Here is a 57,018-nt window from a genome sequence, read left to right as displayed (position 1 = left end):
CGTCGTCGGTGATGCGGAAAGCCACGGTGACGGACGGGTCCTGACGCTCCTTGTAGACGTCATCGTCCATGCGCAGCTCGTGGTTTGAGAGCGGGGTTTCGTCCTTCCAGCAGTAGGGCAGCACGCGGAAGCCCTCGTAGGTCAGGCCCTTATCGTGCAGCTGCTTGAAAGCCCAAATCACGGACTCCATGTACTCCACGTTCAGGGTCTTGTAGTCGTTCTCAAAATCCACCCAGCGGGCTTGGCGGGTGACGTACTCTTCCCATTCCTTGGTGTACTTGAGCACCGAGGCGCGGGCAGCGTCGTTGAAGTTATCGATGCCCATCTCGATGATCTGCTGCTTGTCGGTCATACCCAGCTGCTTCATCGCTTCCAGCTCAGCGGGCAGGCCGTGGGTGTCCCAGCCAAAGCGACGCTCCACCTTGTGGCCACGCTGGGTCTGGTAGCGGGCGACCAGGTCCTTGACGTAACCGGTCAGCAGGTGGCCGTAGTGGGGCAGGCCGTTGGCGAAGGGAGGACCATCGTTGAAAACGAACTCGTTGGCGCCGTTCTCACCGGCGTCACGGTTATCGATGGAGGCCTGGAAGGTGTCGTCCTTCTTCCAGTAGTCCAGCACTGCTTCTTCGAGTGCGGGGAAAGAGGGGGAAGCGGCCACAAAACTGGCTCCGCTTGCACTTGCCTTGGGGTAAACAGGCTTATTGGTCATGGTTGCGCCCTTAGGTTCTTGTCTGCCTAGTACTTGGGGTGCAAGGACGCCTGCCCTCCCCCGTCCGCTCGACGGGTAAGGAACCTGCGCGGTACCACCTTGCTTACATCAACCGGCCCGACCCCACCCCGAGCCGCACCGAAAAAGCGCGGGCGGGTATGGGTCTGCGCCGGGGCAACCTACCGTCTCGTGAGATGAGGCAGGTTGCGCCCAGCGCAGGGTCGAACCGGTTATCAGTCGCTTCATGACAGCTGTTTCGGGCTTACCCGTCCGGGTCTACTGGGGCTATATCTATTCCGCGCACTCCCCTCGTCGCAACGAATTACGGGGGTGTGCAGGTACAGCCTGTTCTTCCGGATTGCTCGCCGGTGATAGCCGGGTCATTGCAACTGTTACCTATTTTAGGGGCAGGGGCGGTGGCTGTCTAACGGGTTTTTAGCTTTTCTGGCAGGCGCCCGCCGGGGCGGGGTGTGAATTACAGGCGTGTGAGCACAAGATGTAGTACAGGTGCGGGCGCCCCGCCCCAAGATAGCGGATTACCGCCAGCTGGCAGGGTGAGCAGGGGAACCTAAATTACAATTCTTGCCCCCGCCCCTATGCTCACCTTCAGGTCGCACCCGCAGGCGGGCGGCGTCCGCGCACCTCTTCTTCTCCTACTCCGCGAGCGTCCACCAGACTCTCAAAGTGCTTATTCCCCCGGTGGACGCTCCGAGAGTCTGGTGGACCCTAGAGACGGCGGGCACGGCTGAAAGCTCGCTCCATCTTGGTTTTAAGCTCGTGCGGACGCCGGGTGAGCTCGTCCCACGTTACTCGAACCACATCCCACCCCTGCCCCCGCAAGAGAGCCTCACGTTCATTCTGCCGCCCGAAGACGCTCTCACGCTCACCAAACTGGGTGTATTTAATCTGCCCATCGAACTCAACGATGATCTTGAGATCTGGCCAGGCAAAATCTACCCTGAACTGCTGCCCATATACCCCAATCACGTGCTGCTCAACAGGCCGAGGCAAACCACACCTCATCAAGAAAAGCCGCAGCAAACTCTCCCCCGGCGACTCACTGAGAGGGCTTACGATATCTGCAATTATGCGAGCCTGCACAGAGCCACGACCAGACAGCCCCCGTAAGGCCTGGGCCAGTTTTTGGTGCTCAATCTTCCGCAAAGAACTATCCGCAAGCACAAGTGCCTCTTCGAATTTCATCACCCTCATACAGTGAAGAACCGTATCGAGCGGTGCGGTTACATCCACACCCAAACTTTTCTCGGTTTCGTACCGGTTGTTTCTATGCCGCACAACCCGCGGTGAAGGGGTACCGTGTGCCTGACCCACTGTATGGATAGCAGTAGGTATATGGAGTAGCCACATACCGTGTACCGCTGCCGCTGAATGGTGGGATAACACCGAGGTTTTGAGCCTGCTTCTGCCATACCCGATGACACGGGCCAGATACTGTTGACTAGGGTAAAGCTGAGAGTGGAAACCACTTTCCATATAACTTCCGTAGCCAAGCCGCTGGTACTCGCCGCGAGCGACCGCACGGGCGAGGGCGTCCTTGTTTATGCCTCGCGCGGATAGCTGCTGTGTGGTCTGTACGGCCATTGCTATTTCTTCTGGAGATTTCATGGTCAGATTGTGCGCTGAGCCTAGCAAATTTCGCTAGAAAGGCACCTCCTGTGGATAGCGCTTTGCTCACCAGTGCACGGCGAGCGCGTTTAAAACGGTGCAGCCGTGACGCAGTATGACGCGGCTGAGCTAAGTGTCCACAAGAATCTTGCACCGCCCATTTGAGACATAAGCATTCCGCGAGTCTGGTGGACGCTCAAGATGAACACGCCTCTGATACGCCGCTAGACTTGGGTTCAAGCACTACCCAGGAGAACACCATGCCCCTCATTAATGTCTCGTATGCATCTACTCAGTCTGATGAGAAGAAGGCCGAGCTGATTGCTGAACTCACCCGAACCTATGCCTGGGTGATGGGTGCCAAGGAAAGCTCGGTGTGGGTGGTCCTAAACGAGGTGCCGCGCACCGATTGGGGTGTGGGTGGCCAGCCTCTAGCAGCGCTTGACGCGGCAGCAACTCACCAGCAGGACGCCCGTGTAGAGATTCGCCAGGCACAGCAGGAAGACCTGCCCTCCCTAGCCGCCATTGAGGCCGAGTGCTTCCCGGCGGCTGAAGCAGCGAGTGAGAGCGACCTGCGGGCCAGGTTCGAGGTTTTTGGAGAGCATTTCTGGGTACTTGAAGCTGACGGCGAAGTTGTTGCCTTTATCGACGGACTAGTAACCGACTCCCCCGTTATCTTCGATGACCTCTACGAGAGCCCCCAGGCCCACACCCGGCACGGGGCTTACCAGACGGTTTTTGGTATCAACACCCGCCCGGCCCACCGGGGCCGGGGGTACGCGTCCGCCCTGATAGAAAAGCTCATCGACCAAGCCCGAGAGCAGGGGCGAACAGGGGTGATTCTTACCTGCAAGAAGGAGCTGATTAGCTTCTATGAGAAACTCGGCTTTGAGCTTGACGGGGTTTCAGAATCAACCCACGGCGGCGCTATCTGGCACGACATGACCCTGCATCTGAACTAGTCCCAGCCCAGCACCCCGGCGATGCGGTTGAGCAGGGCAAGGGCTCGCCGCGGGTTACCCCCGCCAGAAACAGCCACCAGTTCATCGCCCCGCCTGCGGTGGGCCAGCGACCAGAGTGGAGATTCCTGTGATGCACCGCCCACTAGGCACCAGATTCCTCGCTCTTCACAGAGCTCAGCGACCCGTGCATTGAGGTCCGGCGAGTCCGTGAGCGCGTAGACCAGCCAGGCACCGGCAAGATCTTCGGGAGCAAAAGGACGCCGGTGGGCAACAAGACTCCCCTCAGCCAGCAGGTTCTCCAGGTGGGAGTCGAGAGAAGGAGCCACCACCTCAACCTGAGCCCCAGCCTCAATGAGGGCGCCCACCTTCCGGGCAGCGACCTGCCCCGCCCCGACAAGGAGGACCCGGCGTCCGCGCAAATCAAGGGCTACCGGCAGCCGCTGATTCACGCGGGGAGCTCCGCCCAGATGTCACCGTCGCGCACTTCTACGGGGTACACAGGTAGGCGATAGTCAGCTCCAGAGAGGCAGTCGCCGCTGATGAGGGAATAGACCTCTTTATAGAGAGGGGATGTCACGGTGGGCTCGCCGCCCTTCTCTCCCAGGATGCCGCGGGCAATCACCAGGGCCCCGGAGGCAGGGTCCCTGTGGCTGGTGACGAAAATAGAATCGTCTGCGGCACGAAAGACCGCATACTGCTGCCCGTCAATCAGAGCCGCTTCACCCCAGTTAGGCTCCAGGTCGTTCTTGGTGCAGATTCGGTGCCACTGTACTGTCACGGTGCCCTCCATTTTCTTACTGTACGTCGTGCGTTTGCGTGGGTTTACCTTGTTTACCCTGTCTTTAAGCTAATATTAGCATTATAAATACGCATTAAACCGGCTTGAACCCACACCAGGGAGGCTCCCATGTCCCACACCCCCGCTACCTCCAGCCAACGTTCCGTTCTGGTGATTGGAGGTGGGCCCGCAGCCTGGAGATTTGCCAAGGCCTTCCTCGACAAGGACTCCGGTGCCTCCCACCTTACCGTGCTCAACGCCGAGAAACACCTGCCCTATGACCGTGTAGCGTTAGAGAAGATTTTTCACGACACCGCCCGCGACCTCACCCTCGGCGACCCCGAACTCTGGAACAACCCCCACGTCACCCTCGTCAATGGTGTGAGCGCAACCGCCATCGACCGCAAGAACCGTACGGTCAGCGCAACCGACGGCCAGACCTACCCCTACGATGAACTGATTCTTGCTACCGGTTCATCGGCGGTCAAGATTCCCATTCCTGGCTCCGACAGCGCCCATGTCTTCCGCACTATCGATGATGTGCAAACGGTGGTTGCGGAGGTTGCCCGTCTTACGGAAAAGCTAGGACGCCGCCCCCGCGCTATCGTGGTCGGTGGCGGCCTGCTGGGGCTTGAGGCAGCAGAGGGCCTGCGAGACGTTGGAGCTGACCCCACCATTCTCGATGTGGCCCCCTGGCTGCTATCGATTGAGGTAGACCAGGGTGGCGGTTTCGCGGTCAACGCCGCAATTCGCGAGGCGGGAATCGCGGTTGAAACCGGCGCTTTTATCTCAACCATTAACAAGGACTCCACCGGTGAGGTTATCTCGGTATCGGTGGCAAACGGTATGGGTGATGAAGCCGATGTGCACCAGCTCGATGCTGACCTGGTCATGATGGCTGCCGGCATCCGCCCCAATGATCAGCTAGCCCGGGACGCCGGTTTGCAGGTGGGCGAGCGCGGCGGCCTCGTGGTCTCCCCCAGCTGCCAGTCGGAAGACCCCCATATTTGGGCTATCGGTGAAGTAGCCTGCGTGCTGGGCCGCACCTGGGGCCTGGTGGCTCCGGCGAATCAGATGGCTGAAGCTGTGGCAACTAATCTCACCGGTGGTCATGAAGAGGTAGAGAGCTTCGATATCGCCACCAAACTCAAGTTTTCGGGTCTGGAAGTAGCCGGTTTTGGTGACCGTCGCGGGGTGACCGAAAACTGCCTAGAGATTATGTTTGCTGATCCGGCCCGCGGCCTGTATCAGAAGATTGTGACAACCGCCGATGCGAAGACTCTGCTCGGTGGTGTCTTCGTGGGTGATACCGCCCCCTACGATTCGCTGAAGCCGCTGCTAGGCAGGGAGCTGCCCGCGGAGCCGTCCGCCTTTCTCACCGCTGCAGGAAGCGGGGATGGCGTGCCCGATACAGAACTGCCCGACGACGCGGTGCTGTGCTCCTGCAACAATATCTGCTTCGGTGCAGTGCGGGAAGCGGTAAAGGGCGGCGCGCACGATGTGGGAGCGGTCAAGGCTGAGACAACCGCCGGGACCCAGTGCGGCTCGTGCGTACCCATGATCCAAAAGACCCTAGAACAGACCATGAAGAAACTGGGGCTGACGGTCTCGAAGGCCCTGTGTGAGCACTTTGATCTCTCGCGTGCTGAGCTTTTCCAGGCTGTCTACGCTGTGGGCGACCTCGATGATTTCTACTCCGTGCTCAAGCGCTTTGGGCGGGGTACCGACGGCTGTGCCATCTGTAAGCCGACCGTGGCGTCCATCCTTGCATCGACCCGCAAGTCCTACGCCCTGGACGGCGGCCGCGGCGCCCTGCAGGACACCAACGACCGCAACCTGGCCAACATGCAGAAGGACGGCACCTACGGTGTGATTCCCCGAATCCCCGGTGGCGAAATTACCCCGCAGAAGCTGGCGGTTATCGCCCAGGTGGCAGCTGACTATGGGCTCTACACCAAGATTAACGGCGCCCAGCGTATCGGCATGTACGGTGCCCGTCTAGAGCAGCTACCCGAAATCTGGCAGCGCTTGGTCGATGCGGGCTTTGAGTCGGGTCAGGCCTACGGTAAGTCCTTGCGCAATGTGAAGTCCTGTATTGGTTCTGCCTGGTGCAGGTTCGGTATGCGCGATTCGGTGGCTATGGCGATTGATACGGAAAACCGTTACAAGGGTTTGCGGTCTCCCCACAAGTTCAAGGTGGCAGTGTCTGGCTGTAACCGTGAGTGCGCAGAAGCCCAGGGCAAGGACGTGGGTCTTATTGCCACCACGAACGGCTGGAACCTCTACTTTGCCGGCAACGGCGGCGCTAACCCCGCCCACGGCCGCCTGTTTGCGCAGGATCTCGACCAGCAAACCGCCTACCGTTATATTGACCGTTACCTCATGTACTACATCCGCACCGCGGATAAGCTCCAGCGCACCGCCCGCTGGGCTGAGGACCTCGATGAAAAGTTTGGCGACGCTATCGAGCACCTACGCGAGGTAATTATCGACGACAAGCTGGGCATCTGTGAACAGCTCGATGCCGATATGCAGTACCACATTGACCACTACGAGGACGAGTGGGCCGCAACCCTACGCGATGAGAAACGCCTGCGCCGCTTTAGGGCTTTTGTGAATGAGCCTGAGGCTAATTCAGCGGGTGACCGCATGTATGTGCTGGAGCGTGACCAGATCCGCCCGGCCACCGAAGCGGAAATCGCTGCAGCTGAGGCCGATGGTGATCTTGAGGGTGAGGACGCCAGCGAGAAGGTTTTGATTGCCGGGGCCAGTTTGCCGGTGCACGCCGGCTAGCTGCCGCCGTGTGACCTCGCGTGACAAGGTTGTGGTACTCCGGTTCATGCGAGGTCACGCAAGTGGGTGAAGCTGCCCGCCCCGTGTGAGGATGAAGGGTAAAGAGTTTTCTAGGGAGAGGATACGGCGTGTTCGCTGATCTTGATGTCACCAGTGCCGCGGTGCTGCTCTGCGGAGCATCAGAGCGGGTGGGGCAGGTTGCGCCCAAGTATAAGGCGGCGGCTGAAGTCATGAGTGTCTCCTCTGCTGACCTGCTCCCCTCTGTTCTAGAAGATATCTCCCCGTCTGTGGTGGTCATCTGTGCCGAGCAGCCCGATGAGATTGGGAACTGGCGGCAGGCGATTAAGGCCGCCCTGGGCAACAGGGGGCTGCATACGGTCCTTCTTGTAGATAGCGAACCGGCGCCCCAGCAGGTCGGCAGGGTCTTTTTGATCGGGGCTGGCCCCGGCGATCCCGGCCTCATGACCCGCCATGCCCTTGAGGCACTGAGTCGGGCGGACGTCGTCCTGCTTGACCATCTTGCTCCCCACCAAGACCTGCCCCGCTGGGCGCCTAAGGCAAGCATTATTGATGTGGGAAAGATTCCCGGCCAGCACCGGGTGCCGCAGCGGGAGATTGACCGGCTCATGGTAGAGCATGCTCTAGCCGGTCGGACGGTGGCCCGTCTGAAGGGCGGTGACCCCTATGTCTTCGGGCGCGGCGCTGAAGAGCTCTATGTCTGTGAGCAGTCCGGTATACCGGTCACTGTCTATTCGGGGGTGACCTCATCGATCGCGCTACCCGCTCTGGCCGGGGTGCCGATTACCCTGCGCGGTGTGTCCCATATGTTTACCGTGGTATCTGGGCACGCGCCTCTAGGCGGCTCGGAGCTGGATCAGCTGGCGGGCCTGCTCAAAGACGGCGGCACAGTCTCCCTCCTCATGGGCGTCAAGTCCCTCCCCCATACCGTTGCCGGTCTGCGCGAGCGCGGGGTGCCGGCGTCCTTGCCTCTGATTGCGGTGCAGGACGGCTTCCGCCCCAACCAGCGCGAAGTTTACGCGACCTTGGGTGACTGCCTCGAAACCCTGGCCGATGTGAAGCCGCCTGCTGTGATTACCCTGGGCGAGGTGTGTGCGGTGGCCGGCCCTCACCGAGATGAAGTGATGGCTCGGGCCTTTGAGACTCACTAGGCATTCGACGCGTCCGCCGATTTTCAACGCTTGAAACATCGAAAACCGGCGGGCGCGTCGAAGTTTCAGCGAGGTGCTAAAAATCCGGACGGACGCGCCCCCACCGGGGTGGTCCGGACAGGTTGTTCAGACCCTCCTCACCTCACAATATATGACGCCTGCATGACCTGAAGGCCCCTCACAACCTTTCCTGAAACCGGTTCAAGGGCAGAGTTATCCACAGATTTTCAGGACTGACCGGTAGGAACGCCACACTCGGTGCAGTCTAGATACATGAAAAGCCTGCACGATATTCACCCTTTAGTTCAGACAACCCAAGATTTGGAGCTGCGCGGCTTCACCCGTCATGCCCTGAGCCAAAAAGTTTCCCGAGGCGACATCGTTAGAATCCGCCGCGGCGTCTACGTACCGGCGCAGAGTTGGTCCTCATTCTTACCGAGCGAACGGTATCTAGCCCAGTTAGTTGCCCATTCCAAAGTCATGGGCGACCGAACAGTCTTTTCGCATCTCAGCGCCGCAGCTCTCTACGGTTTTGCCCAGTTGGCGGTGCCAGAGCGCATCCACGTTGCGGCGCCACGTGCCAGGGCTCATTCGTCACCTGGCACAACCGTGCACGGGCTAACCAGCAAGCCCCACAAGCTAGCGGGTATCCCCGTGACATCTGCACTTCAGACTGTTGTTGATTCGTGCAGGGTTCTCGATCTTCGCCATGCGCTCGTTCTGGCCGATAGTTCGCTTCGCACCGGGGTTCTCTACCCTGACCTTACGGCACAGTTACGCCAGGCTACGGGCCGCGGCAGTAATCGCCTACAGAAGCTGGCTGATTTGGTCAATCCGCTTTCCGAATCTGCTGGTGAAAGTCTGGTGGTCTATTTCTTAGACGAGTTTGGCTTTCCGCCCTGCCAGCAGCAGGTATGGGTTGAGGGCGGCGGACGGCGCTACCGGCCTGATTTTATGTGGCCTGAGTGCATGATCATTTTAGAGTTTGACGGAAACATCAAATACGCGGATTCAAACCGTGAACAGGTTTTTGCTCAGCAGAATGAGCGTGAAGCGTGGCTCCGCGGTAGAGGCTACAACGTGGTGCGGACCAACTGGCACGAGGTTATCTACCGGCCGCAGTTGTTGGCTGAGAAACTGAAGCGGGCTTTCGCGTCCGCCGGGGTGTACCTATAACTTCGACGCGTCCGCCGGTTTTCCACGCCTCAACAGTGGAAAACCGGCGGACGCGTCGAAAAGCCAGCCCTATACTAACTGTTGCTCGTCTGCTTCCAGGGCCCAGCGCGCAAAGGTCTGGGAGGCGTCCGCTCGCTCCGCGAGATAGGTGCGGATTAGGCGTTCAAGGTAGTCTTCCAGCAGGTCAGCCTCTACCTTGAGACCGCGCACGGTGCGGCCAAGGGTGCCGGCGGCGTCGTTCTGGTAGTCGGCCAGTCCACCGCCGAGGTGAACCTGGAAGCCGGGGACCTGGCGGCCGTCATCGGTGGTAATGATCTGCCCCTTCAGCCCGATATCTGCGGTCTGAATGCGGGCGCAGGAGTTGGGGCAGCCGTTGATGTGCAGGGTCAGGCGCTGCGGGAGCTGGTCAGCAACATCAGCTAGGCGTTCTTCGAGGTTATCGATGACGCGCGCTGCGGTGGACTTGGTCGCCACAATCGCCAGCTTGCAGTATTCGATACCGGTGCAGGCAATGGTTGAGCGGCGAAAAACGGACGGACGCGCGTAAAAGCCCAGTTTCTCAGCTTCGGCGATGAAGGGCTCAACATCATCTTCTTTGATGTCGAGCACAACCAGCTTCTGGTAGGGGGTGGTGCGCAGGCGGGTGGAGCCGTACTTTTCAACCAGGTTGGCCAGGTCGATGAGCTGGGTGCCGCTAATGCGCCCCACGGTGGGGGTCAGGCCGATGTAAAACTTACCGTCCTTTTGGGCGTGCACCCCTACATGGTCGCCGGTCACGGAGGGAGTCTCGGGGGCAGGGCCGTCGGGTAGAGCGTAGCCTAGGTACTCTTCTTCGAGTACCTGCCGGAACTTTTCAACGCCCCAGTCAGCGACCAGGAACTTGAGGCGGGCCTTGTTGCGCAGGCGGCGGTAGCCGTAGTCACGGAAGATGGAGATGACGCCCTTCCAGACCTCAACGGCCTGGTCCTGGGTAACGAAAACACCCAGGCGTTCGGCTAGTTTGGGGTTGGTGGACAGGCCCCCGCCGACCCAGAGGTCATAGCCGACTCCCAGGTCGGGGTGGGTTACGCCCACGAAAGCTACGTCGTTAATTTCGTGGACGACGTCCTGGCTGGGGTGGCCGGTGAAGCAGGTTTTGAACTTACGCGGTAGGTTCGAGAAGGCTGGGTCGCCGATGTACTTCTCTTTAATTTCACGAATGACCGGGGTGGGGTCAATCAGTTCGTCAGCTGCGATCCCGGCTAGGGGTGAGCCCAGAATGACGCGACCGACGTCGCCGCAGGCCTCAGTGGTATCGAGATTGACTTCAGCCAGTCGGCGCCAGATCTCGGGCACATCTTCTACCTGCACCCAGTGCAGCTGTACGTTCTGGCGGTCGGTCACATCTGCGGTGTCGCGAGCAAAATCCCGAGATATTTCACCGATGACGCGGGTCTGCTCGGTGGTGAGCTGGCCGGAGTCGATACGCACGCGCAGCATGAAGTACTTGCCTTCGAGTTCTTCGGGGCTCAGGGTTGCGGTACGGCCGCCGTCAATGCCCTGCTTGCGCTGGGTGTAAAGACCCCACCAGCGGAAGCGGCCGTGTAGGTCGTCCGAGTCGATGGAATCAAACCCTTCCTTGGAGTAGGTGTCGATAATCCGTTCGCGTACGTGCAGGCCATCATCTGCCAGCTTGAATTCTTCGTTGGCGTTGAGCGGGCTTTTGCCGTCGATTTTCCACTGGCCGTTGGGCTTCTTTGAGACGGGTTTACGGCGGGCCGGTGCGGCTGCCTGGTCGGGGCGGGCGGTGAGGGTCTTAGCCATAGGTTTAGTCTTTCGTGCGTGTGGTGCTGGTGGCGAGCGCGTGATGCGAAGATGCGATAGTTTCACTGTAGCCGGTGGGGCGACTGAGGGTGAGGTTTCGGCTCCGCAGCACTCCTCGGGTGCTCAGGGCCAGCCCGGTGAGGGCTGCCCCCAGGGTGAGCGGCAGGCTGTAGGGGGCCAGGGCCGGTACGAGGCCGGTGAGGTAGGGCAGGTGGGTGACGACCAGGCAGGTGCCCACAAAGCCTCCGAGGGCGGTGGGGTTGATCCGGGTGACCAGCCAGGCGGCAACGGGGGCAGCGAGGACGCCACCGGCCAGCAGGGCAAGGACGGCTAGGAGGTGTTCGATGAGGTCCTGCCACATGCCCAGTACAAAGCCCAGGCTTGCTGCTAGGGTAACCAGAAATTCAGCGGTGTTGACCGTGCCCACGATGCGGCGGGGTTCGGTTTTGCCGATGGTCATGAGGGTGGAGCTGGTGACCGGGCCCCAGCCTCCCCCACCGGCGGCGTCCACGAATCCGCCGAAGAGCCCGAGGAAGCCGAGGATGCGGGGGTTGGCGGGAGCGCCGGTGCCGCGGGCGGCGCGGCGGCCGGTGGAGAAGCGGAGTACCAGGTTGATGCCGATGAGGGTCAAGATAGTTGCCATGACCGGCTTGGCGGTAGCCAGGGAGAGGTTGGAGAGCAGGGTCGCTCCTGCAAAGGCCCCTACCGCACCCGGCAGGCCCAGTCGCAGCACGACCTTCCAGTCGATGTTGTTGAATCGCCAGTGGCTGACGCCCGAGGCGAGGGTGGTTCCGAGTTCTGCCACATGAACAACTGCGGACGCGCTGGCCGGGTTCATCGCTGCAAGGGCAAGGAGCAGGGTGGTTGAGGTAGCTCCGAAGCCCATGCCGAGGCTGCCGTCGACCAGTTGGGCGAGCAGACCGCCCAGGGCGATGAGAAGTAGTTTGTTCATGGTGGTATTCGTTCTGTGTGGGGCTCTAGCGGACGAGGCCTGCGGCTAGGGTGTTGCCGTCTGCCTGGTTGATCAGCAGCAGGGAGCCTACCAGGCCGCGCCCGCTGTAGGGTTCGACGGGTAGGTCTTCTGCTAGTTGTAGGGTGACGGTGGCGATGTCGTTGAGTTCGATGGCTTCGCCGGGGTGTTCCTGGTTGGTATCGATGTCGAGCAGGGAGTCGATGGAGACCAATCGAGCTCGCACTAGGGAGGTTCCGTAGCGGAGTTTTACCTTGGCGCCGGGGCGTAGCGGGGTGTCGGCTAGCCCTACCAGGGTGGCGGTGAGTTCCCGGCTTCCCTCGGGGCGGTCGGCACCTGCAATGAGGTCACCGCGGGAGAGGTCGATATCGTCTGCCAGGCGCACCACGATGGAGTCTCCTATGGTGGCAGTGGTTGCCGCCCCATCTGCGGTATCGATGTGGGTGACGGTGCTGGTTCGCCCCTGCCCCAGGTGCACGGTGTCGCCCACAGCCAGGTGACCGGCGGTGATACGCCCGGCGTAACCCCGGTAGTCGGTACCCTGGGGGCGAATTACATACTGGATGGGCAGGCGCAGCCCCAGCTCAGAGGTAGCGTCGGTGACGTCCACGGTTTCTAGGTAGCGCAACACGGTCGGGCCGGTGTACCAGGGAGTGTTGGCAGAAGGTTCCACCACGTTATCCCCCTTCAGGGCACTAATAGGGATTACGGTTACCTCGGCGACGCCCTTAGCCTGCGCCAAAGCCGTAAAGTCCTCGCGAATCTGCTCAAAGACGTCCTGGGAGTAATCCACCAGGTCAATCTTGTTCACAGCCAGGACTACCTGGCGCACACCCAGCAGGGCTGCAACCGTCAGGTGGCGGCGGGTCTGGGTCACTACGCCGTGGCGGGCGTCCACTAAGAGCACCACAACCTGGGAGGTTGAAACCCCCGTCACGGTATTGCGGGTGTACTGCACGTGGCCCGGGGTGTCAGCCAGGATGAAGGTGCGCTCGGCGGTTGAGAAGTAACGGTAGGCCACGTCGATGGTGATGCCCTGCTCGCGTTCTGCGCGCAGACCATCAACTAGGAGCGATAGGTCCAGGCCGTCGTGGCCGCGCTCGCGGCTGGTACGCTCGACCGCTGAGAGCTGGTCGGCTAGCACGCTCTTGGTGTCGTGGAGCAGGCGGCCCACGAAGGTTGATTTGCCGTCGTCGACGCTTCCGGCGGTGCACAGGCGCAGGGTCTGACGGGTTGCAAGCTGGGCGGACGCCGCTGCCCCGGTAGCGGTCTCGATATCGGTGGGGTGGGTGAGCAGGGTCATTTTAGAAATAACCTTCCTTCTTACGGTCTTCCATGGCGGATTCGCTCAGGCGGTCGTCCGCGCGGGTTGCGCCGCGTTCGGTCAGGGTGGAGGTGGAGATTTCGGTGATAATGTCCTGTACCGTGCTGGCTTCAGATAGGACGGCGCCGGTGCAACTCATATCGCCGACGGTACGGTAACGTACCCGGCGGGTTTCAAGGGGTTCGCCCTTGGTGGGGCCACCCCACTCCCCTGCGGTCAGCCACATGCCGTCGCGGTTGAAGACTTCGCGCTCGTGGGAGAAGTAGATGGGGGGAAGCTCGATAGCTCGGGCTCCGATGTATTCCCAGATATCGGCTTCGGTCCAGTTGGAGATGGGGAAGACGCGGATGTTCTCGCCGGGCAGGTGGCCGCCGTTGTATAGGTTCCACAGCTCGGGGCGCTGGCGGCGGGGGTCCCAGCCGCCGAAGGCGTCGCGTACCGAGAAGATGCGCTCTTTGGCGCGGGCGCGTTCCTCATCGCGGCGAGCGCCACCGAGCACCGCGTCGTAGCCTTGTTCTTCGATGGTTTCGACCAGGGGGACGGTCTGCAGGGGGTTGCGGGTGCCGTCGGGGCGCTCCTGGAGTTCTCCCCGGTCGATCCAGTCCTGGACTTTGGCCACGCGCAGGCGGGCGCCAGTGCGCTCCACCAGGCGGTCGCGGAAGTCGATAACTTCAGGGAAGTTGTGGCCGGTATCTACGTGCAGCAGTTCAAAGGGCACGGGTGCCGGTGCGAAGGCACGTCGGGCTAGTTCGTAGACGACAACGGAGTCTTTACCGCCTGAGAAGAGCAGGGCGACCTTGTCGAATTGCCCGGCTACTTCGCGCAGGATGTGGATTGACTCGTTTTCTAGGTCTTTGAGGTGGGGTGAAAGGGTTTCTGTTGTTGTGGTGCTCATGTGTGTAGTCCGCATTCTGTCTTGGTGAACCCTGCCCAGCGTCCGCTGCGGGGGTCCTGGCCGGCTTCAACCTTGGCGGTGCAGGGGGCGCAGCCGATTGAGGGGTAGCCTGCCTTGGTCAGGGGGTGAACAATGAGGTTCTTTTCGTCGATGTACCGGTCGGTATCTTCAAGGCTCCAGGTAACCAGGGGCGAGATCTTGAGTCTGCCGTTGGGGTCTATGTCCAGCGCCGGGGTGGTGGCGCGCAGCGGTGAATCTGCCCGGCGGAGGCCGGTAATCCAGCCGGTATAGGGAGCCATGGACGCTGCCAGGGGCTCGACCTTGCGCATGCGACAGCAGGCTGCGGGGTCGGTGCCGTAGAGGTTGATGCCGTAGCGGGCGTCCTGCTGGCCCACGGTGAGCAGGGGCTTGGCTCTGACCAGGTTCTGGGGGTAGCGTTCCTCTACCTGCTGGGCCACGTCCAGGGTCTCGGGGAAGTGGTAGCCGGTATCGAGAAAGAGGAAGTCTGAGTCAGGCAGGTAGCGGCTAGCCAGTTCGGCGAGCACCGTGTTTTCCATGGAGAGGGTTACCACCAGCTTGCCGGTCACATGTTCATGGGCCCAGGTCAGGATTTCTTCGGCGCTTGCATCGTAGAGGGCTTCGGCATAGCGATCCACGAGTTGCCGGTTGGCTTCTTTCTCGGCGTCTGAGAGCTGGGTTGGCTCGACCGTGCCCTCCGGGCTGATAGCCGGATCTTCTAGCGCTGCGGCCGGTGAGCCAAGACCAAAGTTTTTAAAGCTCACGGGTGAGGGTTCCATAGCGCTCCTTTCATAACAGTTCTTAGGGTTGAATTGTTTGAAAGTCTAGGCTTATGGGGGCAGGGTGGTCGAGTTATTGCGGGTACCAGGTCACGGGGCGACATTTTTACGTCATAGGTCTTCACCGGGGGTAATTTTTACGCCACTAGGTTTGCTTGAGGTCCTTGCAGCCCACTACTGTGCGCCACTGGTTGCAGGCTTACTTGTCATCTAATGAAACGTGCGTACCGCAGGTAGACCCGGGGCGTGCCACAATGGTGTTTATGCGTATTTTGTCTATTCAGTCCGCTGTAGCTTACGGCCACGTAGGTAATTCAGCTGCCGTCTTCCCCCTCCAGCGTCTTGGCCACGAGGTTATGCCCGTCAACACCGTCCTCTTCTCGAACCACACCGGCTACGGTGCTTGGCGTGGGCCGCTGATTTCGGGCGACGACGTCCGCGAGATTGTCACCGGCATCGAGGAACGCGGCGGTCTGACCGATACCGCCCTGGTGATTTCCGGCTATCAGGGTGGCTCCTCCATCGGTGATGCCATCCTCGATGCCGTCGCCAAGGCCCGTGCTGCTAACCCGGGCGTCCTGTACTCCTGCGACCCCGTCCTGGGTAATGCCACCAGTGGCTGCTTCGTCTCCCCCGAGGTGCAGGAACTGATTCGTGACCGCGTGATTCAGCACGCTGACATCATTACCCCCAACCAGTTTGAGCTGGGCTTTGTGACCGGCACCGACCCCCAGACCCTCGATGAGGTGCTTGATTCTGTGGCCGCAGCCCAGAAGATTGGCCCCCAGACTGTGCTGGTGACCAGTGTGAACACCCCCGAAACCCCGGAGGATTCAATCCAGATGCTGGCGGTTTCGGGCGATGAAGCCTGGCTGATTACCACTCCTCGCTTGCCGATGAAGGCCAACGGCTCAGGCGACGTTACCCAGGCCCTGTTTGCCTCTCACTTCGCGTCGGGTAAGAGTCTGAAGAAGGCCCTGGAACTCACCACTGCCAGCGTCTACGAACTGCTGAAGAACACCCTGGCCTCGGGCCAGCGTGAACTGCAGCTGATCGAGTCCCAGCAGGCCTACGTTGAACCTGCTGAGACCTTTGAGGCTGTAGCGGTTAAGCGCTAAGAGCGGTGAGGGCTTCGGTAGCTCTTTCAAAAGCAACCGAAGCAACTATCGCGGCGGAGGCGGCGTCTCCGGGCAGCACCAGCGGCTCGGCGACGACCGCCTTTTCTGTGCTCTGGTAAGCCTTGGTGAGTTTGCTGTGGAAGTAGCCGCGGGCCAGCAGGTAGGTAGAAATATACTCAGCCTGGTTGCTCTCCCATGCCTCTTCGATGGTGGGTTCAATGTCAGCCACAAAGCCGTAGGGCACCTGCCGGCTGAGCAGGGTGCTGAAAACTTCTGCCTGATAGAGCACCGCTTCACGGCCGTCCGCCCTGGAGGAACCGGCTGCTGCCAGCGCGATATCGTCGTAGCCATCCCAGCCTGCCTCTTCGAGGCGCTGACGCTGGAGTTTGGCAAGAGCTGCTGAAGGGCCGAGGGCGCGAGCTACTGCGGTGGTCAGGTGGCTAGCGTCTGCGGCTGCCTGCCTCATGTCGTGTTCGGTATGGTAGCCCGGTGAGAGTAGCAGGGGCAGAAGGACGGCGGTAGCCCCGGACGGCAACTCCTGCAGCACCTGCGGCAGGGAGGGTTCTTGCACATCAACGTAGGCTTCGTGCACGGTGTAGGTTCCTGGGGCCTGGGCCTCGACCAGGGCAGTGAGCTGCTCTCGGATGAGGTTGACGGCTTCGCGGCCCTGGGGGTTATCGGTTCCGTGGGAGGTGGCGACCAGGTGAATCATGGGGCTCCAGTCTGCTGCCTGCACAGCACAGTGGGTGGGGCTGACCCCACCCACTGTACCGCACAATCAATCGACTGGCAGATGCGCTTCTCCCGCTTTTATCGTGCTGATTCCTCCGCAAGGGGTTGGCTGACCAGTTTTTCCGCTTCCTCCTTGCTGAGAATCCGTCCGCTCAGTCCACCACGGTCGTGCCAGGCGCCACCGACCTCGATTCTGGAAGCAATGTCCAAGCCGCCGGCCTTGACGGGCTCCCAGCCACCCAGACGCAGTAGGTGGGTAATGCGCTCTTGCGCTACAGGGTCGTCCGTTGCAAAAAGTTGAGCCACCTTTTCACCGCTACCGGTAGTTTCTTTGCCCCGATTAGCCGCGCTCATAGTTCCCAGTGCTTTGACGAAATGGACTCCCTGAGGAAGAAGCAGGGCAGCGTTTTGCTGGCCAGCTGAGGACCCTTCTGGGTTGGCGGAAACCGCCCGGTCATCGTCAGCAGCCCGGAAGTTGTTGGATGGATCAACAACAACCTTGTCCACCAACTGTGAAGAGTGTTCCTGTAGCAACTGCTGAGTAACGGGGAACATCGTAGCGAAGACAACTGTGTCTGCCTCGTCAATGACCTGCTCGACGGTACCAGCCCGAATACCTAGCCCCAGTTCTTGGGCTGATTTCTGAGCCGATTCGAAATTTGACTCCGCAACCAGTATCTCTTCTCCCCCGCGGGCCAGGCGGAGGGCGACCTGTGAGCCAATGCGCCCTGTTCCGATGATTGCTGTGGTCATGACAAGCTCCTTACTTAGTTCATATATTGACTATTCTCACTTTACTCTCGCGCTCTTAATTTTCAACGAAAGGGGTTGGGTCGCGTCTTAATTCGACACAAGACGAGCCCCGGCCCTAACGAAGGGAACGATTTAGCCAACAGCCTCACAATCACAACCTAGCGGTCAAAAATGAAACCGCAGTGGGGCTCAGTGCTGGCGCAACTGGTGTAAACGGTCGACCCCTCTTCCCCTAGCGGCTACTTCTCCATAATTTATTCACCTGATTTTTTAGACACCACACCAAGGTTTAGTGAGCTTACTAATGATTTATTCATACCATTGAAAAGCAGGGCAAGAATGCCCTCAAATGAATCAATCAGAATAGTCCAGGATTGATATGAGGGTCTTTTCAAGACAAGTGGCCGACACAAAAATATTAGGAAGAGTTTTAATAAAATTATACTTTTAAGGTAAAAATTTCTTCTGATATACCAGCGGAGAAACATCCTCAGCCGGGACAAAATTCGTGCATCAAACCATATTTTGCGAAGTTTAGAGCAAACCTCCAAACTTAGTTATTTCACAGTTCCCCCGCAACCTCCACACCCTCTGAAAATTGTGATGAAAATACTGCAACAAAACTATTATTCCAATATTTAAATTTTTCCCATATCTCACCCCTCAGAGAATTGCCAAAAACTTTATTTAACAATTGCGTAAAACAAATATTTAATGGGGTAAATTAGTAAATTGGCAAAAAACATTGAAAAGACTATGGGTAAAATTGTGATTAAAATCAGGGGGAAGAACCAGATTAAATTCAGATTTTTACACGCCTTCATCTTATTTCTATTCAGAAATTTGTCGACACCCCGATCCATAAGCTCAACCATATAAATCAAATTCTCAAGAAATTCAAAATTTATTAGCTTATAACTCAACTCAGAGAGCAAAAAGGTTTTCTGCGTATCTGAAAATTTCAAATTGAACATACTCAAACTTTCAGAATATGAAGACTTAACGACTGCGTGCCAGGGGAACACTTTATAGATTAAATAGTTGCAAAACATGAATGCCGTAGAATTTAGAATGTAAGCCCAGGCAATAAAAATCAAATCGCCACCGGAAAAACCGGAGTCACCAAGTTTAAGGTTAATAGCAATATCAATGAAAGATAGTATGAAAAACAGAGAAGAAAGTAAATAAAGAGATGATAACAATGGTCCTAGAATAATGATTGCAAAATTCCAGAATAGCGGAGGCGAGGGGTTCACCTTGCCGTAAATTAGGCTATCAGCATAGCTATCAAAATATTTTAAAACCCTTTTATTTCCATGCGATGCTGTATAAATAGATGCTTCAAACAAGCTTCGCTTTGAGTAAATTTCGATAGAATCTAGCAGTTTTTCTTTAAGGGATTTACCTTTTCCTTGCAAAAATTTACCATCAGGGTAATCTTTATAAATTTTAACTGTCTTATCAAGCCTGTCCAAATGAGGCGCAGTCACTGCCCGACTATTTTTAATAGTCCGCGTCACCATAAAAGCTGCAATACTTGCACTCACTAAACCTGATATCAATGCAAAAATTGCCGAAACAACTGTGCCCGGATGATCATTAACAGCCATATCCCAAAGGCTGCAAAAGCCAAAAAAATAATCACACATGCATTCTTACTTTCTACAACTATTACTCAATCAGCGCTGAGTATTACGCATTTATCATACGCCAGCACCATAAATCTGACTTCAAATCAGCCTTGTTCATTTCAACTATACTTACTGCAGTACTAATCTGCTCACGTATTAAATTACTACTCTGTCAAGGGGCTGGAGGCTGCGGCCCGCCGAATCACCTTGTACTGGGCTGCCTGGGCAACCGGTCGCATGGTGATGTGGTCCAGGTTGATGTGGTGGGGGACGTTCACGGCAAAGGTGACGGTCTGAGCAACGTCCTCAGCCCGCAGGGGCTTGTCCACGCCAGCGTAGACCTGAGCGGCAGCCTCGTCCGAGCCCAGGCGATTGCGAGAGAACTCTTCAGTGTGCACCATGCCGGGGCGTACCTCGATCACGCGCACGTTGTGCTCAGCTTCTTCTAGGCGCAGGGTCTCGGTCAGGGCTCGTTCACCGAACTTGGCGGCGTTGTAACCTGCTCCCCCTTCATAGCCAGCTTCAGCCGCGGTTGAGGTCAGATTCAAAACGGTACCCTGGCCGTTCTCTCGCAGGGCGGGCAGGAAGGCCTTGACCATATTGAGGGTGCCAATCACGTTGAGCTCGAACATGGCCGACCAGCCAGCGGGGTCTGCGTTCGCCACAGAATCAGCCCCAATAGCACCGCCGGAGATATTGACCAGAGCGTCGAGGCGGCCGCCGGTTTCGCCCAAAATTTCCTGGGCGCGGTCGGCAACCGCTCCGGCGTCCGTAATATCAAGGACGACCGGGCGCACCCCGGTTGCCTGAGCCAGGCTTTCAAGGCGGTCGGCTCGGCGAGCCACGGCATAGACCGTCCAGCCGGTAGCGGCCATAAGTTCAGCGGTAGCCCGGCCGATACCGGAGGAGGCACCGGTCACCACGGCGATCTTACCGGCCTGGGCATCGGGGACAAAAGGGTTTGCGGGAAGTGATGAAGTAGTCATAGCACTAGCCTAACCTGCAACATATTTTTATTCGTGAGAGAATAGGGGGCATGGCTGAAATCAACCAGGGCACAGACACGCCCGCAGAAAACACCGTAGAAATTACCGTCCCCGCGAAGCCCGGCCTCGAAGGCCTCGAAAAGAAGTTCACCGAGAACTGGGCCGCCAACAAGACCTACGCATTCGACCCGAATACCACCCGCAAGCAGGTCTACTCCATCGACACCCCGCCACCCACCGCGTCCGGCTCCCTGCACGTAGGTCACATGTTCTCCTACACCCAGACCGACGTCATCGCCCGCTACCAGCGCATGAAGGGCAAGAATGTCTTCTACCCCCTGGGTTGGGACGACAACGGCCTACCCACCGAGCGTCGCGTGCAGAACTACTATGGCGTACTCTGCGACCCCGCGATCCCCTACGATCCCGATTTCAAGGCTCCCGAAAAGCCCGCCAAGAACCAGCGTGACTGGCCCCGTATCTCCCGCCAGAACTTCATTGAGCTCTGCGAGATTCTGGCGGTAGAGGACGAAAAGGTCTTCGAAGAACTCTTCACCACCCTGGGCCTGTCCGTTGACTGGTCCCACACCTACCGCACCATCGACGCCCACTCCCGCAAGGTCTCCCAGCTGGCCTTCCTCAACGACCTGGCCAGCGGCGATGCCTACATGTCAGAAGCCCCCACCATGTGGGATGTCACCTTCCGCACTGCGGTTGCCCAGGCAGAACTGGAAGACAAGGAACGCCCCGGCGCCTACCACCGCATCTCCTTCCACCGCGAGAACGGTGAGAAGGTCTGGATTGAGACCACCCGCCCCGAGCTCCTGCCCTCCTGTGTTGCCCTGGTCGCCCACCCCGACGATGAGCGCTACAAGCCCCTCTTCGGAACCAAGGTCACCTCTCCCCTCTTTGGCGTTGAGGTCGAGATCAAGGCCCACCCCCTAGCCCAGCCCGATAAGGGTGCCGGTATCGCCATGATTTGTACCTTCGGCGACACCACAGACGTCACCTGGTGGCGCGAGCTCCAGCTGCCTACCCGTGCCCTGATTGGCCGTGACGGCCGCTTCGCCACCGACACCCCCGAGTGGATTACCTCCGCCGAGGGCCGAGAGCGCTATGAGCGCATGGCAGGTGCCACCGTGTTCACCGCCCAGAAGACCGTCGTTGAGATGCTGGTTGAAGCCGGTGAAATGGATGGCGACCCCAAGCCCATCACCCACCCGGTTAAGTTCTACGAAAAGGGCGATAAGCCCCTTGAAATCGTGGCCTCCCGCCAGTGGTACATCCGCAACGGTGGCCGTGACGCCGAACGTCGTGAGGCCCTGGTAGAGCGCGGACGTGAAATCACCTGGCACCCTGCCTTCATGCGCTCCCGCTACGAGAACTGGGTCGAGGGTCTCAACGGCGACTGGCTCATTTCCCGCCAGCGCTTCTTCGGCGTGCCCTTCCCTGTTTGGTACAAGCTGGATGCCGACGGCGAACCTAATTACGATGAGCCCATCGTCCCCAGCGAAGATATGCTGCCCGTTGATCCCGCGTCGGACGCCGCCCCCGGCTACACCGAAGACCAGCGCGGCGTGCCCGGCGGCTTCATCGCCGACCCCGACGTCCTGGACACCTGGGCCACCTCGTCTCTCACCCCGCAGATTGCCACCGGCTGGGCCGTGGACGAGAACCTGCACAAGGTCACCTTCCCCATGGACCTGCGCCCCCAGGGCCACGACATCATCCGCACCTGGCTTTTCTCCACCGTGGTACGCTCCAACTCCCTGGAGAACTCCGTGCCCTGGACCGACACCGCTCTTTCCGGCTGGATCCTGGACCCGGACCGCAAGAAGATGTCCAAGTCCAAGGGCAACGTGGTGGTCCCCAACGAGGTGCTCGAAAAGTACGGTTCGGACGCCGTGCGCTACTGGGCAGCCAGCGCCAAGCTGGGTGCCGATACCGCCTACGACGAGGCCCAGATGAAGATTGGTCGCCGCCTGGCCATCAAGCTGCTGAATGCCTCCAAGTTCGTTCTCGGCCTGGGTGCCACCGCCAACTCGGTCATCACCAACCAGGCCGCGGCAGGCGTCCTCACCAACGAGCTGGACCGCTCCCTGCTAGCCCGTCTAGCCGCCCTGGTTGAAGAAGCCACCGCCGCCTTTGAGAACTACGAGTACGCCCGTGCCCTGCAGATCTCAGAGACCTTCTTCTGGCACTTCACCGACGACTTCGTTGAACTCATCAAGGACCGCGCCTACGGCAACGTCGGTGAAGCCGAACAGGCCTCCGTCCTGGCAGCCCTGGCCACCACCCTCGACGCCATGCTGCGCCTCTTCGCCCCCTTCCTGCCCTTCGTCACCGACGAAATCTGGTCGTGGTGGCGAGCAGGCTCCGTGCACCGCGCCCCCTGGCCCACCACCGACGGCTTTGCCGCCGCGGTTGCGGACGCCGACCCCGCAGTCCTGCCCACCGTAGCAGCTGCCCTGGGTGGTCTACGCAAGGCCAAGTCAGAGGCCCAGGTCAAGCAGCGCACCGAGGTCGAAACCGCAACCATCACCGGTTCAACCGAAGACATCACCCGCATTCGCGGCGGTCTCGGCGACCTCAAGGCAGCAGGTAACGCCCGCGACCTCACCCTCACCGAAGCAGAGGGCGAGCTGGCCGTCACTGACGTTGTGCTGATTACCGAAGAAGAAAGCTAATGTTACTGGGCCTGCATACCCCCTAGGCGGCTAACCTTCTTGAGCTCGCGCTGGGGCGCTCGCTCAATTCATGCCAGCCCCAGCCCGCCACCTGTGGGGGTATGCCGGCCCCAACAATGCTGCACATCAAAAGATTAGGCCCGGTTCCAGATTGTCTGGAACCAGGCCTTATCGTGTATTCAGCAGCTGGGCGTTCAGTGCCCGCTCGTTACTATTGTTCGATGTTAAAAATCGGGCCGACGTTGCGGGGGCGCTTAATCTCAAAGAAGCCGGGGTAAGAGGCCAGAGCCACAGCGCCGTCGAAGACCTTGGCGGCTTCTTCACCGGTGGGGGCAGGTGACATCACGGGGCCAAAGAAGGTCACACCGTTAATGCTCATCAGGGGCACGCCGATGTCATCGCCGCCAGCAGAGTCTAGACCTGCACGGGTTGAGGCCCGCATCTGCTCGTCGTACTCCTCGGTAAAGGCAACCTGGGCCAGTTCGGCAGGAAGACCCACCTCAGCCAGGGCAGCTTCGATAGCCTTCTCGAAGTAGGTGCCCTCTTTGTTCTTCTGGTGGTGAATCTGCTCGCCCAGGGCGGTGTAGAGTTCATCGAGCTTCTCCTGGCCGTACTGTTCTGCCACGGCGGTAGCCACACGGGCAGGGCCCCAGGTGTTGTCGATGTGCTTGCGGTAGCCCGGGTCAAGGTCGCGGCCCTCGTTCAGGACGGCGAGTGAGAAGGGGTGCCAGGTGACGGTAACATCGCGCTGGGTCTCAACCTCTTTAATCCAGCGGGAGGTCATCCAGCACCAGGGGCAGGTAGGGTCAAACCAAAAATCAACGGTATTTTCAGCCACGGGTTGTCCTTTCAATCAGGGGTGGGATACAAGAGCCCGCTGCCAGCGCGCAGAGGCACCGACAGCGGGAAAGACTTTTAGGCAGATTTTTTCTCGGGGGCTTCGAGCACCAGAATGGGGTCCTTCTCCCCCGCCACAACAGCCTCATCAATAATGACCGAGGTGACGTCGGAGCGGCTGGGTACATCGAACATGACCGGCTGCAGAATCGACTCCATGATGGAGCGCAAACCGCGGGCCCCGGTATCTCGCTCAACAGCCTGGCGGGCAATAGCTGCCACGGCGGCGTCCTCAAAAATCAGCTCGACCCCGTCGAGGGCAAACATGCGCTTGTACTGCTTGACCAGGGCGTTCTTAGGCTCGGTCAGAATCCGCTTGAGGTCAGATTCGGTGAGCTTACCCAGGGTTGCTAGCACGGGCAGGCGGCCAATAAATTCAGGGATCAGACCAAACTTGAGTAGGTCCTCGGGCATGAGCTTGGTGAGAATATCGCTCTCTTTAGCGGCCTGGTCAATAGATGCGCCAAAGCCGATGCCCTTGCGGCCCACTCGCCCGCCCACAATCTCTTCGATACCGGCAAAAGCACCGGCGACGATGAAGAGGATGTTGGCGGTATTAATCTTGAGGAAGTCCTGCTGGGGGTGCTTCCGCCCGCCCTGCGGGGGAACAGCTGCCTCGGTGCCCTCAAGAATCTTGAGCAGGGCCTGCTGCACACCCTCACCCGATACGTCCCGGGTGATGGAGGGGTTGTCGGCCTTGCGGGAAATCTTATCGATTTCATCGATATAGATGATGCCGCGCTGGGCCTTTTCAATATCACCGTCAGCAGCCTGGATGAGCTTGAGCAGGATGTTTTCAACGTCCTCGCCTACGTAGCCGGCCTCGGTCAGGCTGGTGGCGTCGGCAACGGCAAAAGGTACGTTGAGTTTCTTGGCCAGGGTCTGGGCCAGGTAGGTCTTACCCGAGCCGGTGGGGCCAACCAAGAGAATATTAGACTTGGCAATCTCTACGTCTTCGCCCTCGGTAGCTAAAAGCTCCTTGGCCTCAAAGGCAGGGCTCTGCTGGGCCCGAATACGCTTGTAGTGGTTGTAAACGGCAACAGATAGAGCACGCTTGGCAGCCTCCTGGCCGATCACGTACTCCTGCATGTGGTCAAAGATTTCACGCGGGGTGGGAAGCTCTTCAACGGCACCCAAATCTTTCACATCGGCGAGCTCTTCTTCGAGAATCTCGTTGCACAGTTCAATGCATTCATCGCAGATGTAAATGTTGGGGCCGGCGATCAGTTTACGAACCTGTCGCTGGTTCTTCCCACAAAATGAGCATTTGGGAAGAGTGGTGCTATCGCCTAGGCGAGCCATAGACCCTACCTTTCCTTGGGTTCCTCTACCTAATCTACCGTGAAAACCTGCCTAGCCCAACATGTGACGGTTCAAGCAAGGTTACGTCTTTATGACTTAACAGTTGAACCGGGCGGGCTATTCCTTCTCTACCGCTTGGCAGACAGAAGGACGCCGCCCCTGCCCTTCCCTGCCCTTAGGCAGGTGGGGCGGGAGGCGGCGTCCGCACCGGGTCTGAAGGTGAGCAGTGCCTAGTCGTGCTTCTCGGCGGTATTGAAGGAGGGCTTCACAGCCTTACGGGATTCAAGCACCTGGTCAACGATGCCGTACTCAAGGGCACCCTTAGCGGTAAGGATATTATCGCGCTCGATGGACTTATCGACCTCTTCAAAGGTCTTGCCGGAGTGAAGGGCCAGGGTCTGGGCGGTCCACTCACGCATACGCATGACCTCGTTGGCGTGAATCTCAATGTCTGAAGCCTGGCCACCCTGCTGACCCGAGAGGGCGGGCTGGTGAATCAGCACGCGGGCGTTAGGCAGAGCAAGGCGCTTACCGGGGGTGCCGGCTGCCAGCAGGACGGCGGCAGCTGAGGCAGCCTGGCCCAGGCAGACGGTCTGAATTTCGGGGCGGATGTACTGCATGGTGTCGTAGATAGCAGTCATCGCGGTGAAGGAGCCACCGGGTGAGTTGATGTAGAGGGTGATGTCGCGGTCGGGATCCTGAGACTCAAGCACCAGCAGCTGGGCCATGATGTCGTCGGCTGAGGCGTCGTCGACCTGCACACCCAGGAAGATGATGCGGTCTTCAAAGAGCTTGGCGTAGGGGTCCTGGCGCTTGTAGCCGTAGGGGGTGCGCTCTTCGAAGTTGGGGAGCACGTAGCGGTCGGTGGGCATACCGGCAGGTGCGGTTGATGAAGGAAGGTGAATCATTCGTTTCTCCTGTAAAAAGTTCTGTGCCGGTTTACTTGTCGGTGGCGCTGGTGGCCGGGCCGATCTTGTCGAGAATCTTGTCGAAGAAGCCGTAGGCCAGGCCTTCTTCGGCGGTGAACCAGTTGTCGCGGTCGTTATCGCGCAGGATGGTTTCGACGGTCTGGCCGGTGCGCTCTGCGGTGATTTCGCTCAGGCGCTTCTTCATGTCGAGAATCAGCTGGGCCTGGGTGCGGATGTCGGAGGCGGTGCCGCCGATGCCACCGGAGGGCTGGTGCATGAGGATGCGAGCGTTGGGGGTGGCGTAGCGCTTGCCGGGGGCACCTGCGGTGAGCAGGAACTGGCCCATGGAAGCTGCCATACCGGTGACAACGGTGACAACGTCGTTGGGGATCAGCTGCATGGTGTCGTAGATTGCCATGCCTGCGGTGACGGAGCCACCGGGTGAGTTGATGTAGAGGTAGATATCTGCCTCGGGGTCTTCGGCTGAGAGCAGCAGGAGCTGGGAGCAGATACGGTTGGCGTTGGAGTCGCGCACCTCGGAGCCCAGCCAGATGATGCGTTCCTTGAGCAGGCGGTTGTAGACGTAGTCGTCCTGGCCGCCCATGGGGGTTTCCATGGCGGGGGCCTGGTGTGCTTCAGGGGTGAAGGACATGTGTTCCGCTCCTTGTGTCGGTTGCAGCACCCGCGCGGACGCCGGTGCCAAAGATTTGCTTGACACTTAGGTTATCGCTTTTGGGGCTCCAAAAATTGCCTTTTGCCCTTCAGTTCGCTGTTGGCGTGTGCCCGCTACGCTGTGAGCAAGAGCGAGCGGGCACGGGGCCTAGTGGTAGCAGGCGATGGGGCCGTTGGGGCCCTGGATCACCTGGATGGGGGTGTTGAAGATATCGGTGAGCAGGTCATCTTGCATGATCTCTGCAACGGTTCCGAAGCGGGCTAGTTTGCCGTCCTTGATAGCGCAGATGTAGTCGGCGTAGCGGGCGGCGAAATTGATGTCGTGCAGCACCACAATGATGGTGCGGCCCAGGGTGCGGGCGGCGTTGTGCAGGTGCTGCATCATCTGCACGGAGTGGGAGATATCGAGGTTATTGAGGGGCTCATCAAGAAGCACATAGTCGGTTTCCTGGCAGAGCACCATGGCTACGTAGGCCCGCTGCCGCTGGCCGCCCGAGAGTTCATCGAGGTAGCGGTTTTCGAGGGTGGTGAGGTTAAGGAAGTCGATGTAGCGGGAGATGATCTCTTCGTCTTCAGCGGTGAGTCGGCCCCCGGTGTAGGGGAAGCGCCCGAAGCCCACCAGCTGGCGCACGGTGAGTTTGGTGACGAAGTGGTTTTCCTGCCGCAGAATCGAGACGACTTTGGCCAGGTCTTTGGACTTGGTGGTGGCCACATTCAGGCCACCGATTTCGATGGTGCCTGCGTCAATATCGAGTAGACGGCCCACCATGGTGAGCAGGGTGGACTTGCCGGCACCGTTAGGGCCAACCAGGGCGGTGATTCCGCCTGCGGGCAGCTGAACGTCGACCGGGCCGATGTTGGTTTCACCGGAGTAGCTTTTAGCAACCTGGTGGAGGGTGATCATAGTTTGCCCTTTCGAAGAATCACGATCAGGAAGGTGAGGCCACCGATGAGCTCGATGATAATACCCACCACGCCCTGGGCTGAGAAGATGTGGTTCATGATGAAGTAGGAGACCGCCAGAATGGCAAAGGAGAGCACGGTTGCCATGGGGAAGAGGTAGCGGTGGTCGTAGGTGTCGGCGAACTGGTAGGTGAGGGTCGCTACCAAGAAGCCGAGGAAGGTCAGCGGGCCGACCAGGGCGGTGGAGACCGCCATCATGATAGCGACGATCACCAGCACGATAATGGATTCGCGGCGGTGGTTGATTCCCAGGTTGGTAGCCGCGGGTGCGCCCAGGGAGAGGGCGTTGAGGGTACGGGACTTTGCGTAGAGCACCGCGACGCTCAGGACGACTAGTGGCAGGGCTACCGGGTAGTAGGCGGGGTCGGCGTTGTTGACCGAGGCAAAGAGGCGGGCTGTCAGAATATCGAACTCGCTGGGGGTCAGCATGCGCTGCATGAAGGTGGAAACCGACCCCAGTCCCCCACCCAGTACCACACCGACCAGGAGCATGACGTGCATGTTGGCCCGTTTACCGGTCAACAGCCAGGAGTAGAGCAAGAGGCTCAGGGCCACCATCATGACCAGCTGGAAAATAAAGGTGTCGAGGGTGCGGGCAGCAATCAGCCCGGCGGCCCCGGCGAAATAGATGGTTGCCGTGTGAATCGCGGCGTAGAGGGCCTGAAAGCCCAGAATACCGGGGGTGATAATGCGGTTGTTGGTCACCGTCTGAAAAGCCACCGTTGCCACAGCCTGACAGACAGCGGCTACAGCCATCGCGATTAGGGCGTTGGAGCGGCGTTCAGCAATGAGCCACCACTTGGGGGTGCCGGTCTCAAAGGGGTTGGCATAGGCCAGCAAACCGAAGGCTGCCAACGCAGCTGCAGCGGTGAGCGCTGCCAGGAGCACCCAGTAGGTGCGGGCAGCGGACGGGGTCTTGAAAGCCCCAGCACTACGGGAGGTGCCTGCCCTGCGGGAGGCGGGGCGGGCGTCCGCACCGGCGCTCATCACGGGCAGGGCGGACGCACCAACCCGGCTTTCTTTACTTGCCTGCTGATACACGGGGCCGCCCCTTCACAATCAGACCAATAAAAACAAGAGCACCCACGATACCCAGAATCACCGACACCGGGATTTCGAAGGGGGCGATAATAGTGCGCCCAATCAGGTCGCAGATAGTCACGACCCCGATACCGGTCAGGGCAACCCAGGGTAGGTTAGAGCGCAGGTCATCACCGCGGAACATACTGACGATGTTGGGAACAATTAGTCCCAAGAAGGGCAGGGACCCGACCACCACGGTCACCACACCGGTGGCGATAGCAATCAGGGCGGTACCTACCAGCATAATCTGGGCGTAGTTGAGCCCTACGTTCGTGGCAAACTCCTGGCCCAGACCGGCAACGGTCAGGCGGTCGGCGTACCAGAAAATGACGGCGACCACCAGGAGCACCAGCCAAAGCACCTCGTACTGCCCCTTAATCACAGACGTAAAGCTGCCCGCGAACCACACACCAAGGTTCTGTAGCAGGTTGGTCTGGAGGGCAAAGAAGGTGGTAAAGGCCGAAACAACGGCACCCAGCATCATGCCCACGATGGGAACAATCAGGGATGATCTGAGTGAAACCCGGCGCAGGAAGAGGAAGAAGACCATCGACCCAATAAAAGCAAAGACGATTGCCGCCGTCATCTGCTGCAAGAGGTTTGCTGCCGGGAAGAAATAGAGCATAAAGAGCAGGCCCAGGCTTGCCCATTCGGTGGTACCGGTGGTGGTGGGTTCCACGAACTTGTTCTGGGTCAGCATCTGCATCACCAGCCCGCACATGGCCATGGCTGCCCCGGCCAGCACCAGGGCAACGGTTCGAGGTATTCGGGTGATGGCGAACATGGCAGCGCCGTCAGCCTTGTTCAAGATGTCGTACTCCCCCGTGAACAAGGAGAGCACGAGCAGGGCAACAATTCCCAGGCTGGCTAGCAGGAATTTGCCGCTGACCAGGGAGTTCCTGGTGCGGCTAACTCGGGTGGTTTCGGTGGTCGTCATAAATGCCCTCAAGGAGTCACCCCGCCGCGAGGGCAGGATGACTCCTTTTTCATCGGTTATAGGGTCTCAGCCAGTGCCTTACTTGGCGGCTTCGAACTTATCGGCAAGATCGTTGAGGATCTCGGTGTAGGTGATGATGGATTCGTTGGTGTAGGTATCAGCCGGAGCGTAAGCAATCTGGTCCTTGGTGATTGCGGTGACGTTAGCCAGGGCTGAGCTACCGGCGATGACGTCTGCGGCAGCGGGTGAACCTTCATCGGTGCTGGTGCCAGCATCGCGGTCAAGAACCAGCAGCCAGTCGGGGTTGGCTTCTGCAATGGCTTCAACCGAGATATCGTCACCCTGGTGGTTGTCAGAGGAGCCTTCAACTTCGAGGGCGGGCTTGAGGCCCAGCATGTCGAAGACGGGGCCGTAGGTGCGGCCGATGGAGGGGGCAATGTAGCCAATTTCGCCGCCGGAGACGTTGACGGCCATGACGGTGGATTCGCCATCGTAGGCGGCCTTAGCGCGGGCTAGAGCGGCGTCGAAGTCTGCGATGAGCTTGTCGGCTTCAGCCTGCTTGCCGAAGACCTCGCCCAGTACGGTGACCTGGCGCTTGAGCTCTTCGTCAAGGGGCTGACCGTCGCGGGGTTCAAGTTCGAGGATGGCGGCCTGGGGGTTCAGTTCCTTGATGGCGTCGTAGTGCTGGGAGAAGCGCTGACCGTTGACGATCAGGTCGGGCTCTTCAGCAGCGAGCAGTTCAAGGTTAGGCTCGCGGTGGGTTCCGATATCGGTGATGGAGGAGTCGTTCTTGTAAGTCTCGACGGTTGCAGGAATCAGGGTAATGGGGGCTGCCACCAGGTCGACACCCCAAGACTCGAGAACCTCAAAGGTGCGGTTATCGGTTGCGGCGACCTTCTGAGGGGGAACGGTCACGGTGACCTCACCGTAGTTATCGGTAACGGTAACGGTGCCAGCTGACTGGCTGGCAGAAGCTGAGGTGGACGCGCTGGATTCAGAAGATGCGTCGGTGGTGCCCGCGCCACAGGCGGTGAGCGCCAGTGCTACAACGGAGGTGGCTGCGAGCAGGGAGATACGGTTGGCCTTCACGGGTTTTCCTATATCTGTTCGTGGTGTGTACTTGGTAGGCCTCAACATCTTGTAAGGCTTGACTTACCTAAGATTAGTTAGCCCCACCTTACTTATCAACCCAGAAACCCCTATTACGAAATATTTTTTAACTTATTTGCTGTATTTGACTTCTAACCACCCAGGTCACCCTCTTTTAAGCCGCGGACGCCGGCGCCCGCGTCCGCCTTTTCCCACAAATTTTCCCAGCAGGCAGCACAAAGCCCCCGCAAGAACCCAATCAGGGTCTTGCAGGGGCTTGAGCTAGAAAAGTTTTAGAGCCTCAAGAGGCAAAACTTATTCGGCGTCTGCGGTCTCACCCAGGAAAGAGGAGAGGTCAACGACCTTGCCGTCGGCGTCCTTAACCTCAGCCTGAGCCAGAACAGCTGCCAGAGCCTTTGAACGGCGAACCTCGCCAACAATCATGCCTGACTGGCCTGAGCCGTCGAGCATCTGAGCGAACTGGTTGGGGTCCATGCCGTACTGCTGGCTCATGGTAATGATGTAGTCAATGAGCTCAGCCTGCTCGACAGAAACTTCTTCCTTCTCAGCAATAGCGTCGAGGATGATTTCGTTCTTGAAAGCACGCTCGGTGTTCTCGCGAACCTCTGCGCGGTGCTCTTCGGTGTCGTGGTCATCGTCCTGTCCGGGGGTGTTGAAGTGCTGAGCCAGCTGGTCTTCAATAACCTTCTCGGGAACGGGGATTTCAACCAGTTCAACCAGAGCATCAAGAACCTTGTCGCGTGCTTCTGCACCCTGCTCGGCAACCTTGGAATCAGCAGCCTGCTTCTTCAGGTCTTCCTTCAGTTCAGCGATGGTGTCGAACTCTGAAGCCAGCTGAGCGAAGTCGTCGTCAGCCTCGGGCAGCTCGCGTTCCTTCACAGCGGTGACCTCAACCTTAACGGTTGCTTCTTCACCTGCGTGCTCGCCACCGGCAAGCTTGGTGACGAAGGTGGCGTCCTCGCCAGCGGAGAGACCGAGAACAGCCTCGTCCAGACCGTCCAGCATGGTGCCGGAGCCAACCTGGTAGGACAGGTCGTTAGCGGCGTCAACCTCTTCGCCGTCAATCTCAGCGGCGATGTTGATGGTCAGGAAGTCCTCGTCAGCTGCGGGGCGGTCAACAGCCTTCAGGGTGCCGAAGCGGCCGCGCAGGGCATCGAGAGCCTTCTGCTCGTCTTCTTCGGTAACCTCTACGCTTGCAACCTCAACCTTGATACCTGAGTAGTCAGGCAGTTCAATCTCGGGGCGGACGGTGACCTCGATGGTCAGCTTCACGTCAGCTTCGCGGTTGCCCTCTTCAGGCTTAGAAACGATGTCAAGCTCGGGCTGAGCCAGGGGGGTCAGCTCGTTCTCAACCAGGGCCTGCTGGTAGAAGTTGTTCAGAGCATCGTTCAGAGCGTTCTCAACAACAAAGTCAAAGCCTGCACGCTGATCGATGAGAGCCTTAGGGGTCTTACCCTTACGGAAACCGGGAACCGAAATCTGGTTAGCCAGTGACTTGTAGGTACGGTCAAGGTAGGTCTTGAACTCAGCGAAGGGAACCTCGACCTCAATCTTTGCGAGGGTCGGGTTGATCTTCTCGACGGCAGTCTTCACGTCCGTTGATCTCCTGATAACTTGATTGGAACCGCCACCCGGAAAAGAGTGGGGCTAGATATAACGTTCTATAGAAAAACCCGCCGTTTCCGGCGGGTCGTTCTATTTCACGTCGGGGTGACAGGATTCGAACCTGCGATCTCCTGCTCCCAAAGCAGGCGCGTTAGCCAAGCTACGCCACACCCCGATTTGCACGGAAGGCACCACCCAGTTTAGCGGTTCAACCGCCCAAAACCTAACTCGCACCCCGATTACGCCCAGGGCGTGTTGAGAAACGCCAGCGCCACCCTGATTTGACAAGGCCCCGTTCGACCAGGTTTACTGGAACACGTCCACAATGCTGGGCACCCCATTCGGGGATGTAGCTTAATGGTAAAGCCTCAGTCTTCCAAACTGATTACGCGGGTTCGATTCCCGTCATCCCCTCTCACGCGGCTGTAGCTCAATGGTAGAGCGCACGCTTCCCAAGCCTGATACGCGGGTTCGATTCCCGTCAGCCGCTCGCTATCGCTCGGGACTGGCGGAAGTCATTCCAGCACCTCTTGAGTGCTCGTTCACTCGCACCCGGTGCTTCCATCCCGTCAGCCGCTCGCTTCACGGTCACTCTTCGGAGTGGCCGTTTTTGCTTCCCTAGAAAAAACGGCGAGCAATAGGAGCAGGCGCGTCCAACAGCTCCACTAGGTCGCGCACCTTCACTGTACCCCGCGGCAACTTCTGACCACGGCGATGCCGGTTAACCCAGGCAGCCTGCAGGCCCGCCCGAGCCGGGGCGGCGACGTCCGCGATATAGTTATCACCCACATGCACCGCAAAAGTCGGGTCTACCTCCAGCTGGGCACATACAAACCGGAATAGGTAGGGGTCGGGCTTACTCATCCCCATCCGCTCCGACGAAAACAGGGGCATATCGTGCAGACCAATAGCGTCAAGCTTCTTCTGCTCAGTCAGTTGAGAACCGTTAGAGATCACCGCCACCTGCAGATGCCCAAACCGGTGGCCGAGCTCCTCAAAAAACCGATCAACCTCAGCAAAAGGAGCCCAAGCCTTACGGGTTTCCTCCTGTAGGGTCGCCAAAAACTTCTGAGCCCGGTCAGCGCTCTGCTGCTCCCCCGTCATCAGATGCAAGAGACTCGACGTGCGAAACAGGCGATTTTCGTCAAAAACCTGCTCACCGGCCAAATAGCGCTGAAAGTCCTCGCGCTGAATATCGGCCCAGGCCTGGAAGTAGCTCTGGGTGTCGTCGATTTCTCCCTCAAAACCAAACTCCCGAACAGCCCGATTAAAACCCACCGCGGTAGCTGTATCGCTATCGAGCAGGGTGCCATCTAGGTCGAAGAGCACCAGGTTGGCCTGCCCTAGCAAGTATCCGGTATCGCGCATAGTAGCCCTTCGATGTCATGATGGCGTTTAACTCTTCACCAGCATATACGTTGGCCCCTATCATTAGAGGGACACCCCACCGTCAAAGGAGACAGTATGCGCCCCCGCCCCCTTCAAGCGGCCCTTCCCCTCGCTGCAGCGCTTGCCCTGGTTGCCTGTAGCTCTTCCTCAACCGAACAGACCCAGGCCGACGCCACGGCGTCCGCCCCCGTCACAAGCCACAGTGCCACCGCCAGCGCTACCCCCTCCCCCACAGCATCCAGCCCCGCGGCTTCTGCCAGCGCTGAGGTTTCAGAGACAGCAGCCGCAGCATCTTCAAGCTCACCCGAACCAGTCACCCAGACCACCGCCGCACCGGCACCTTCAGCCGCTGAGGCACCTACTGCCCAGCCGGCAGCTCCTGCCCCCACCGAAACCCCGGTACAGGCCATCAACCCGCCAGTTAACAGCGGAGCGACCACCCTCATCACCGACCTCGCCCCCTACCAGACCAGCATCGACGGGGTAACCCCCGCCGGCGACGGCAAGGTCTACTTCCAGACAGCGGACGGCGCGGGTTGCGTCATGAGCACAGAGCAGGTGAGCTGCTACCGAGCAGGCTCCCAGGGGCGCATCGGCTACGGCGTGATGTGGCTTAACCCCGGCACGGTACCCCACCAGGACTTCCTCCAGGGCAGCACCCCCGGCTTCGCCCCCTTCTCCTTCGGCACCCAACTACCTGCCAACCACACGATTACAGTCGGTGAGTTTAGCTGCACCGCAACACCGGACGGCGCCGCCCGCTGCGATAACGGGGTGCACTGGTTTGCGCTGAGCAACTCCATCAAGGACTTCAGCGGGTAAATAACTCACGGATCGGCTACTTCCCTAACCTTTGAATCGGCTGCTCTTCCCCTAGGATTGGAATAGACACTCACATTTTTGACCACAAGGTTGATTTCTTCATGGCTTTAGCACCCCTATCTGCTCGATTCATTCCGGTGAGCGCCCTGCTTGCTACCGGCGTCCTGATACTGACAGGCTGCGGGAGCAGCCAGACCACCGCTACCCCCGCTGAAACTGACGCTAGCACCGCAAGCAGTGCGACCACTGCTCCAGCCGAAAGCAGCACCCCCAGCCCCACCGCTGAGCCCACAACAGAAACAGCCAGCGCAGCACCCTCCCCTAGCGCCACGGCCCTGACTCCCCCGGTCAACGACGGCTTTACCATCGACCCGGTTTCTCTGGTGGCCACCGATCTCGTCACTGGAACCCCGGTGGCTGACGTAGCACCTTATAGTTTTGCAGCTGCCGACCAGCCCTCCGTTGTCTTCCAGACTCCTGACCCCCAGGTAGCCTGCCTGATGCAGACCTACGGTGTATTTTGCATGACCGATGACTCAAAGAACTGGGTCCTACAGTCGGTATCAATGGGGCCCGGTGATACCCAGCCCCGCACGGTGCAGGCCCGCGGGCGTGCTGCCACCCACGACTGGTTCAAGACCAACACGGTACTGCCCGAGGGACAATCCATCAGCTGGATGGGCATGACCTGCACGACCACTGGCCCAGCGAGTGTACAGTGCAACGACGGTACCACCGGCTTTAACCTCTCTGACCTAGCAGACCGCTAAAACATAGAAACAAGTAGGGCCCCGGCGATACAACCGGGGCCCTACTTTTCTCGTCTGAGCCTACAGCTAGGCTAGTTACCTAGTGCTGGCAGCCCGGGCACCAGTAGAGCTTGCGCCCGGCAACTTCTTCCAGCGCGATAGTTGCCCCACAGCGGGGGCAGGTCTGGCCCTGGCGGTGGTACACGTAGTTAGCATGATCAGGCCAGGCCTCGGTTTCCGGTATGCCGGGCCTGTCGGCGGGCTCGGTGGTGATGATACGACCTACACGCACACCAATTTCCAACAGGTGCTTGTTATCGTTCCAGAGGGCTTCAAGCTGCTGGCGGCTGCATTCTTTAGCCGGGGTAAAGGGGTCGATACCGGTGCGGTAGAGGGATTCTGCGCGAAAGATGTTTCCTACCCCCGAGATGGCCTTCTGGTCCATAAGAACCACACCGATAGGCCGACTGGTCTTGGCCGCCGCAGCGTAGAAGGCAGCCGGGTCGGCGTCCTGGTTGAGGGGGTCGGGGCCCAGTTTTGCGCGTACTTCCCCCACTTCCTCGGGAGTGAGGGTTCGGCAGATAGTGGGTCCCACCAGGTCTGCCCAGCCGTGCTCTGAAACCAGGCGGACGCGGGTGGTCGGCCGGGGTGCAGGAGGTTCAGCTGAGAGTTCGGTCCGGTGGTCCTCTTGCTCACCAATTTTACGGGGAGCACCAATCGAGGAGGCCCCCGTAAAGTGCTCATCTCCACCGAAGGTGAAGGCACCGTAGATTCCCAGGTGGACGTTGAGGTAGAGCTCGTTGGAGAAACGGGCGAAGAGGTGCTTACCGTGGGCAAAAGCCGAGTCGAAGGTATGACCGTCGAGCAGGGCGGCGCCGTCCGCAAATCTTCCCTGGGGGCTGGTGACCGCCAGCTGGGCACCGGCAAAAACGTCGGTGAGCTGGCGGGCCAGGCGGTGGATTGAGTGCCCTTCTGGCATTAGTTCTCGTAGCTGTCGATCTGCTTACCGGCGATGGCGCCGGTCTGCTCGTATTCGGCCATCTGGCCGATGCGGCGGGCGTGGCGCTCTTCGTTGGTCCACTCGGTGGTGAGGAAGACCTTGATGATCTCGAGGGCTTCTTCCTTGGTGTGCTGGCGTCCGCCCACTGCAACGACCTGGGCGTTGTTGTGTTCGCGGGCCAGGGCTGCGGTGTCGTGGTTCCAGGCCAGAGCAGCACGGATGCCTTCAACCTTATTAGCGGCCATCTGCTCGCCGTTGCCGGAACCACCTAGCACAATACCCAGGGAGTCCAGTCCAGCTGCACGGTCTGCGCGGACGGCGAGCGCCGCGTTAATGCAGAAGCTGGGGTAGTCGTCGAGAGCGTCATATTCAGCGGGGCCGTGATCGACCATCTCGTAGCCTGCCTCGGTGAGTTCTTCGATGAGGTAGTGGCTAAGTTCTAGGCCTGCGTGGTCGGTTGCGATATGTACACGCACGGTGTCTCCTTTGGTCGTGGTGGGTGGGGGCCGGCTGACCGCATTGAAATTTAGTTATGTGAATCACTGGTGAGCACATAGAATTGGGAGCGTATGCGCCATGGTGACCTCTATACGATTGTAGGTCACCTGCGGCTATCCTGTGGTTTGTTTCCTGCTGTGTGCAGTGAGCAAGCCTCTAACTTCAGATTTGATTGACAAGGATTCCTCATGCCTGGAATGAATTTGACCCGTGCCGAAGCTGAGAAGAGAGCGTCAGTTATTCAGCGTGTACATTCGTACACGGTTGAGCTTGATCTAACGCGCGGTGAGCGGGTCTTTGGTTCTCGCACCGTAGTGCGCTTTGATGCTGTTGCCGGGAGTGAAACCTTTATCGACGCTATTACCGATACAGTGCACAGTATTGCGCTCAACGGTGAGCTGGTTCCTGTTGAGAATGCCGATGGTGTGCGTATTGCCCTGCCTGCGTTGGCTGAGAGCAATGAACTAGTGATTGATGCCGATATGCTCTACACCAATACCGGTGAGGGCCTGCACCGCTTTGTGGACCCGGTGGACGGCGAGGTCTACCTCTACTCCCAGTTTGAGGTACCCGATTCCCGCCGCGTGTACCCGGTCTTTGAGCAGCCTGATTTGAAGGCTGAATTTGAGTTTATTGTGACGGCCCCTGCCCACTGGGTTGTGGTGTCGAACCAGCCTGAAACGTCGGTCGAGGACGTCGAGGGCGGCAAGGTCTGGCATTTCAAGCCGACCCCGCGTATCTCGTCCTACATCACCGCGATTATTGCTGGCCCCTACGCCAGCGTCCATTCTTCCCTCACCAACAGCGAGGGCCGCGAGGTGAAGCTGGGTTGCTACGCCCGTCAGTCCTTGATGGAGTACCTGGATGCCGATGAGGTCTTCCACATCACCCGCCAGGGCTTTGAGTTCTTTGAAGAGCAGTTCTCAACCCCCTACCCCTTTGAGAAGTACGACCAGCTCTTTGTGCCCGAGTTCAATGCCGGTGCTATGGAGAACGCCGGTGCGGTGACCTTCTTGGAGAACTACATCTTCCGTTCTAAGGTGACCGAGGCAATTGTTGAGCGCCGAGCTATCACCATTTTGCACGAGCTGGCTCACATGTGGTTTGGCGACCTGGTGACCATGAAGTGGTGGAATGACCTGTGGCTGAACGAGTCTTTTGCTGAGTTCATGTCGACCCTGGCCGCTGCCGAGAACACCCGGTTTGCCCCCGAGGCCTGGGCTACCTTCTCTGCCTCAGAAAAGACCTGGGCCTACAATCAGGACCAGCTCTCATCCACCCACCCCATCGTTGCCCCGATTCGCGACCTTCAGGATGTTCAGGTCAACTTTGACGGCATCACCTACGCTAAGGGCGCTTCCGTGCTGCGCCAGCTGGTGGCCTGGGTGGGTCAGGAGAACTTCATGGCAGCTCTCAAGGTCTACTTCGACAAGCACGCCTACGGCAACACCGTGCTCGATGACCTACTCGATGAGCTTGAGGCAACCAGCGGACGCGACGTGCGCGCCTGGTCTAAGCTCTGGCTGGAGACCGCCGGGGTTAACACCCTCACTACCGAGGTGGATGAGGCGGAGGACGGCACTATTACCCGCCTGGCCCTGCGCCAGACCTACGCTGAGGGCTTTGAGACCCTGCGCCCCCACCGCCTGGTTATTGGTTTCTACAACCTGGACGGTGAGGTACTGACCCGCACTGACCGACTAGAAATCGATGTGGACGGCGACATCACCGAGGTACCCCTGGCTGTTGGAGCCAAGCGCCCCGATTTGATTCTGGTGAACGACGAAGATTTGGCCTACGCCAAGATTCGCCTCGATGAGCGCTCCCGCGCCACCGCCGTTGCCCACCTGGGTGCCATTGACTCATCTGTTGCCCGCGGTGTGGTCTGGGGTTCCCTCTGGGATACCGTGCGTGATGCCGAAATGCCCGCCCGCCAGTTTGTTGAACTGGTTCTGGGTAATATCGGGGCAGAGACTAACTCCACCGCCGTCCGCACCCAGCTTCTCAACCTTGAGAACACCCTGCGCGCCTACCTGAACTCCGCCCACGCTGAGGCTGTTCGAGCTGAGGCCGCTGACCGTATCTGGGCCCTTGCCCAGGCAGCAGAAGCTGGCTCTGATAACCAGTTCCAGCTGGTGGGCACCTTCGCCCGTCTGGCCCATACCTCAGACCAGCTGGATGCTGTGGCAGCCCTACTTGATGGCTCTACCGTTCTGGAAGGTTTGGAGATCGATACCGACCTGCGCTGGAACCTGCTAGGCTCCCTGGCTGCGGGCGGACGCGTCACCGCAGTTGAGATCGATGCAGCCCTGGCCGAGGACAACACCTCCAACGGCCAGCAGGCAGCTGCCACCGCCAAGGCGGCTATCCCCACCGCTGAAGCAAAGGCAGAGACCTGGCGCGCTGTGGTTGAAACCGGCGAGCTGTCTAACATTGTGCAGCGCTCCGCCATTCTCGGTTTCTACCGCGGTGCCCCGGAGTTCTCAGAACCCTACATTGACCGCTACTTTGAGGCCATTGAGGGGGTCTGGCGCGAGCGCTCCCACGAGATTTCAAGCCAGATTATCAGCGGGCTCTTCCCCCGTTTTTACACTCAAGAGGTCCTGGATAAGGCGGAGGCTTACCTCGCTGCCCTGCCTGAGGACGCAGCCGCCCTCAAGCGTCAGGTAGCAGAAGGACGCGACTCACTGGCCCGTGCTCTCAAGGTACAGGCCGCAGACCGCTAGGCTCTAACCGCTGGTACCTGCTGACGATAAGGGGCGGGAGTAGACTGGTGGGTATGAATTTACCCAACCCAGCCTTCCGCCCCTTATCTGCACCCGGCGAGGCCAGCGTCCAGCCCTCAGCCCCTCATGAAGAGGTCGATGAGCGTAGCTTCTACTACCAGGTGGGCGGACGGCCGGTCTTTGAAAAGCTCTGCCGGGAGTTCTATTCCCGTGTAGCAGCCGACCCGGAATTCCGTGCCATGTACCCCGAGGAAGACCTGGGGCCAGCAGAGCGCCGCCTTTTCATGTTCCTTGAGCAGTACTGGGGCGGGCCCAAAACCTACCAGGCAGAACGCGGCCACCCGCGCCTGCGTATGCGCCATAACCCCTTCTATATCGGCCCCAAGGAGCGGGATACCTGGCTCAAGTACATGCGCGAGGCCATGGACACCCTGGATCTAGCTCCCCTGCACGATGCAGAAATGTGGGCCTACTTTGACCGGGCAGCCCACGCCATGCAGAATCACTCATAAGTAAAATTCTGGCTGCGCTGGACAAAAACTATGTGCTCAATAAAAACCCATCCAGATTCTGCCACTCCGGTACAAAGCTTGAGACAAAAAATCCGCTCCTTCCAATTTCTTGACGCGCTGATAAAAAGCGGTGAAATTGACGAAATACAACAGGTGACCACAAGCCCCTACAATTCTGAGTACGAGGCTCTTACCTTCAGCACATCAGAAAACAGCTACCAGTCACGGATGGGTAGGAAAACGCCCAAGAAAAACGGATACTTTCTCGCGCTCTGGCAAAAAGATGCTACAGGCTCGAACATCCCTTTCACCGCTAAAGAATTTTGTGATTATCTACTGGTATTCATTTCAGATGGACACTTGCATGGTTACTTTTCTTTTCCACGCAAGGTACTTGCCGAACGAGGAATTCTAGCTAGTGAAGGAAAACGGGGAAAGATGGCGTTTCGGGTTTATCCTAGCTGGTGCGTCGATTTAAACCCCTCAGCCCATCGAGAACAAAGCTGGCAGCTACATTATTGGTCAGCCATGTAATTCTCCGCATCTGAGCCCCGACCAACTAAATACTTAAGCGGTCTATTTGTGCAGGAGTGGTGCGGCTGTAAGCAGGTTCTTCACCCAGCTCTTCAACACCTTAGAAGCAGTGGTTTTGGTGAATAATTAGCCCAATATTTTGGTGAGGACGAAACCGCCCGGCGAGCTCAGACGAACCCGCTGCCCGCTGGTGTAAATAGGTACAGCGCCCTCAAATTTTGAGGGCAAAAATTCTAGTACCTCGATGGCAAAGGCTAAGCCACGGGGAATCTTCACATCATCATGAGACAGTGAACGCCCTGGAGCTATCGCCCCTGCACGACGCCGAAATGTGGGCCTACTTTGACCGGGCAGCCCACGCCATGCAGAATCGGGCCCAGTAGCTGGATTTTTAGGCTGAAGTAGCCGAGTAAACCAGTACGTGCCCCGCCCTAGCCGAGATGCGGGCCCAGCGTCCGCTGGTGAAAACCGGCATGGGTTCGGTAGCTCGCGGAGGCAAGAATCCCAGAACCTCCAGGGCGAAGGCAGCCCCGGTGGGCAGGTCAGCGGTAGTGTCTGGGGCTGCCAGCGGGGATGACCAGATACGGGAGCGGACGGTCGCCACCACCGCATGCCCCGGGTTAGCGGGAAGCGCCCCGTCTACAGCGGATATTCCCTCCTGGGCTGCAGCCCGGGCATGATCGGAGAGGTAAAACCCTTTCTTCTCCCAACCACTACGCGGAACGGTTCGCCCAACCCAAGGAGCAGTGACAGTCACCGGAGGCAGGGCCAGGGCAAGCCCTGCCTCTTCGATACGGGCTAGCCGGTCGAGAAGAGCTGCCGCCTCAACCGTAAGATCAACCTCGGCAGGCTGGGCCAGCTTGATAGCGCGCAGACCGATGATAGTTGGGGTTGAATCAAGTAAGGTCTCAGGCGCAAGCACGCACACCGAAATCCCCAACACATCGCCGTTAGCCTGCAAACGAACGGCAGCCTGAGGATCCACTGAACGGGCCCGAGTCAGATAGGTCGCCATATCACGGGCGGTCCTTGCATCGGGTAGGTAAATATAATCGGTGTAGTCAGATAGCTTTGGCTCGGTCATCTCACAGGCTTCCGGAAATCAAAGGGACGGGGTCTATTCTCATACCACCCTATCGCAGATGATGAGCTGCATTCCCGGTGAGATGAGAAATAGGGGCTACCTGTGAGAGAGTGGAACTATGAGTCACGAAACCCTAGAAAGCCTCTCCCCCACCCAAAAATTACTGGCCATGCTCAACCTAGCCCCAGGTGGCGCGTCCGCCCACGAGCATGTCTTTAGTGCCCTGACCCTCACCAAAGAATCCCCGCGTATCTTCGGCGGTCAAGTACTTGCCCAGGCGATCATGGCAGCTGCCCACACAGTAGAGGGCAAAACCCTACATTCCCTGCACGGCTACTTCCTGAGGCCCGGCGATGTAGAAGGCGATCTTTCCTACGGGGCAGAAGCGCTCAACGATGCTAGATCGTTTTCGACGCGGTGGGTGCAGGCCTACCAGGGTGGGCAACCTATCTTTTCGTGTATCACCTCGTTTCAGGTACCTGCCCAGGGCCCCGACCATAGTTCTGCCATGCCGGAGAATATTCCTGATCCGGAGAGCCTTCCCACAGCTGCTGACCTCCTGGGCCACCTACAGGTACCCATCGCGCAGAAGGTTGCCTTCTCCCGCCCCTTCGATGTTCGACACATTACCGCTCCACTCTATGTGACTCCCGGCGAAGAGAAGCGGCCAACAAACATGGTCTGGTTCAAAACCTTTGAAGCCTTACCCGATGACCCTGTGCTGCACCAGGCAGCGCTAGCCTATGCCTCGGACTACACCCAGCTTGAGCCGGTACTACGGCAGCACGGTAAAACCTGGCTTGAACCCGGCATGAAGGTAGCCTCACTTGACCACGCGATGTGGTTCCACCGCCCCGCCCGCGCCGATAACTGGCTGCTGCTGGTACAGGAAGCCCCCAGCGCCCAGGACGCCCGCGGTCTCTCTGTAGGCAAGATCTTCACCCGTGACGGTGTGCATGTAGCTACCGTGACCCAAGAAGCCATGATCAGGCTCCCCGAGTACCGCGAGCAGTAATTCAAGAGATACAGCAAAAATCCCTCCCACCGGTGAAGGTGGGAGGGATTATTAGCTAGCTCATCGAGTCAACTTGCGGTGATGGAGCATGATTTTCCGAGCGCGCGAGGAACCAAAAATCATGCGGAATCGTTCACCGCACTCAAACTGACTTAGTTCGATTTATCGCGTTAACTTGCGGTGAACGACGCGGTGCGGCTTCGCAGCTTCGGGGCCAAGACGCTCAATCTTGTTCTTCTCGTAGGACTCGAAGTTACCCTCGAACCAGTACCAGTTATCGGGCTGTTCGTCAGTGCCTTCCCAGGCCAGGATATGGGTGGCTACTCTGTCGAGGAACCAGCGGTCGTGGGAGACCACGACGGCACAGCCGGGGAATTCCAGCAGGGCGTTTTCGAGGGAGGTGAGGGTTTCGACGTCCAGGTCGTTGGTAGGTTCGTCGAGCAGCAGCAGGTTGCCGCCCTGCTTGAGGGTGAGGGCCAGGTTGAGGCGGTTGCGCTCACCACCGGAGAGCACGCCTGCCTTCTTCTGCTGGTCGGGGCCCTTGAAGCCAAAGGCTGAGACGTAGGCGCGTGAGGGCATTTCTACCTGGCCTACCTGGATGTAATCCAGGCCGTCTGAGACAACCTCCCACAGCGACTTTTCGGGGTCGATGTTGGCGCGGTTCTGGTCAACGTAGGAAATCTTGACGGTTTCACCGATCTTCAGATTGCCGCCGTCGAGGGGTTCAAGGCCAACGATGGTCTTGAAGAGGGTTGACTTACCTACACCGTTGGGGCCGATGACGCCGACGATGCCGTTACGGGGCAGGGAGAAGGAGAGACCGTTGATGAGGGAGCGGCCGTCGAAGCCCTTCTGCAGGTTTTCTGCTTCGATGACGACGTTACCCAGGCGGGGTCCCGGGGGAATCTGGATTTCTTCGAAGTCTAGCTTGCGGGTCTTCTCAGCCTCTGCAGCCATCTCTTCGTAGCGGGCCAGACGAGCCTTGGACTTAGCCTGACGACCCTTGGTGTTCGAGCGAACCCACTCGAGTTCTTCTTCCAGGCGCTTAGCGAGCTTGGCGTCCTTCTTACCCTGAACTTCAAGGCGGGCGCGCTTCTTGTCCAGGTAGGTGGAGTAGTTGCCCTCGTAGGGGTAGAGGTTACCGCGGTCTACTTCTGCAATCCATTCTGCAACGTGATCGAGGAAGTAACGGTCGTGGGTAATAGCGATTACTGCGCCCTCGTAGGACTGCAGGTGCTGTTCCAGCCAGAGGACGGATTCTGCGTCCAGGTGGTTGGTGGGCTCGTCAAGCAGGAGCAGGTCGGGCTTCTGGAGCAGGAGCTTGCAGAGCGCTACGCGGCGGCGTTCACCACCGGAGAGGTGGGTAACGGGTGAATCGCCGGGAGGGCAGCGCAGAGCGTCCATGGCCTGTTCCAGCTGGGAATCGATGTCCCAGGCGTTGGCCGCGTCGATGGCTTCCTGCAGCTTGCCCATTTCTTCCATGAGCGCGTCGAAGTCAGCATCGGGGTTGGCCATCTCTTCTGAGATTTCGTTGTAGCGAACAATCTTTTCGTAGATTTCGCCGACGCCTTCCTGGACGTTACCCAGGACGGTCTTTTCTTCGTTGAGCGGGGGCTCCTGCATGAGGATGCCCACGGTGTAGCCTTCTGAGAGTCGTGCTTCGCCGTTGGAGGGGGTGTCGAGACCCGCCATGATTTTCAGGATGGTTGACTTGCCGGCACCGTTGGGGCCGACCATACCGATTTTTGCACCGGGGAAGAACGACATTGATACGTCGTTAAGGATGACTTTGTCGCCTACAGTTTTGCGGGCTTTGGTCATGGTGTAGATAAATTCTGCCATGCGTTTAAGCCTACCGGTTGATGTCAAGCTGTTGGGGGTTTAGGGCAGGGCATCGGCCAAGAATCTTGGTGTGAGTTTGCCCTGCCCCGCCCTCTAGCTGGTCAGAGCCTCAACAGCCTCATCGTCTGCTGCCGTATCGGTGAGCCCCTGGTCAGAAACCTGATGGCCTTTTTCGGGAGAATGGCTGCCTTGGGGGTCTTCTTCAACAGCCGGTAGAGAGCTATAGCCGTGGTTGAGTTTCTGTTCCCCGGCTACCTGCTCGTTGAACTTACGATCGGTCTCATCGACATCCGGTTTTCGGTCTGTAACACGGGCAAAATTGGCTAGCCCGTAGTTGAGGTCGTGCCCGATGCTGGTGGCGTCTACTTCGATGCTGGTGCCGGGTGAGCCGTCCGCCCGTTCAAACTGTTTGACGCGCAGGCGGCCGGTAACCAGCACCGGGTGCCCTACCTGCAGGCTCCGGGCGCTGTTATACGCCAGAGCTCTAAAGGAGTTGACGGTGTACCAGTTAGTTGTGCCTTCTTTCCAGGTGCCGCTGGTGGCATCAAACCAGCGGGGTGTGGAGGCAATACGGAAGTTCGTTACCGGGATATTGCCATTGGGCAGAAATTTTTGGGTGGGGGCCGTTGCGATAAAGCCTCGGATAGTGACGGTGTCGGTCATGACTCCTCCTTGAGTTGTGGGTGAACCGGGTGTCTCAAGGGTTACACCAGCAAAAGTCTAAGAGCCAGAAAAATGTTGCCTGTGGATAACGTATGTGCTGCTACCGCACGGTAAAGGGCAGAAAATTGGTGAAGCTGTGACGCGGGCAAGAGCTTTCATGACAGATTTTGTTCACACCCCTGGTGCACGGCTGCCCTACCCCTCTAGGCTCATACCACCTGCCCCGCTAAGGCACCGGGGCGGGCGTCCGCATCTACCAGCGAGAAGGAGACAGCACAGTGACCAATACACGTGTTCCCGATGAGCCTGCCTGGGTACGGGATGACCGTACCCGCACCTACTTTGAACGGGAATGGCAGAACGTGCCGCGCACCAACGAGGCCCTGTTCGAGCACCTCTGCCTGCTGGTGTTTCAAAGCGGCCTGTGGTGGTCTACGGTTCTAGCAAAACGGGAGGAGCTGAACCGGGCCTTACACAATTTTCAACCCGACCGTTTGGCTGCCATGGCTGAAGACGATATCAGCGTCTACCTTGAGGGCGATATCGGAATTAGGAACGAATCTAAACTTCGGGCCTGCATCAATAATGCGAGAGTATTGAAAGAGTCTCGGGTAAATCTAGCAGATCTCTTTGCTGAGGCATTTCCAGAGGAATTACTGTGCCCGGGTGCCGAATCGCTCCCCCGCACCACCACTGAAACTGATACCCTGGCCTGTGAGTTACGGGCACTCGGGTTTCAACGCTTAGGGCCGGTGGTGGTATGCGCGGTGGCTCAGGCCGCTGGCTATATCAGGTTAGAAACCCACACGCTTAGTCGGCGTGGTCAAAGTAGGCTTGCACTGCCTGGCTAGCCACCTCGTACCCTGCCTGCTGGTCTTCGAACCCCTTGCTCAACAGGGCAATGGAATAGGTGGTACTTTCGGTTCTAACAACACCGACGGAGTTGATGTGCCATTCGCCAGTATCTTCCTGGATCCAGCCATTTTTAACCGATACGTCGGTGACAGCTTCCCCCAGCACGGTCTGCCCGTATTGGGAGCCCACGCCCCAGGTTTGTGACCAGTCGAGCGGAACCATTTTTTCGAGAAGGAACTGGGCGTCGGTAGCATTGACCCATTCAACGGTATCGATGATGGCACGCATAATGCGTACCTGGTCCTCGGCCCAGGTTTGGTTATCGCCCCAGGTTCCGGCAGATCGGGTCTCTGTGACACCCAGCAGCTCATAGGTCTTATTGAGGGACTGGGCGCTGGCCGTAGATTCCCCGTCGTCAGACCCAAATCTGCGGTAAATCTCAATCGTTGCGTTGTTATCGGAGTAGGTAATGGACGCTTCGACGAGGGCTTTTTCGTCGTCAGTCAGTTCGCGCTCTTCAAAGGCTGCAAGCCTGAGCAGGGTGAGAGAAATGGGGACTTTGACGATAGATGCTTCATACGTCCATTGGTCACCCTTGTGCAAAAAGAGACTGTCGGTAGCGTGGTTATAGACCGCCAGGCTGAGAGTAATTCCGTGGTCTGCTTCAAGCTGGTCTAGTGCCTGGTTGATGTCTACGTCGTGGGCCTCGTTGGTGTGTTCATCACCGGTGGCGGTGGGCTGGATTTGCTCTTCAGCAGGGCCACAGGCAACAAGTAGGGTGCTCAGGGCTAGGGTACCGGTTCCTGCCAGCATTGTTCGGCGGGGCAGGACCGGGGCGGACGCGGGTGCGCCGCTGAGCGTTTCAGGCAGGTTGGCTGTAGACATGCCCTCTAGTGTATTCCGAAAGTATTTGATTTTCCTGTGTGTAAGCCATATTTGATAATAAAAATATCCCCCACTTGTTTTACCAAGTGAGGGATATGTTTTGCGCCCCAGGAGGGAGTCGAACCCCCGACCAAGAGATTAGAAGGCTCCTGCTCTATCCACTGAGCTACTGAGGCTAGCCGCTGTTTATACTATCGATTCCTCGACTAAAAGTCATATCAGACCCGGGAGGGAGTCGAACCCCCGACCAAGAGATGAGTAAGGCTCCTGCTCTTATCTGGAGGCTAGATACTGACTTCGTAGAGTGAGGATCGCTGGCCACGGCGGAGCACTCGGCGGGTTGCCGGGTCGAAGAAGACCAACCAGAAGGCGTAGGCAAGGCTGAGTACAGCTGCGATGAGGCGGCCCATGTTCTGATCGAAGTTATCGAGGTAGGGTGAGACAGCAAGCTGGTCTGAGACCCCGTAGATCACGAAGAACATGGTGGTCAGGAAGTAGAAGTCCAGCTGCCAGTCGGTACGCACACCGGCCACCACAAACAGCGGGATGAACCAGAGCAGATACCAGGACTGCAGCATGGGTGAAAAAACCACAACCATAGCTAGAGCCAGACCTGTGCGGCGGATGAGGTTTTCGTCCTTGCCAACGAACATGACAACCACGGCCAGCAGCATGCCCGCGAGCTTTCCTAGAGAGAAGAAGGTGTCGCGCACCGAGTTCGCCAGGGCATTATCGCCGGTGATAGATACCAGGATCTGGTTGATTTGCAGCCCCAGGAAGCCGATGGGAGTGAACCAGATGTACTGGCCACCGGTGGTAGCTAGGGCCCCAATCCAGCCAAAGCCCAGGTCGGTCACGGCCCCAAGAACCCAGAGCTCCGCCATGGAGATAGCCAGAGTAATAGCCCAGAAAATAAAGCGGCGGGGCCAGCTGGCTCCCCTACCGGCCCAGAACAGCCCAATAAAAGGTAGGGCGACTAGGGCAATGGGCTTGACGGCTACGGCCGCGGTCACCAGGGTAATTCCCAGCAGGCCACCGACGGTATCGCGGCGGGCCGCCGCATGGTAGACACCTGCCAGCACCAGGCCGGTCATCAGGGCGTCATTATGGGAAGAGGTGATGAAGGCGGCAATAAAGAGAGGGTTGGCCAGCACCAGCCAGTTAGCTCGTATGCCATTGATACCGTGGAGGCTCGCCAGTTTAGGCACGTAGTAGGCGATAAGCCCCACTCCGATGAGGGCAACCAGCCTAAAGAGATAGAGGGCGGTATCTACGGAATCACCGGCGATTTGGGCTACCCATTTTTCGATAAGCAGGAAGACGGGGCCGTAGGGCGGGGCTGACTCGGACCACATCTGGTCGGCACCGTACTGGAAGAAGTTATTGACGGAAGAAACCCCGTACTCGTAGGGGTTAAGCCCTGACGCCATGACGCGCCCCTGGGCAAAGTAGGAGAAGACGTCACGGCTATAGAGGGGGAAGGCAAAGAGCTGGGGTAGCATCCAGCAGATAATGGCTGCGGTTGCCCAGCGTTTTGCACGCTGGTCCCAGACGAGCAGTTTCTGCACCATGCGCAACCATTCGCGGCAGAGCATCATCGACCCCACAACGAGTAGGGCGATGCAGGTCACCAGTCCGGGTGCCGTGTAGCGCAGCGGGATAATCCAGTCCACCCGGCGGAAGGGGGAGGCATCTGCGAGCCAGCCCACGCCGAAGGATGCGAACATCACCAGTAGAGAACCGATGGTTCCAAAGATGAGGGTTCGAAGGGGGCTACCCGAGACATAGTGGGCTGTCTTGGGGTTATACCGGTGCACCGGGATGCTGGCGGTATGGGTTTGCGCTGTTCTGGGGCTCATGGTCCTCCTGGCCGAGCGGAAGAGTACACCTGATTTTACCCGCCGGCTGAGTGGCACAGGCAGGTCTTAGACCTTCTGCTCTATGAAAATCTGCTGTGGGTTAGGCCCCTAAAGGGGTAGATTGGTTCTGTGTCTATTTCAAATGAACGTATTGTATGGATTGATTGTGAGATGACCGGCCTCTCTCTAGAGAAGGACGCCCTGATTGAGGTCGCCGCGCTGGTGACTGACGGGGATCTCAATATTTTGGGTGACGGCGTGGATGTCGTCATTAAGCCCGAGCCCGAGGCCCTTGAGCAGATGGATGATTTTGTGCGCAACATGCACACGGTATCCGGCTTGCTGGACGACCTGGATCAGGGCATTACCATGGCTGAGGCCCAGCAGCTGGTGCTGGATTATGTGAAGCAGTGGGTCCCCGAGCCGCGCAAGGCTGTGCTGGGTGGTAATTCTGTGGGTACCGATAAGACTTTTTTGGTGCGCGACATGCCCGAGCTCGTGGACTACCTGCACTACCGCGTGATTGATGTATCTACTATCAAGGAGCTTTCCCGCCGCTGGTTTGAGAAGGCCACCTATAACGCTCCTGCGAAAACCGGCAACCACCGGGCACTGGGCGATATCCAGGATTCTATCGACGAGCTGCGCTACTACCGCGGCACGGTTTTTGTACCCTCCCCTGGCCCTGATAGTGCCACCGCGCAAAAGGTTGCCCAGGAGGTTGCAGCAACCCGCCAGCAGATTAATCCCGCCTAGGGGTTCAGGAGGCACGGACGCCACCCGCAGCCGGGCAGCGTCCGCCACTCCCAGCCGCAAAGGTTCGTGAGCACAGTCACCCTGCATAACCTCATTTTCGATTTGCAGGGAATCAAAACTGTGTGTAAGCTAGTATCCGTTGCCAAAACAAGCCGGTGAAAGAAACGGTAGTTTTTGTAAACATGGTGGTCGTAGCTCAGTTGGCAGAGCGCCTGGTTGTGGTCCAGGAGGTCGCGGGTTCAACCCCCGTCGATCACCCTGAGTAGAAGGGTCGCTACGGTTTTTATCGTAGCGGCCCTTTTTGTTTACCCCGCGTGAGAGGTTATGTCATGACTGTTTTGCCCATTGTTATTCACGGTAACCCGGTTTTGCACCGCCCGGCTGCCCCGGTGACGTCCTTTGATGATGAGCTGCGCAAGCTGATCGACGATATGTACGAGACCCAGGAGGTCTCGAACGGTGTGGGCCTGGCGGCCCCCCAGGTGGGTGTGGGCCTGCGCCTGTTCACCTACAAGTTTGAGAATGAGGACGGTGTGCCCCCGCTGGGCGTGGTGGTTAACCCCGTGCTGACTCTGGGTAAGATTTCGACGGCTGATCCTGATCCCTACGATGAGGTTGAGGGCTGCCTGTCCTTCCCCGGTTATTCTTTCCCGCTCAAGCGCGCTGACTGGGTCACGGTCAACGGGTTCGATGGCGAAGGTAACCCGCTGAAGTTTGAGGCAACCGGCTGGTTTGCCCGCGTCATGCAGCACGAGACTGACCACCTTGATGGCAAGCTCTACGTGAATCGACTGAATGCCAAGTACGCCAAGAAGTACAAGAAGGTTGTGAAGGCTGAGGGCTGGACTGCCGAAGGTAACACCTGGATGCCGGGCGTCGACCCCGACCCCTTTGGTCACGGGGAGTAAAGAACGGGACGCCCGATAAGCCGGGTTCTGTACCTACCCGAGGGTAGGCGGCAATCATCCATCTAGACCCGTCGTTGCCGGCGGGTTCAAGCAGCCTACCCGGGCGCTTCACCGCACTGGTTACTAGCGCGCCCTGTTTGGCCTTGCTCCGGGTGGGGTTTACCGAGCTACCGCAGTCGCCTGCGGTACTGGTGAGCTTTTACCTCACCTTTTCACCCTTACCCCGTCGTGGTGGGGCGGTTTGTTTTCTGTGGCACTGGCCTGCAGGTTACCCTGAGTCGACGTTATCGACCACCCTGTGCTGTGGAGCCCGGACTTTCCTCGAAGCGTTTGTGCGCTGCGCGATTGCCTGGGCGTCCCGTTCTGGGGTTCTACTTTACTACACTGGTGGGTATGTTGATTTTGTTTCCGCCGTCTGAGGGTAAGACTCCTGCCACATCTGGTTCCGGGGTTGAGTTGGGTGAGTTGTTGGCTCCTGAGTTGACGGGGGCTCGCGAGACCGTGGTGGATGAGTTGGTGCGGGTGAGCGGTTTGCCCGATGCAGGGCAGCTGTTGAAGGTGGGTCCGTCCTTGCTGGCTGAGGTTGAGCGGAATACTCGGTTGTGGTCGGAGCCGGCGGCGCCTGCGTCCGAGGTGTATTCGGGGGTTTTGTTTGAGGCTTTTGGGTACGGTTCTTTGGGGGCGGACGCGCGGGCGCGGGCTGATAGGGCTGTTGTGGTGATATCTGCAGCCTGGGGTGCAGTGGGTCTTACCGATATGATTCCGGCCTACCGGCTGTCGATGGGCACGAAGCTGGGTGAGATTGGGGATCTGGCTAAGTTTTGGAAGAGCGAGCTCAAACGCCCCTTGGATGATTTGGCCGGGGGCCAACTGGTGGTGGACGGCCGCTCTGCTGCCTACGCAAAGGCGTGGACGCCCGCCCCGCAGCGTCATCTGTTGGTTCGGGTGGAGAGGGTGGCGGCTGACGGTGGCCGCAAGGTGGTCTCGCATATGGCTAAGCATTACCGGGGCCTGCTGGGCCGCTACCTGGTGCAGGAGAACCTGACCGGGATTGAGGATGCCGGTGAATTGGCTGAGGCTCTTGCCCCCGGTTTTGAGGTGGAGCTGCTCTCCCCCACCGAGAAGAAGCCGGGTACCCTGACTCTTCTGGTGAGGGAGTAGGGCTCCTAGCGGGTGGAGGCTGAGCCTGCGACCTGCCCGGTGGAGACGGTGAAGTCCCAGGGGTCGGTGTTGAGAATCGAGACGTAGGTATCGATAGTAAAGCCTCGCTCCTCCAGTTTTTCGGTGATAAGGCGGGCGGCCCCGTCCATCCAGAGCCATTCGCTGGCGTAGTGGGAGCAGTCAATCAGGGCCGGGGTGCCGCCGCTGATGAGGGCCTGTTCGCGGGCTTCTGAGGCCGGGTGGTGGCGCAGGTCGGCGGTGATGTAGACGTCCGCACCCGATGCGCGGGCATCGCCAAAGAGGGAATCGCCTGCCCCGGTGCAGAGGGCAATTTTTTGGACGCTCTGGTCGGGCCGGCCTGCGATGCGTAGACCGCCGGCGGTTGCCGGCAGAAAGTCAGCAATTTTTTCAGCCAGTTCCTTGAGGCTGACGGGGGCAGGCAGACTGCCAACGCGCCCGATGCCGACGCGAACGTCCGCCCCATCAATCTGTACGGTCTCTTCCTCTGCCAGAATCTCGGTGTCGGTGATGCCCAGCTTGTTCATAAAGGCCTCGTTGGTGCCGTGCGGGGCTGAGTCCACGTTGGTGTGGGCCCCCAGCAATCCGCACCTTCCCTCAATGAGGGTGTGAACAACCTCGCCCTTATAGTCGGTGTCGGGCAGGAAAGAGGCACCACGCATGAGCAGGGGGTGGTGGGTGATGAGTAGCCCTGCGCCTTTTTCTACAGCTTCGCGGGCAGTTGCCACGGTGGCATCCACGGCAAACCCAAGAGTGGTCACAGGAGCGTCAGCTCGTCCAACTACCAGACCGGCAGCATCCCATTTCTCGGCAATATCGGGTGGGAAAATCTCGTGGAAGGCACGGGTTACATCGCTTAGGGTGGGTGTTTTCAGTTCAGTCATGCCCCTATTGTGTCATGCGCCCTTGTACTGGGAATAAGAGTTACCCCTGCCGGGTTACAGGAAATATGCAAAGTTTTGTCGTTGGCGGCGGGTGCTTCTGGTGCATCGACGCCGTATACCGCCAGTTTGAAGGAATAACCGCTAGCATCTGTGGCTACACCGGTGGGCACGTCGATAACCCCACCTACCGGGAGGTCTGTTCAGGTAGCACCGGCCACGTTGAGGTGGTCAAGGTCGAGTTCGATGAGACCGTCATTCCGGCCGAAACCGTGCTCGATATCTTCTTCACTTCGCACGATCCCACCAGCTGGGATCGTCAGGGAGCGGACGCTGGCCCCCAGTACCGCTCGGCCCTCTACTACGAGAATGATGAGCAGAAGGCTCTCTTTGAAGCAGCCATTGGCAGGGCACAGAAGCTGTGGGATCAGCCCATCGTCACGGTGGTAGAGCCCCTGGGCACTTTCTACGAGGCTGAGGCCTACCATCAGAACTACTACGCCCTGAATCCCTACCAGGGCTACTGTATGGCCGTCATCAATCCCAAGCTGGCTAAGGCTAGGCAACATTACGCCAAGTTTCTTAGAAGTTAAGCCCTCCCCCTTTGTTTCGTAAACTAGAGGGCGAACCATTCATCGCTTCCACCTGAAAGGTGCACTCGTGTCAAAGATGTACAACAATATCACCGAAGTTGTCGGCCGCACTCCCATCGTCCGCCTCAACCGCCTGGATGCTGATCTGCCCGGCAACGTCGCAGTCAAGCTGGAATTCTACAACCCCGCCAACTCCGTCAAGGACCGCATCGGTGTAGCTATCATCGACGCCGCTGAGAAGTCCGGCGCCCTCAAGCCCGGCGGCACCATCGTTGAAGGTACCTCAGGCAACACCGGTATCGCCCTGGCTATGGTGGGCGCTGCCCGCGGCTACAAGGTCATTCTGACCATGCCCGAAACCATGAGCAACGAGCGTCGCGTCATGCTGCGCGCCTACGGTGCTGAAATCGTGCTGACCCCCGGTTCTGAGGGTATGCGCGGTGCTGTTGAAAAGGCCAAGGAAATCGTAGCCTCCACCGAGAACGCTATTCTGGCCTCCCAGTTCTCCAACGAAGCCAACCCCGAGATTCACTACAAGACCACCGGCCCCGAGGTCTGGGAAGCAACCGAAGGCAAGATTGATATCTTCGTAGCTGGCGTTGGCACCGGCGGTACCGTCTCTGGTACCGGTAAGTACCTCAAGGAGCAGAACCCCAACATCAAGGTTGTTGCGGTCGAACCCAAGGACTCCCCCCTGCTGACCGAGGGTAAGGCTGGCCCCCACAAGATCCAGGGCCTGGGCGCTAACTTCGTACCCGATACCCTCAACCGCGACATCTACGACGCCGTCACCGACGTTGCTATCGACGACGCCGTTGCCACCGCCCGTAAGCTGGGTACCGAAGAGGGCATCCTGGGCGGTATCTCCTCCGGTGCAGCCGTCTGGGCCGCCTTGGAAGAAGCGAAGAAGAGCGAGAACGCCGGCAAGCTGATTGTCGCTGTCGTTCCCGACTTCGGTGAGCGCTACATCTCTACCCTGCTCTACGAAGATATCCGCGGCTAAACATTTAGTTCCGTGATAATCTCGGGCACCCCGCTGCTTGGCAGCGGGGTGCCCGTGTGTCTACGTCTGGTGGCCCGCGCGGACGCCCGCCCCGGCTTGACGTAAATATTTTGGGTGAGACGGAATATCGTTCTAGCCGTGACTGTTGTAGAGTTCAGCAAGAGCGCCCGCTGCGCTCCCCTGCCTAGATTTTGAGGAGAAGCATGAGTTTCCGAGCGCGCCTGCGTGAAGACTTAGACACCGTCAAAGCACACGACCCCGCAGCCCGCGGCGATGTGGAAATCATGATTAACTACTCGGGTATGCACGCCATCTGGGCTCACAGGCTGGCCCATAAACTGTGGCAGAAGGACTCTACCCGTACATTAGCCCGCACCCTCAGCCAGTTTGCCCGCTTCATGACGGGGGTTGAGATTCACCCCGGTGCCACCATTGGCCGCCGCTTCTTCATCGACCACGGCATGGGGGTGGTGATTGGTGAAACCACCGAAATCGGTGACGATGTCATGATTTACCACGGGGTGACTCTGGGCGGACGTTCTCTGGAGAAGGGGAAACGCCACCCCACTATCGGCGACCGTGTGACCATCGGTGCTGGTGCCAAGGTCCTAGGCCCGGTGCTTATTGGTGCTGACTCGGCTATCGGCGGTAACTCGGTGGTCGTACATGACCACCCCGAGGACTCCATCATTACCGGTATTCCCGCCCGCTCGCGTCCGCGCACTCCCGAGAACAAAAAACCCCTGGTCGACGCTGTCGAGTACGTGGACCCGACCATGTGGATCTAATAAAAAATCCCAGCCATACAGGCTGGGATTTTTTATTCTCCCCACTTTTGGGTGATTAAACTTCGAGATACGACGTTATCGTGACGATACTTCTGGTATTTCTTATTCCAGGGGGTGCGGGCGTGGAAAGCAAAGACTTCGGGGTCCTGAACGAATACGAGCTTTCCGCTGGCACGAGAGAAAAAATCTCTGTGTTCGTTAAGCCTAAGCTCGTCGTCCCAGCCCCCAATAGAACGAATTGACTCAGTGCGTGCTAAGAAGTCATTGGAGGTCATTAGCCGGAAAGGAAGCCCGTGAACCAGCTGCCCGGGTTCGTATGCGGGGTCAGCTGATTTAGCGTACAGGGTATCCGCTTTTGAACCGTAAATATGGGTGCGGAAGGTGGGAACCTCAATCAGGGTACAGGCTACTGCATCCACATCAGGGTGGGCTTCTAAATACTCATAGGCCTTCTGCCAATTACTTGCACGTGTGTGGACGGTATCGTCGTCAGTAAATAGAACATACTTGGTATTGACCTGTGCTAGAGCCGCGTTACGCCCCCGCGAAATACCCACGTTGAAGGGCAGCTTCACGACCTGAACAGCCGGGTCTGTTGTTGACCAATGTTTTTCGGAGTCATCTGCTACCACTACACGCCCAGCAAACGTTGTTTGACGAATACCAGAAAGACAGCGATTCATAGTTTTAGGCCGCAAAAAGGTCTTTACCGCAAAGGTCACGTTCTCATTGAAATCTGCGCTGATGGGGGTTTCTTTACGGAACGCAAAACGAGCGGTTAGGCTGTAATACTTTACGATAGCCCCTACGACCAGACCATAACCAAAGGTGGTGAATAGGTTCCCCTGATCGCTAATTAGCACTTTCTTAATCTTTGAACCAAACGACATCAAGTTTCTCAATTCTCTTAGACAAAATATGCTCTACACCCTGAACAGTGAAGTATCAGGGCACAGAGCATATCGGTTGTAGGCTCTTGTCGCCTAGTGGGTGTGGGAGTCCTCAGCGTTGATCTCGCTGCGGTCGCCACTCCACTCGGTGTGCCACATACCCTCGGAGTCGATTCGACCGTAGGTGTGGGCACCGAAGAAGTCACGCTGCCCCTGAATCAGGGCAGCGGGTAGGCGCTTGCGGCGCAGACCGTCGTAGTAGCTTAGGGATGAGGCGAAGACGGGGACGGGCACGCCCTCAGCGGTTGCCTTGGCAACCACACGACGCCAGGAGGGAACGAGTTCTTCCATGAGCTTCTTGAAGCCGGGAGCCAGCAGCATGTTGGCGGGGGTTTCATCCTTGTAGGCGTTCATGATTTCACCCAGCAGTTCTGCACGGATAATGCAGCCTGCGCGCCAGAGACCTGCGATGACGTCGAGCTTGAGGTCCCAACCGTACTCGTCGCCAGCCTTAGCCAGCATGTCCAGGCCCTGGGCGTAGGAAACCAGCTTGGAGGCGAAGAGGGCCTTGCGGACGTCCTCAATGAACTCTTCATCGCCGTTAGCAACGGCGGTGGTTGCGATGAGGCCTGCGGGTAGCTCTTCCTGGGCCTGTTTGCGGGCATCAGAGTTGCTAGAAGACAGGGCACGGGCAAATACTGACTCCGCAATACCGGAGACTGGTACCCCCAGATCCAGGGCTGCCTGGACGGTCCAGCGGCCGGTACCCTTCTGGCCGGCCTCATCGACGATCACGTCGACCAGGGGCTTGCCGGTCTTAGCATCGACCTGGGCCAGAACCTCAGCGGTGATTTCAATGAGGTAGGAGTTGAGGTCGGTGGTGTTCCACTGCTTGAAGATTTCAGCCTGGGCTGCGGGCTCAAGCCCAGCAACGGTGCGCAGCAGGTCGTAGGCCTCGCCGATGACCTGCATGTCTGCGTACTCGATACCGTTGTGGACCATCTTAACGAAGTGGCCAGCGCCGTCGGTTGAGATCCAGGCGCAGCAGGGATCGCCGTTGGGTGCTTTGGCTGAAATCTTTTCGAGCAGGGGGCCGAGGGATTCGTAGGACTTAGCAGAACCGCCGGGCATGATGGAGGGGCCGTTGAGGGCGCCCTCTTCACCGCCGGAGACGCCGATACCGACGAAATGCAGGCCCTTTTCT

At 58.7% G+C, this 57,018-nt stretch carries 52 protein-coding genes, 5 tRNA genes and 1 other RNA gene (2 of these 58 running past the window's edge); 22 read left to right on the top strand and 36 right to left on the bottom strand.

Going from position 1 to position 57,018, the window contains the following annotated elements; translation table 11 throughout:
* Positions 1–706: the start of an isoleucine--tRNA ligase gene (gene ileS / locus L6762_RS06700; protein WP_237186159.1), read on the bottom strand. It extends 2,597 nt beyond the left edge of the window; the window shows 706 of its 3,303 coding nt (coding positions 1–706); it begins with the start codon at positions 704–706; its stop codon lies off the left edge, out of view.
* 726 nt (positions 707–1,432) lie between these two features.
* Positions 1,433–1,693, bottom strand: a complete 261-nt coding sequence (locus L6762_RS06695; RefSeq protein ID WP_237186158.1) for a DUF559 domain-containing protein — start codon at positions 1,691–1,693, stop codon at positions 1,433–1,435.
* An 899-nt stretch (positions 1,694–2,592) separates the two neighbouring features.
* Between L6762_RS06695 and L6762_RS06690 the strand changes: the two genes are divergently transcribed.
* The gene (locus L6762_RS06690; protein ID WP_237186157.1) at positions 2,593–3,294 is read left to right on the top strand and encodes a GNAT family N-acetyltransferase; all 702 of its coding nucleotides are present in this window, start codon (positions 2,593–2,595) and stop codon (positions 3,292–3,294) included.
* On the opposite strand, the gene L6762_RS06685 is transcribed toward L6762_RS06690, so the two are convergent.
* The gene (locus tag L6762_RS06685) at positions 3,291–3,743 is read right to left on the bottom strand and encodes a precorrin-2 dehydrogenase/sirohydrochlorin ferrochelatase family protein (protein WP_237186156.1); all 453 of its coding nucleotides are present in this window, start codon (positions 3,741–3,743) and stop codon (positions 3,291–3,293) included. The genes L6762_RS06690 and L6762_RS06685 overlap by 4 nt on opposite strands.
* Entirely contained in the window at positions 3,740–4,072 is a 333-nt protein-coding gene (gene nirD, locus L6762_RS06680; protein WP_237186155.1) for a nitrite reductase small subunit NirD, read from the bottom strand. The genes L6762_RS06685 and nirD overlap by 4 nt, the downstream gene beginning before the upstream one ends.
* 129 nt (positions 4,073–4,201) lie before the next feature.
* Here nirD and nirB point away from each other — a divergent pair, with 129 nt between their 5' ends.
* From nirB to L6762_RS06665, 3 genes are all read left to right on the top strand, one after another.
* Positions 4,202–6,865 (top strand): nitrite reductase large subunit NirB, encoded by a 2,664-nt coding sequence (nirB, locus tag L6762_RS06675; RefSeq protein WP_237186154.1) that lies wholly within the window; start codon positions 4,202–4,204, stop codon positions 6,863–6,865.
* Positions 6,866–6,993: 128 nt separating this feature from the next.
* Entirely contained in the window at positions 6,994–8,034 is a 1,041-nt protein-coding gene (gene cobA, locus L6762_RS06670) for a uroporphyrinogen-III C-methyltransferase (RefSeq protein ID WP_237186153.1), read from the top strand.
* Positions 8,035–8,307: 273 nt separating this feature from the next.
* The gene (locus L6762_RS06665; RefSeq protein ID WP_237186152.1) at positions 8,308–9,210 is read left to right on the top strand and encodes a type IV toxin-antitoxin system AbiEi family antitoxin domain-containing protein; all 903 of its coding nucleotides are present in this window, start codon (positions 8,308–8,310) and stop codon (positions 9,208–9,210) included.
* 69 nt (positions 9,211–9,279) lie between these two features.
* Here the strand turns inward: L6762_RS06665 and L6762_RS06660 are convergent, their stop codons facing one another.
* The 5 genes from L6762_RS06660 to L6762_RS06640 are packed head-to-tail and all read right to left on the bottom strand — an operon-like array spanning position 9,280 to position 14,999.
* Positions 9,280–11,013 (bottom strand): nitrite/sulfite reductase, encoded by a 1,734-nt coding sequence (locus L6762_RS06660; protein WP_237186151.1) that lies wholly within the window; start codon positions 11,011–11,013, stop codon positions 9,280–9,282.
* A 4-nt stretch (positions 11,014–11,017) separates the two neighbouring features.
* The gene (locus L6762_RS06655; protein ID WP_237186150.1) at positions 11,018–11,965 is read right to left on the bottom strand and encodes a sulfite exporter TauE/SafE family protein; all 948 of its coding nucleotides are present in this window, start codon (positions 11,963–11,965) and stop codon (positions 11,018–11,020) included.
* A gap of 25 nt (positions 11,966–11,990) precedes the next feature.
* A complete protein-coding gene (locus tag L6762_RS06650) occupies positions 11,991–13,286 on the bottom strand; it encodes a sulfate adenylyltransferase subunit 1 (RefSeq protein WP_237186149.1) in 1,296 nt (431 codons plus the stop codon).
* A 1-nt stretch (position 13,287) separates the two neighbouring features.
* Positions 13,288–14,217, bottom strand: coding sequence for a sulfate adenylyltransferase subunit CysD (gene cysD / locus L6762_RS06645; RefSeq protein WP_237186148.1), 930 nt, complete (start codon positions 14,215–14,217; stop codon positions 13,288–13,290).
* Positions 14,199–14,999, bottom strand: coding sequence for a phosphoadenylyl-sulfate reductase (locus L6762_RS06640; protein ID WP_237186147.1), 801 nt, complete (start codon positions 14,997–14,999; stop codon positions 14,199–14,201). Before L6762_RS06640 ends, cysD begins: the two co-directional genes overlap by 19 nt.
* 263 nt (positions 15,000–15,262) lie before the next feature.
* Here L6762_RS06640 and pdxY point away from each other — a divergent pair, with 263 nt between their 5' ends.
* Entirely contained in the window at positions 15,263–16,117 is an 855-nt protein-coding gene (gene pdxY, locus L6762_RS06635; RefSeq protein WP_237186146.1) for a pyridoxal kinase PdxY, read from the top strand.
* Here the strand turns inward: pdxY and L6762_RS06630 are convergent.
* The 4 genes from L6762_RS06630 to L6762_RS06615 form a co-directional block, all read right to left on the bottom strand.
* Positions 16,107–16,829 (bottom strand): sirohydrochlorin chelatase, encoded by a 723-nt coding sequence (locus L6762_RS06630; RefSeq protein WP_237186145.1) that lies wholly within the window; start codon positions 16,827–16,829, stop codon positions 16,107–16,109. The genes pdxY and L6762_RS06630 overlap by 11 nt on opposite strands.
* Positions 16,830–16,927: 98 nt before the next feature.
* Positions 16,928–17,602: an NADPH-dependent F420 reductase gene (locus L6762_RS06625; protein ID WP_237186144.1), complete on the bottom strand. Its 675-nt coding sequence runs from the start codon at positions 17,600–17,602 to the stop codon at positions 16,928–16,930.
* A 683-nt stretch (positions 17,603–18,285) separates the two neighbouring features.
* On the bottom strand, positions 18,286–19,251 hold the full coding sequence (locus L6762_RS06620; RefSeq protein ID WP_237186143.1) for a hypothetical protein: 966 nt from the start codon (positions 19,249–19,251) through the stop codon (positions 18,286–18,288).
* A 146-nt stretch (positions 19,252–19,397) separates the two neighbouring features.
* Positions 19,398–20,219: an SDR family oxidoreductase gene (locus tag L6762_RS06615; RefSeq protein WP_237186142.1), complete on the bottom strand. Its 822-nt coding sequence runs from the start codon at positions 20,217–20,219 to the stop codon at positions 19,398–19,400.
* 50 nt (positions 20,220–20,269) lie between these two features.
* Between L6762_RS06615 and valS the strand changes: the two genes are divergently transcribed.
* Positions 20,270–22,906, top strand: coding sequence for a valine--tRNA ligase (gene valS, locus L6762_RS06610; protein ID WP_237186141.1), 2,637 nt, complete (start codon positions 20,270–20,272; stop codon positions 22,904–22,906).
* Between the two features lie 211 nt (positions 22,907–23,117).
* Here the strand turns inward: valS and L6762_RS06605 are convergent, their stop codons facing one another.
* From L6762_RS06605 to L6762_RS06560, 10 genes are all read right to left on the bottom strand, one after another.
* Positions 23,118–23,744, bottom strand: coding sequence for a DsbA family protein (locus L6762_RS06605; RefSeq protein ID WP_272878690.1), 627 nt, complete (start codon positions 23,742–23,744; stop codon positions 23,118–23,120).
* Positions 23,745–23,821: 77 nt separating this feature from the next.
* The gene (clpX, locus tag L6762_RS06600) at positions 23,822–25,105 is read right to left on the bottom strand and encodes an ATP-dependent Clp protease ATP-binding subunit ClpX (RefSeq protein ID WP_135011138.1); all 1,284 of its coding nucleotides are present in this window, start codon (positions 25,103–25,105) and stop codon (positions 23,822–23,824) included.
* 230 nt (positions 25,106–25,335) lie between these two features.
* Entirely contained in the window at positions 25,336–26,013 is a 678-nt protein-coding gene (locus L6762_RS06595) for an ATP-dependent Clp protease proteolytic subunit (protein WP_185174588.1), read from the bottom strand.
* A gap of 31 nt (positions 26,014–26,044) precedes the next feature.
* Positions 26,045–26,665, bottom strand: a complete 621-nt coding sequence (locus L6762_RS06590; protein WP_272878352.1) for an ATP-dependent Clp protease proteolytic subunit — start codon at positions 26,663–26,665, stop codon at positions 26,045–26,047.
* A 168-nt stretch (positions 26,666–26,833) separates the two neighbouring features.
* Positions 26,834–27,589, bottom strand: coding sequence for an ABC transporter ATP-binding protein (locus L6762_RS06585; RefSeq protein ID WP_237186140.1), 756 nt, complete (start codon positions 27,587–27,589; stop codon positions 26,834–26,836).
* Complete coding sequence (locus L6762_RS06580) at positions 27,586–28,689, bottom strand: iron chelate uptake ABC transporter family permease subunit (protein ID WP_237186139.1); 1,104 nt, start codon at positions 28,687–28,689, stop codon at positions 27,586–27,588. The genes L6762_RS06585 and L6762_RS06580 overlap by 4 nt, the downstream gene beginning before the upstream one ends.
* Positions 28,670–29,668 carry an ABC transporter permease gene (locus tag L6762_RS06575; protein ID WP_237186138.1) on the bottom strand — a complete coding sequence of 333 codons (999 nt, stop codon included), beginning with the start codon at positions 29,666–29,668 and terminating at the stop codon, positions 28,670–28,672. Before L6762_RS06575 ends, L6762_RS06580 begins: the two co-directional genes overlap by 20 nt.
* A 78-nt stretch (positions 29,669–29,746) precedes the next feature.
* A complete protein-coding gene (locus L6762_RS06570) occupies positions 29,747–30,757 on the bottom strand; it encodes a siderophore ABC transporter substrate-binding protein (RefSeq protein WP_237186137.1) in 1,011 nt (336 codons plus the stop codon).
* 315 nt (positions 30,758–31,072) lie between these two features.
* Positions 31,073–32,371 (bottom strand): trigger factor, encoded by a 1,299-nt coding sequence (tig, locus tag L6762_RS06565; RefSeq protein ID WP_237186136.1) that lies wholly within the window; start codon positions 32,369–32,371, stop codon positions 31,073–31,075.
* Between the two features lie 112 nt (positions 32,372–32,483).
* Positions 32,484–32,558: transfer RNA gene (locus tag L6762_RS06560), tRNA-Pro, on the bottom strand.
* Positions 32,559–32,726: 168 nt separating this feature from the next.
* Here L6762_RS06560 and L6762_RS06555 point away from each other — a divergent pair.
* Together L6762_RS06555 and L6762_RS06550 are read left to right on the top strand one after the other, a co-directional pair.
* Positions 32,727–32,797, top strand: a tRNA-Gly gene (locus L6762_RS06555).
* A gap of 5 nt (positions 32,798–32,802) precedes the next feature.
* Positions 32,803–32,873 (top strand) — tRNA-Gly (locus tag L6762_RS06550).
* A gap of 128 nt (positions 32,874–33,001) precedes the next feature.
* On the opposite strand, the gene L6762_RS06545 is transcribed toward L6762_RS06550, so the two are convergent.
* A complete protein-coding gene (locus L6762_RS06545) occupies positions 33,002–33,751 on the bottom strand; it encodes an HAD family hydrolase (RefSeq protein ID WP_237186135.1) in 750 nt (249 codons plus the stop codon).
* 96 nt (positions 33,752–33,847) lie between these two features.
* Between L6762_RS06545 and L6762_RS06540 the strand changes: the two genes are divergently transcribed.
* Together L6762_RS06540 and L6762_RS06535 are read left to right on the top strand one after the other, a co-directional pair.
* Entirely contained in the window at positions 33,848–34,594 is a 747-nt protein-coding gene (locus L6762_RS06540; protein ID WP_237186134.1) for a hypothetical protein, read from the top strand.
* A 101-nt stretch (positions 34,595–34,695) separates the two neighbouring features.
* Positions 34,696–35,364, top strand: coding sequence for a hypothetical protein (locus tag L6762_RS06535; RefSeq protein ID WP_237186133.1), 669 nt, complete (start codon positions 34,696–34,698; stop codon positions 35,362–35,364).
* A gap of 79 nt (positions 35,365–35,443) precedes the next feature.
* Here L6762_RS06535 and L6762_RS06530 read toward each other — a convergent pair whose 3' ends face one another.
* Entirely contained in the window at positions 35,444–36,322 is an 879-nt protein-coding gene (locus tag L6762_RS06530; protein ID WP_237186132.1) for an Fpg/Nei family DNA glycosylase, read from the bottom strand.
* Complete coding sequence (locus tag L6762_RS06525; RefSeq protein WP_237186131.1) at positions 36,322–36,819, bottom strand: ribose-5-phosphate isomerase; 498 nt, start codon at positions 36,817–36,819, stop codon at positions 36,322–36,324. The genes L6762_RS06530 and L6762_RS06525 overlap by 1 nt, the downstream gene beginning before the upstream one ends.
* 210 nt (positions 36,820–37,029) lie before the next feature.
* On the opposite strand from L6762_RS06525, the gene pepN reads away from it, so the two are divergent.
* From pepN to L6762_RS06510, 3 genes are all read left to right on the top strand, one after another.
* On the top strand, positions 37,030–39,567 hold the full coding sequence (gene pepN / locus L6762_RS06520) for an aminopeptidase N (RefSeq protein ID WP_237186130.1): 2,538 nt from the start codon (positions 37,030–37,032) through the stop codon (positions 39,565–39,567).
* 53 nt (positions 39,568–39,620) lie between these two features.
* Positions 39,621–40,079 (top strand): globin, encoded by a 459-nt coding sequence (locus L6762_RS06515; protein ID WP_237186129.1) that lies wholly within the window; start codon positions 39,621–39,623, stop codon positions 40,077–40,079.
* 78 nt (positions 40,080–40,157) lie between these two features.
* Positions 40,158–40,613 (top strand): MepB family protein, encoded by a 456-nt coding sequence (locus tag L6762_RS06510; protein ID WP_237186128.1) that lies wholly within the window; start codon positions 40,158–40,160, stop codon positions 40,611–40,613.
* Positions 40,614–41,004: 391 nt separating this feature from the next.
* On the opposite strand, the gene L6762_RS06505 is transcribed toward L6762_RS06510, so the two are convergent.
* A complete protein-coding gene (locus L6762_RS06505; RefSeq protein WP_237186127.1) occupies positions 41,005–41,697 on the bottom strand; it encodes a transcriptional regulator in 693 nt (230 codons plus the stop codon).
* A 118-nt stretch (positions 41,698–41,815) separates the two neighbouring features.
* On the opposite strand from L6762_RS06505, the gene L6762_RS06500 reads away from it, so the two are divergent.
* Positions 41,816–42,712: an acyl-CoA thioesterase gene (locus L6762_RS06500; RefSeq protein WP_237186126.1), complete on the top strand. Its 897-nt coding sequence runs from the start codon at positions 41,816–41,818 to the stop codon at positions 42,710–42,712.
* A 162-nt stretch (positions 42,713–42,874) separates the two neighbouring features.
* Here L6762_RS06500 and ettA read toward each other — a convergent pair whose 3' ends face one another.
* Positions 42,875–44,554, bottom strand: coding sequence for an energy-dependent translational throttle protein EttA (gene ettA / locus L6762_RS06495; RefSeq protein WP_185174575.1), 1,680 nt, complete (start codon positions 44,552–44,554; stop codon positions 42,875–42,877).
* A 93-nt stretch (positions 44,555–44,647) separates the two neighbouring features.
* Positions 44,648–45,217, bottom strand: a complete 570-nt coding sequence (locus tag L6762_RS06490; protein WP_237186125.1) for a single-stranded DNA-binding protein — start codon at positions 45,215–45,217, stop codon at positions 44,648–44,650.
* A 278-nt stretch (positions 45,218–45,495) separates the two neighbouring features.
* On the opposite strand from L6762_RS06490, the gene L6762_RS06485 reads away from it, so the two are divergent.
* Positions 45,496–46,068, top strand: a complete 573-nt coding sequence (locus L6762_RS06485; RefSeq protein ID WP_237186124.1) for a DNA-3-methyladenine glycosylase I — start codon at positions 45,496–45,498, stop codon at positions 46,066–46,068.
* Here the strand turns inward: L6762_RS06485 and L6762_RS06480 are convergent.
* From L6762_RS06480 to mptB, 3 genes are all read right to left on the bottom strand, one after another.
* The gene (locus L6762_RS06480; RefSeq protein ID WP_237186123.1) at positions 46,028–46,957 is read right to left on the bottom strand and encodes a serine hydrolase; all 930 of its coding nucleotides are present in this window, start codon (positions 46,955–46,957) and stop codon (positions 46,028–46,030) included. The two genes, L6762_RS06485 and L6762_RS06480, sit on opposite strands and share 41 nt — an antisense overlap.
* 103 nt (positions 46,958–47,060) lie before the next feature.
* A tRNA-Arg gene (locus tag L6762_RS06475) sits at positions 47,061–47,133 on the bottom strand.
* A 108-nt stretch (positions 47,134–47,241) separates the two neighbouring features.
* Positions 47,242–48,816, bottom strand: coding sequence for a polyprenol phosphomannose-dependent alpha 1,6 mannosyltransferase MptB (gene mptB / locus L6762_RS06470; protein WP_237186122.1), 1,575 nt, complete (start codon positions 48,814–48,816; stop codon positions 47,242–47,244).
* Positions 48,817–48,945: 129 nt separating this feature from the next.
* On the opposite strand from mptB, the gene orn reads away from it, so the two are divergent.
* The 3 genes from orn to def all read left to right on the top strand — a co-directional run bounded on the left by orn (position 48,946) and on the right by def (position 50,480).
* Positions 48,946–49,572: an oligoribonuclease gene (gene orn / locus L6762_RS06465; protein WP_237186121.1), complete on the top strand. Its 627-nt coding sequence runs from the start codon at positions 48,946–48,948 to the stop codon at positions 49,570–49,572.
* Between the two features lie 185 nt (positions 49,573–49,757).
* Positions 49,758–49,830 (top strand) — tRNA-His (locus L6762_RS06460).
* Positions 49,831–49,901: 71 nt separating this feature from the next.
* Positions 49,902–50,480 (top strand): peptide deformylase, encoded by a 579-nt coding sequence (gene def / locus L6762_RS06455; protein WP_237186120.1) that lies wholly within the window; start codon positions 49,902–49,904, stop codon positions 50,478–50,480.
* Here the strand turns inward: def and rnpB are convergent.
* An RNA gene (gene rnpB / locus L6762_RS06450) (RNase P RNA component class A) lies at positions 50,481–50,841 on the bottom strand.
* A gap of 32 nt (positions 50,842–50,873) precedes the next feature.
* Between rnpB and L6762_RS06445 the strand changes: the two genes are divergently transcribed.
* Entirely contained in the window at positions 50,874–51,641 is a 768-nt protein-coding gene (locus L6762_RS06445; protein WP_237186119.1) for a YaaA family protein, read from the top strand.
* 5 nt (positions 51,642–51,646) lie between these two features.
* Here L6762_RS06445 and L6762_RS06440 read toward each other — a convergent pair whose 3' ends face one another.
* A complete protein-coding gene (locus L6762_RS06440) occupies positions 51,647–52,543 on the bottom strand; it encodes a Nif3-like dinuclear metal center hexameric protein (RefSeq protein WP_237186118.1) in 897 nt (298 codons plus the stop codon).
* A 65-nt stretch (positions 52,544–52,608) separates the two neighbouring features.
* Here L6762_RS06440 and msrA point away from each other — a divergent pair, with 65 nt between their 5' ends.
* From msrA to epsC, 3 genes are all read left to right on the top strand, one after another.
* Positions 52,609–53,133: a peptide-methionine (S)-S-oxide reductase MsrA gene (gene msrA / locus L6762_RS06435; protein WP_237186117.1), complete on the top strand. Its 525-nt coding sequence runs from the start codon at positions 52,609–52,611 to the stop codon at positions 53,131–53,133.
* A gap of 76 nt (positions 53,134–53,209) precedes the next feature.
* A complete protein-coding gene (cysK, locus tag L6762_RS06430) occupies positions 53,210–54,136 on the top strand; it encodes a cysteine synthase A (RefSeq protein ID WP_237186201.1) in 927 nt (308 codons plus the stop codon).
* A gap of 203 nt (positions 54,137–54,339) precedes the next feature.
* Positions 54,340–54,924: a serine O-acetyltransferase EpsC gene (gene epsC, locus L6762_RS06425; RefSeq protein ID WP_185174564.1), complete on the top strand. Its 585-nt coding sequence runs from the start codon at positions 54,340–54,342 to the stop codon at positions 54,922–54,924.
* Positions 54,925–54,956: 32 nt separating this feature from the next.
* Here epsC and L6762_RS06420 read toward each other — a convergent pair whose 3' ends face one another.
* Positions 54,957–55,814, bottom strand: coding sequence for a glycosyltransferase family 2 protein (locus L6762_RS06420; RefSeq protein WP_237186116.1), 858 nt, complete (start codon positions 55,812–55,814; stop codon positions 54,957–54,959).
* 93 nt (positions 55,815–55,907) lie between these two features.
* Positions 55,908–57,018 carry the 3' portion of an NADP-dependent phosphogluconate dehydrogenase gene (gene gndA, locus L6762_RS06415; protein WP_237186115.1) on the bottom strand. The gene runs 368 nt beyond the window's last position, so 1,111 of the gene's 1,479 nt are visible here — the last part of the coding sequence; the start codon falls outside the window, past its right edge; the stop codon is at positions 55,908–55,910.

Origin of the sequence: Rothia nasimurium (genome assembly GCF_928381705.1) — a bacterium.
Taxonomy (GTDB): domain Bacteria; phylum Actinomycetota; class Actinomycetes; order Actinomycetales; family Micrococcaceae; genus Rothia; species Rothia nasimurium_G.
This window is presented reverse-complemented; position numbering and strand designations above follow the sequence as displayed.

Excerpts from the sequence above, each read along its gene's own strand:
- L6762_RS06690 (WP_237186157.1), top strand. The coding sequence starts at position 2,593 with ATGCCCCTCATTAATGTCTCGTATGCATCTACTCAGTCTGATGAGAAG.
- nirB (WP_237186154.1), top strand. The coding sequence starts at position 4,202 with ATGTCCCACACCCCCGCTACCTCCAGCCAACGTTCCGTTCTGGTGATT.
- L6762_RS06665 (WP_237186152.1), top strand. The coding sequence starts at position 8,308 with ATGAAAAGCCTGCACGATATTCACCCTTTAGTTCAGACAACCCAAGAT.
- L6762_RS06660 (WP_237186151.1), bottom strand. The coding sequence starts at position 11,013 with ATGGCTAAGACCCTCACCGCCCGCCCCGACCAGGCAGCCGCACCGGCC.
- L6762_RS06655 (WP_237186150.1), bottom strand. The coding sequence starts at position 11,965 with ATGAACAAACTACTTCTCATCGCCCTGGGCGGTCTGCTCGCCCAACTG.
- L6762_RS06650 (WP_237186149.1), bottom strand. The coding sequence starts at position 13,286 with ATGACCCTGCTCACCCACCCCACCGATATCGAGACCGCTACCGGGGCA.
- cysD (WP_237186148.1), bottom strand. The coding sequence starts at position 14,217 with ATGCGGACTACACACATGAGCACCACAACAACAGAAACCCTTTCACCC.
- L6762_RS06640 (WP_237186147.1), bottom strand. The coding sequence starts at position 14,999 with ATGGAACCCTCACCCGTGAGCTTTAAAAACTTTGGTCTTGGCTCACCG.
- pdxY (WP_237186146.1), top strand. The coding sequence starts at position 15,263 with ATGCGTATTTTGTCTATTCAGTCCGCTGTAGCTTACGGCCACGTAGGT.
- L6762_RS06630 (WP_237186145.1), bottom strand. The coding sequence starts at position 16,829 with ATGATTCACCTGGTCGCCACCTCCCACGGAACCGATAACCCCCAGGGC.
- L6762_RS06625 (WP_237186144.1), bottom strand. The coding sequence starts at position 17,602 with ATGACCACAGCAATCATCGGAACAGGGCGCATTGGCTCACAGGTCGCC.
- L6762_RS06620 (WP_237186143.1), bottom strand. The coding sequence starts at position 19,251 with ATGTGTGATTATTTTTTTGGCTTTTGCAGCCTTTGGGATATGGCTGTT.
- L6762_RS06615 (WP_237186142.1), bottom strand. The coding sequence starts at position 20,219 with ATGACTACTTCATCACTTCCCGCAAACCCTTTTGTCCCCGATGCCCAG.
- valS (WP_237186141.1), top strand. The coding sequence starts at position 20,270 with ATGGCTGAAATCAACCAGGGCACAGACACGCCCGCAGAAAACACCGTA.
- clpX (WP_135011138.1), bottom strand. The coding sequence starts at position 25,105 with ATGGCTCGCCTAGGCGATAGCACCACTCTTCCCAAATGCTCATTTTGT.
- L6762_RS06595 (WP_185174588.1), bottom strand. The coding sequence starts at position 26,013 with ATGATTCACCTTCCTTCATCAACCGCACCTGCCGGTATGCCCACCGAC.
- L6762_RS06590 (WP_272878352.1), bottom strand. The coding sequence starts at position 26,665 with ATGTCCTTCACCCCTGAAGCACACCAGGCCCCCGCCATGGAAACCCCC.
- L6762_RS06585 (WP_237186140.1), bottom strand. The coding sequence starts at position 27,589 with ATGATCACCCTCCACCAGGTTGCTAAAAGCTACTCCGGTGAAACCAAC.
- L6762_RS06575 (WP_237186138.1), bottom strand. The coding sequence starts at position 29,668 with ATGACGACCACCGAAACCACCCGAGTTAGCCGCACCAGGAACTCCCTG.
- L6762_RS06545 (WP_237186135.1), bottom strand. The coding sequence starts at position 33,751 with ATGCGCGATACCGGATACTTGCTAGGGCAGGCCAACCTGGTGCTCTTC.
- L6762_RS06540 (WP_237186134.1), top strand. The coding sequence starts at position 33,848 with ATGCGCCCCCGCCCCCTTCAAGCGGCCCTTCCCCTCGCTGCAGCGCTT.
- L6762_RS06535 (WP_237186133.1), top strand. The coding sequence starts at position 34,696 with ATGGCTTTAGCACCCCTATCTGCTCGATTCATTCCGGTGAGCGCCCTG.
- L6762_RS06530 (WP_237186132.1), bottom strand. The coding sequence starts at position 36,322 with ATGCCAGAAGGGCACTCAATCCACCGCCTGGCCCGCCAGCTCACCGAC.
- pepN (WP_237186130.1), top strand. The coding sequence starts at position 37,030 with ATGCCTGGAATGAATTTGACCCGTGCCGAAGCTGAGAAGAGAGCGTCA.
- L6762_RS06515 (WP_237186129.1), top strand. The coding sequence starts at position 39,621 with ATGAATTTACCCAACCCAGCCTTCCGCCCCTTATCTGCACCCGGCGAG.
- L6762_RS06505 (WP_237186127.1), bottom strand. The coding sequence starts at position 41,697 with ATGACCGAGCCAAAGCTATCTGACTACACCGATTATATTTACCTACCC.
- L6762_RS06500 (WP_237186126.1), top strand. The coding sequence starts at position 41,816 with ATGAGTCACGAAACCCTAGAAAGCCTCTCCCCCACCCAAAAATTACTG.
- ettA (WP_185174575.1), bottom strand. The coding sequence starts at position 44,554 with ATGGCAGAATTTATCTACACCATGACCAAAGCCCGCAAAACTGTAGGC.
- L6762_RS06490 (WP_237186125.1), bottom strand. The coding sequence starts at position 45,217 with ATGACCGACACCGTCACTATCCGAGGCTTTATCGCAACGGCCCCCACC.
- L6762_RS06480 (WP_237186123.1), bottom strand. The coding sequence starts at position 46,957 with ATGTCTACAGCCAACCTGCCTGAAACGCTCAGCGGCGCACCCGCGTCC.
- mptB (WP_237186122.1), bottom strand. The coding sequence starts at position 48,816 with ATGAGCCCCAGAACAGCGCAAACCCATACCGCCAGCATCCCGGTGCAC.
- def (WP_237186120.1), top strand. The coding sequence starts at position 49,902 with ATGACTGTTTTGCCCATTGTTATTCACGGTAACCCGGTTTTGCACCGC.
- L6762_RS06445 (WP_237186119.1), top strand. The coding sequence starts at position 50,874 with ATGTTGATTTTGTTTCCGCCGTCTGAGGGTAAGACTCCTGCCACATCT.
- L6762_RS06440 (WP_237186118.1), bottom strand. The coding sequence starts at position 52,543 with ATGACTGAACTGAAAACACCCACCCTAAGCGATGTAACCCGTGCCTTC.
- msrA (WP_237186117.1), top strand. The coding sequence starts at position 52,609 with ATGCAAAGTTTTGTCGTTGGCGGCGGGTGCTTCTGGTGCATCGACGCC.
- cysK (WP_237186201.1), top strand. The coding sequence starts at position 53,210 with ATGTACAACAATATCACCGAAGTTGTCGGCCGCACTCCCATCGTCCGC.
- epsC (WP_185174564.1), top strand. The coding sequence starts at position 54,340 with ATGAGTTTCCGAGCGCGCCTGCGTGAAGACTTAGACACCGTCAAAGCA.
- L6762_RS06420 (WP_237186116.1), bottom strand. The coding sequence starts at position 55,814 with ATGTCGTTTGGTTCAAAGATTAAGAAAGTGCTAATTAGCGATCAGGGG.